This window comes from Gilliamella sp. B3892 (assembly GCF_026536305.1).
Taxonomy (GTDB): domain Bacteria; phylum Pseudomonadota; class Gammaproteobacteria; order Enterobacterales; family Orbaceae; genus Gilliamella.
Map to the genome: position 1 here is coordinate 115,343 of NZ_JAFNOK010000002.1, position 57,671 is coordinate 173,013.

54 protein-coding genes (2 of these 54 running past the window's edge) are annotated in these 57,671 nt (G+C 39.2%); 19 read left to right on the plus strand and 35 right to left on the minus strand.

Annotation, left to right across the window (positions count from 1 at the left end):
* Both pbpC and J3U74_RS03210 read left to right on the plus strand, forming a co-directional pair.
* A protein-coding gene (gene pbpC / locus J3U74_RS03205) for a penicillin-binding protein 1C (RefSeq protein WP_220219335.1) crosses the window boundary here: on the plus strand, positions 1-1,942 show its 3' portion. Its footprint begins 398 nt before the window's first position; only the last 1,942 of its 2,340 coding nucleotides appear in the window; its start codon lies beyond the left edge, outside the window; it ends in the stop codon at positions 1,940-1,942.
* Positions 1,943-2,340: 398 nt separating this feature from the next.
* A complete protein-coding gene (locus J3U74_RS03210; protein WP_220219334.1) occupies positions 2,341-3,354 on the plus strand; it encodes an amidohydrolase family protein in 1,014 nt (337 codons plus the stop codon).
* Between the two features lie 292 nt (positions 3,355-3,646).
* On the opposite strand, the gene rluB is transcribed toward J3U74_RS03210, so the two are convergent.
* From rluB to rnm, 4 genes are all read right to left on the minus strand, one after another.
* Entirely contained in the window at positions 3,647-4,531 is an 885-nt protein-coding gene (gene rluB, locus J3U74_RS03215; RefSeq protein ID WP_267329691.1) for a 23S rRNA pseudouridine(2605) synthase RluB, read from the minus strand.
* A 42-nt stretch (positions 4,532-4,573) separates the two neighbouring features.
* Positions 4,574-5,278 (minus strand): DUF3592 domain-containing protein, encoded by a 705-nt coding sequence (locus J3U74_RS03220; RefSeq protein ID WP_267329690.1) that lies wholly within the window; start codon positions 5,276-5,278, stop codon positions 4,574-4,576.
* Between the two features lie 32 nt (positions 5,279-5,310).
* Positions 5,311-5,931, minus strand: coding sequence for an L-threonylcarbamoyladenylate synthase (locus tag J3U74_RS03225; RefSeq protein WP_220219331.1), 621 nt, complete (start codon positions 5,929-5,931; stop codon positions 5,311-5,313).
* Between the two features lie 107 nt (positions 5,932-6,038).
* Entirely contained in the window at positions 6,039-6,872 is an 834-nt protein-coding gene (gene rnm / locus J3U74_RS03230; RefSeq protein ID WP_267329689.1) for an RNase RNM, read from the minus strand.
* A 72-nt stretch (positions 6,873-6,944) separates the two neighbouring features.
* On the opposite strand from rnm, the gene rraB reads away from it, so the two are divergent.
* The gene (rraB, locus tag J3U74_RS03235; protein WP_220219329.1) at positions 6,945-7,340 is read left to right on the plus strand and encodes a ribonuclease E inhibitor RraB; all 396 of its coding nucleotides are present in this window, start codon (positions 6,945-6,947) and stop codon (positions 7,338-7,340) included.
* Between the two features lie 117 nt (positions 7,341-7,457).
* On the opposite strand, the gene J3U74_RS03240 is transcribed toward rraB, so the two are convergent.
* From J3U74_RS03240 to prfA, 5 genes are all read right to left on the minus strand, one after another.
* A complete protein-coding gene (locus J3U74_RS03240) occupies positions 7,458-10,130 on the minus strand; it encodes a beta-N-acetylhexosaminidase (protein WP_267329688.1) in 2,673 nt (890 codons plus the stop codon).
* A 9-nt stretch (positions 10,131-10,139) separates the two neighbouring features.
* Positions 10,140-11,555 (minus strand): OprD family outer membrane porin, encoded by a 1,416-nt coding sequence (locus tag J3U74_RS03245; RefSeq protein WP_267329687.1) that lies wholly within the window; start codon positions 11,553-11,555, stop codon positions 10,140-10,142.
* Between the two features lie 557 nt (positions 11,556-12,112).
* Complete coding sequence (kdsA, locus tag J3U74_RS03250; RefSeq protein ID WP_305054793.1) at positions 12,113-12,967, minus strand: 3-deoxy-8-phosphooctulonate synthase; 855 nt, start codon at positions 12,965-12,967, stop codon at positions 12,113-12,115.
* A gap of 18 nt (positions 12,968-12,985) precedes the next feature.
* Positions 12,986-13,822 carry a peptide chain release factor N(5)-glutamine methyltransferase gene (gene prmC, locus J3U74_RS03255; protein ID WP_220219325.1) on the minus strand — a complete coding sequence of 279 codons (837 nt, stop codon included), beginning with the start codon at positions 13,820-13,822 and terminating at the stop codon, positions 12,986-12,988.
* Positions 13,819-14,904: a peptide chain release factor 1 gene (gene prfA / locus J3U74_RS03260; RefSeq protein WP_220219324.1), complete on the minus strand. Its 1,086-nt coding sequence runs from the start codon at positions 14,902-14,904 to the stop codon at positions 13,819-13,821. Before prfA ends, prmC begins: the two co-directional genes overlap by 4 nt.
* A gap of 364 nt (positions 14,905-15,268) precedes the next feature.
* On the opposite strand from prfA, the gene J3U74_RS03265 reads away from it, so the two are divergent.
* The 3 genes from J3U74_RS03265 to J3U74_RS03275 all read left to right on the plus strand — a co-directional run bounded on the left by J3U74_RS03265 (position 15,269) and on the right by J3U74_RS03275 (position 18,706).
* On the plus strand, positions 15,269-16,453 hold the full coding sequence (locus J3U74_RS03265; RefSeq protein ID WP_267329686.1) for a carbohydrate porin: 1,185 nt from the start codon (positions 15,269-15,271) through the stop codon (positions 16,451-16,453).
* Positions 16,454-16,623: 170 nt separating this feature from the next.
* Positions 16,624-17,811: a mannose-6-phosphate isomerase, class I gene (manA, locus tag J3U74_RS03270; RefSeq protein ID WP_267329685.1), complete on the plus strand. Its 1,188-nt coding sequence runs from the start codon at positions 16,624-16,626 to the stop codon at positions 17,809-17,811.
* 139 nt (positions 17,812-17,950) lie between these two features.
* A complete protein-coding gene (locus J3U74_RS03275) occupies positions 17,951-18,706 on the plus strand; it encodes a GntR family transcriptional regulator (protein ID WP_220219321.1) in 756 nt (251 codons plus the stop codon).
* 115 nt (positions 18,707-18,821) lie between these two features.
* On the opposite strand, the gene deoC is transcribed toward J3U74_RS03275, so the two are convergent.
* Positions 18,822-19,544: a deoxyribose-phosphate aldolase gene (gene deoC, locus J3U74_RS03280; RefSeq protein WP_267329684.1), complete on the minus strand. Its 723-nt coding sequence runs from the start codon at positions 19,542-19,544 to the stop codon at positions 18,822-18,824.
* Between the two features lie 194 nt (positions 19,545-19,738).
* Between deoC and J3U74_RS03285 the strand changes: the two genes are divergently transcribed.
* The 4 genes from J3U74_RS03285 to J3U74_RS03300 are packed head-to-tail and all read left to right on the plus strand — an operon-like array spanning position 19,739 to position 22,377.
* Complete coding sequence (locus J3U74_RS03285) at positions 19,739-20,161, plus strand: PTS sugar transporter subunit IIA (protein WP_267329683.1); 423 nt, start codon at positions 19,739-19,741, stop codon at positions 20,159-20,161.
* Between the two features lie 27 nt (positions 20,162-20,188).
* Positions 20,189-20,680 carry a PTS system mannose/fructose/N-acetylgalactosamine-transporter subunit IIB gene (locus tag J3U74_RS03290; RefSeq protein ID WP_220219318.1) on the plus strand — a complete coding sequence of 164 codons (492 nt, stop codon included), beginning with the start codon at positions 20,189-20,191 and terminating at the stop codon, positions 20,678-20,680.
* Positions 20,681-20,704: 24 nt separating this feature from the next.
* The gene (locus J3U74_RS03295) at positions 20,705-21,535 is read left to right on the plus strand and encodes a PTS mannose/fructose/sorbose/N-acetylgalactosamine transporter subunit IIC (RefSeq protein WP_220219317.1); all 831 of its coding nucleotides are present in this window, start codon (positions 20,705-20,707) and stop codon (positions 21,533-21,535) included.
* A gap of 14 nt (positions 21,536-21,549) precedes the next feature.
* Positions 21,550-22,377, plus strand: a complete 828-nt coding sequence (locus J3U74_RS03300; protein ID WP_267329682.1) for a PTS system mannose/fructose/sorbose family transporter subunit IID — start codon at positions 21,550-21,552, stop codon at positions 22,375-22,377.
* 235 nt (positions 22,378-22,612) lie between these two features.
* On the opposite strand, the gene J3U74_RS03305 is transcribed toward J3U74_RS03300, so the two are convergent.
* The 5 genes from J3U74_RS03305 to aceE form a co-directional block, all read right to left on the minus strand.
* Positions 22,613-22,753: a hypothetical protein gene (locus J3U74_RS03305; RefSeq protein ID WP_267346900.1), complete on the minus strand. Its 141-nt coding sequence runs from the start codon at positions 22,751-22,753 to the stop codon at positions 22,613-22,615.
* Between the two features lie 439 nt (positions 22,754-23,192).
* Positions 23,193-23,333 (minus strand): hypothetical protein, encoded by a 141-nt coding sequence (locus tag J3U74_RS03310; RefSeq protein ID WP_267346899.1) that lies wholly within the window; start codon positions 23,331-23,333, stop codon positions 23,193-23,195.
* Positions 23,334-24,414: 1,081 nt separating this feature from the next.
* Complete coding sequence (lpdA, locus tag J3U74_RS03315; protein ID WP_267328772.1) at positions 24,415-25,839, minus strand: dihydrolipoyl dehydrogenase; 1,425 nt, start codon at positions 25,837-25,839, stop codon at positions 24,415-24,417.
* A gap of 15 nt (positions 25,840-25,854) precedes the next feature.
* On the minus strand, positions 25,855-27,471 hold the full coding sequence (aceF, locus tag J3U74_RS03320) for a pyruvate dehydrogenase complex dihydrolipoyllysine-residue acetyltransferase (RefSeq protein ID WP_416379757.1): 1,617 nt from the start codon (positions 27,469-27,471) through the stop codon (positions 25,855-25,857).
* A 12-nt stretch (positions 27,472-27,483) separates the two neighbouring features.
* A complete protein-coding gene (aceE, locus tag J3U74_RS03325; RefSeq protein ID WP_220219308.1) occupies positions 27,484-30,150 on the minus strand; it encodes a pyruvate dehydrogenase (acetyl-transferring), homodimeric type in 2,667 nt (888 codons plus the stop codon).
* A 374-nt stretch (positions 30,151-30,524) separates the two neighbouring features.
* On the opposite strand from aceE, the gene lipB reads away from it, so the two are divergent.
* A complete protein-coding gene (gene lipB, locus J3U74_RS03330) occupies positions 30,525-31,145 on the plus strand; it encodes a lipoyl(octanoyl) transferase LipB (RefSeq protein ID WP_267328771.1) in 621 nt (206 codons plus the stop codon).
* A gap of 11 nt (positions 31,146-31,156) precedes the next feature.
* Positions 31,157-32,116, plus strand: a complete 960-nt coding sequence (lipA, locus tag J3U74_RS03335; protein ID WP_220219306.1) for a lipoyl synthase — start codon at positions 31,157-31,159, stop codon at positions 32,114-32,116.
* 17 nt (positions 32,117-32,133) lie between these two features.
* Here lipA and J3U74_RS03340 read toward each other — a convergent pair whose 3' ends face one another.
* Entirely contained in the window at positions 32,134-33,906 is a 1,773-nt protein-coding gene (locus J3U74_RS03340) for a DUF3413 domain-containing protein (protein WP_267328770.1), read from the minus strand.
* 193 nt (positions 33,907-34,099) lie between these two features.
* Here J3U74_RS03340 and J3U74_RS03345 point away from each other — a divergent pair, with 193 nt between their 5' ends.
* The 3 genes from J3U74_RS03345 to J3U74_RS03355 all read left to right on the plus strand — a co-directional run bounded on the left by J3U74_RS03345 (position 34,100) and on the right by J3U74_RS03355 (position 37,602).
* Complete coding sequence (locus J3U74_RS03345) at positions 34,100-35,872, plus strand: Lon protease family protein (RefSeq protein ID WP_267328769.1); 1,773 nt, start codon at positions 34,100-34,102, stop codon at positions 35,870-35,872.
* 142 nt (positions 35,873-36,014) lie between these two features.
* On the plus strand, positions 36,015-36,536 hold the full coding sequence (gene fabA, locus J3U74_RS03350) for a bifunctional 3-hydroxydecanoyl-ACP dehydratase/trans-2-decenoyl-ACP isomerase (protein ID WP_220219625.1): 522 nt from the start codon (positions 36,015-36,017) through the stop codon (positions 36,534-36,536).
* 580 nt (positions 36,537-37,116) lie between these two features.
* Positions 37,117-37,602 (plus strand): thermonuclease family protein, encoded by a 486-nt coding sequence (locus J3U74_RS03355; protein ID WP_267328768.1) that lies wholly within the window; start codon positions 37,117-37,119, stop codon positions 37,600-37,602.
* A 14-nt stretch (positions 37,603-37,616) separates the two neighbouring features.
* On the opposite strand, the gene J3U74_RS03360 is transcribed toward J3U74_RS03355, so the two are convergent.
* The 4 genes from J3U74_RS03360 to J3U74_RS03375 form a co-directional block, all read right to left on the minus strand.
* Complete coding sequence (locus J3U74_RS03360) at positions 37,617-37,898, minus strand: DUF5339 domain-containing protein (RefSeq protein ID WP_220219302.1); 282 nt, start codon at positions 37,896-37,898, stop codon at positions 37,617-37,619.
* A gap of 177 nt (positions 37,899-38,075) precedes the next feature.
* Entirely contained in the window at positions 38,076-38,285 is a 210-nt protein-coding gene (locus J3U74_RS03365) for a cold shock domain-containing protein (protein ID WP_220219301.1), read from the minus strand.
* Positions 38,286-38,598: 313 nt separating this feature from the next.
* Positions 38,599-39,408 carry a pyrroline-5-carboxylate reductase gene (gene proC / locus J3U74_RS03370; protein WP_267328767.1) on the minus strand — a complete coding sequence of 270 codons (810 nt, stop codon included), beginning with the start codon at positions 39,406-39,408 and terminating at the stop codon, positions 38,599-38,601.
* Positions 39,409-39,552: 144 nt separating this feature from the next.
* Entirely contained in the window at positions 39,553-40,509 is a 957-nt protein-coding gene (locus tag J3U74_RS03375) for a type IV pilus twitching motility protein PilT (RefSeq protein WP_267328766.1), read from the minus strand.
* Positions 40,510-40,542: 33 nt separating this feature from the next.
* Here J3U74_RS03375 and J3U74_RS03380 point away from each other — a divergent pair, with 33 nt between their 5' ends.
* A complete protein-coding gene (locus J3U74_RS03380) occupies positions 40,543-41,244 on the plus strand; it encodes a YggS family pyridoxal phosphate-dependent enzyme (RefSeq protein WP_267328765.1) in 702 nt (233 codons plus the stop codon).
* Between the two features lie 36 nt (positions 41,245-41,280).
* Positions 41,281-41,838: a YggT family protein gene (locus J3U74_RS03385; RefSeq protein ID WP_220219297.1), complete on the plus strand. Its 558-nt coding sequence runs from the start codon at positions 41,281-41,283 to the stop codon at positions 41,836-41,838.
* Between the two features lie 32 nt (positions 41,839-41,870).
* On the opposite strand, the gene J3U74_RS03390 is transcribed toward J3U74_RS03385, so the two are convergent.
* The 4 genes from J3U74_RS03390 to corA all read right to left on the minus strand — a co-directional run bounded on the left by J3U74_RS03390 (position 41,871) and on the right by corA (position 44,661).
* Entirely contained in the window at positions 41,871-42,293 is a 423-nt protein-coding gene (locus J3U74_RS03390) for a YcgN family cysteine cluster protein (RefSeq protein ID WP_220219296.1), read from the minus strand.
* Complete coding sequence (locus J3U74_RS03395) at positions 42,290-42,538, minus strand: YcgL domain-containing protein (protein WP_220219295.1); 249 nt, start codon at positions 42,536-42,538, stop codon at positions 42,290-42,292. The genes J3U74_RS03390 and J3U74_RS03395 overlap by 4 nt, the downstream gene beginning before the upstream one ends.
* 24 nt (positions 42,539-42,562) lie before the next feature.
* Complete coding sequence (gene glk, locus J3U74_RS03400) at positions 42,563-43,522, minus strand: glucokinase (RefSeq protein ID WP_220219294.1); 960 nt, start codon at positions 43,520-43,522, stop codon at positions 42,563-42,565.
* A 197-nt stretch (positions 43,523-43,719) separates the two neighbouring features.
* Complete coding sequence (corA, locus tag J3U74_RS03405) at positions 43,720-44,661, minus strand: magnesium/cobalt transporter CorA (RefSeq protein WP_220219293.1); 942 nt, start codon at positions 44,659-44,661, stop codon at positions 43,720-43,722.
* A gap of 216 nt (positions 44,662-44,877) precedes the next feature.
* On the opposite strand from corA, the gene J3U74_RS03410 reads away from it, so the two are divergent.
* On the plus strand, positions 44,878-45,396 hold the full coding sequence (locus J3U74_RS03410; protein WP_267328764.1) for a single-stranded DNA-binding protein: 519 nt from the start codon (positions 44,878-44,880) through the stop codon (positions 45,394-45,396).
* A gap of 117 nt (positions 45,397-45,513) precedes the next feature.
* Complete coding sequence (locus J3U74_RS03415; protein WP_220219624.1) at positions 45,514-46,176, plus strand: MarC family NAAT transporter; 663 nt, start codon at positions 45,514-45,516, stop codon at positions 46,174-46,176.
* 17 nt (positions 46,177-46,193) lie between these two features.
* Here the strand turns inward: J3U74_RS03415 and J3U74_RS03420 are convergent, their stop codons facing one another.
* The 11 genes from J3U74_RS03420 to ptrA all read right to left on the minus strand — a co-directional run.
* On the minus strand, positions 46,194-46,886 hold the full coding sequence (locus tag J3U74_RS03420) for a DUF2461 domain-containing protein (protein ID WP_267328763.1): 693 nt from the start codon (positions 46,884-46,886) through the stop codon (positions 46,194-46,196).
* A 3-nt stretch (positions 46,887-46,889) separates the two neighbouring features.
* Positions 46,890-47,654: a 3-deoxy-manno-octulosonate cytidylyltransferase gene (kdsB, locus tag J3U74_RS03425; RefSeq protein ID WP_267328762.1), complete on the minus strand. Its 765-nt coding sequence runs from the start codon at positions 47,652-47,654 to the stop codon at positions 46,890-46,892.
* A 21-nt stretch (positions 47,655-47,675) separates the two neighbouring features.
* Positions 47,676-47,861: a Trm112 family protein gene (locus J3U74_RS03430; RefSeq protein ID WP_220219289.1), complete on the minus strand. Its 186-nt coding sequence runs from the start codon at positions 47,859-47,861 to the stop codon at positions 47,676-47,678.
* A 3-nt stretch (positions 47,862-47,864) separates the two neighbouring features.
* Positions 47,865-48,872, minus strand: a complete 1,008-nt coding sequence (gene lpxK / locus J3U74_RS03435) for a tetraacyldisaccharide 4'-kinase (RefSeq protein WP_267328761.1) — start codon at positions 48,870-48,872, stop codon at positions 47,865-47,867.
* 95 nt (positions 48,873-48,967) lie between these two features.
* Positions 48,968-51,277 (minus strand): DNA internalization-related competence protein ComEC/Rec2, encoded by a 2,310-nt coding sequence (locus J3U74_RS03440; protein WP_267328760.1) that lies wholly within the window; start codon positions 51,275-51,277, stop codon positions 48,968-48,970.
* 288 nt (positions 51,278-51,565) lie between these two features.
* A complete protein-coding gene (gene ihfB, locus J3U74_RS03445) occupies positions 51,566-51,856 on the minus strand; it encodes an integration host factor subunit beta (protein WP_220219286.1) in 291 nt (96 codons plus the stop codon).
* 98 nt (positions 51,857-51,954) lie between these two features.
* Positions 51,955-53,637: a 30S ribosomal protein S1 gene (gene rpsA / locus J3U74_RS03450; RefSeq protein ID WP_220219285.1), complete on the minus strand. Its 1,683-nt coding sequence runs from the start codon at positions 53,635-53,637 to the stop codon at positions 51,955-51,957.
* Positions 53,638-53,750: 113 nt separating this feature from the next.
* The gene (gene cmk, locus J3U74_RS03455; RefSeq protein WP_267328759.1) at positions 53,751-54,431 is read right to left on the minus strand and encodes a (d)CMP kinase; all 681 of its coding nucleotides are present in this window, start codon (positions 54,429-54,431) and stop codon (positions 53,751-53,753) included.
* A gap of 1 nt (position 54,432) precedes the next feature.
* Complete coding sequence (aroA, locus tag J3U74_RS03460) at positions 54,433-55,713, minus strand: 3-phosphoshikimate 1-carboxyvinyltransferase (RefSeq protein ID WP_267328758.1); 1,281 nt, start codon at positions 55,711-55,713, stop codon at positions 54,433-54,435.
* 31 nt (positions 55,714-55,744) lie between these two features.
* Positions 55,745-56,617, minus strand: coding sequence for a helix-turn-helix domain-containing protein (locus J3U74_RS03465; protein WP_220219282.1), 873 nt, complete (start codon positions 56,615-56,617; stop codon positions 55,745-55,747).
* A 100-nt stretch (positions 56,618-56,717) separates the two neighbouring features.
* A protein-coding gene (gene ptrA, locus J3U74_RS03470) for a pitrilysin (RefSeq protein ID WP_324099937.1) crosses the window boundary here: on the minus strand, positions 56,718-57,671 show its 3' end. 1,926 nt of this gene lie beyond the right edge of the window; 954 of the gene's 2,880 nt are visible here — the last part of the coding sequence; the start codon falls outside the window, past its right edge; its stop codon occupies positions 56,718-56,720.

A 57,671-nucleotide genomic window follows, 5' to 3' on the forward strand; every position in this document is an offset into this window, starting at 1 on the left:
AGGCGGAAAACTCACCCAAATTGCCAGAGCTATCCAGCTAGAATTAATGTATTCCAAACATGATATTTTAGAAGCTTATCTCAACTATGCACCGTTTGGACGAAATATTGAAAGTATCGGGGCGGCATCATTAATTTATTTCAATAAACCGCCTTCAGAAGTCAATCTACCGGAAGCCTTAACGTTAGTTGTGTTACCGCAATCACCGACCTATCGAACTGATCGCAAAACCGGCATAGCTGGCCCGGCACTGATTAAAGCAAGAAACATGCTTTTTCAACGTTGGCAAGAAAAATACCCGGTTGATAGTAATATCGCTGCACTTTTCGATCAAAAATTGGTTTTACGCCAACCGGAAAAACTACCATTTGTCGCGCCTCACTTTGTTAATCAAATCATGCAAGACCATGTCAGTAATGATCTGGAAGTTCACACCACATTAGATAGCCAATTACAAAAAATTATCACCACACAGGTTGAAGCATTTATTGAACGAAACAGCATAAAAGGCATCAATAATGCAGCTGTTATATTAGTTGATACCCAATCAATGGAAATTAAAGCGCTGATCGGGTCTGCTGACTATTTTAATCAAGCCATTGAAGGGCAAGTTAACGGAACGAATGCCAAACGGTCACCCGGTTCAACGCTAAAACCATTTATCTACGCACTTGGTATCGATCAAGGTTTATTGCATCCTCAAACAATCCTTAAAGATGTCGCAACCAATTTTGGTGCCTATACTCCGGAAAACTTCGACCGTAACTTTCGAGGCCCAATTTCTGCAACTGATGCTTTAATTCACAGCCGCAATATCCCCGCTGTGGCTATTGCGCAAAAATTAAAAAAACCCTCTTTTTATGAATTTTTAGTTAATACGCATATACAAAATTTAGCTGATGAAGCGCATTATGGCTTAGCTTTGGTGTTGGGTGGTGGCGAGATAACTGCTCAAGAGTTAGTGAGCTTATATGCAATGTTGGACAACGGTGGTAACTGGCAACCATTAAAATTTATTAAACACGATAATCAAGTGGAGCCAGAACGACAGTTAAGTGAAGAAGCCGCATTTATGACGCTTGATATGCTGAAAAAAAATACTCGCCCACAAGATATACTGAGCAAAATGCAAAAGAAAATGATTCCGGTTGCGTGGAAGACCGGCACCTCGTGGGGATTCCGTGATGCTTGGACTGCCGGCAATTTTGGTCATTATGCCATGGTAGTATGGTTAGGCAATTTTAATAATCAAGGTAACAATGCCTTTGTTGGAATTGATGCAGCAACCCCACTATTTTTTAATATTGTTGACAGCATCAATGCCTATTATCCTAATATACGCAAAGAAAAGCACCGTATACCGCCAAATTTGAAGCGTGTCGATATTTGTTTAACCAGTGGTAACTTAATGACCCAATGGTGTAAAGCAAAAGGTAAAACATGGTTTATTCCAGGCGTATCACCGATTAAACCCGATACCATTTTCAGACCAGTAAGGGTTGATAATCAAACTGGCAAAGCGGTCTGCCCGCCTTATGATATGGAAAATTCGCATATTGAAGTTTTTGAATTTTGGCCTTCAGATTTAGCCGCTATTTTTGCAAAAGCCGGATTACCGAAAAAAACGCCACCGACAACCCAACATTGCCAGACGGTGCAAAGTCTAAATGGCGAACCCCCTAAAATAACTTCACCGCTTAAAAATGTCGTTTATCAGTTTAGACAAAGTAAGCAAAAAAGTGAGCGAATTAGTTTCACAGCCAATAGTGACGGTGATGTTAAAACACTCTATTGGTTTGTTAATGATACCTTCATTGGGCAATCTGAGCCACACACATCACTAAGCTGGATACCAACCCAAAGTGGATCGTTTAAAGTACTTGTACTTGACGACCTGGGAAGAAGTGATTCAAGAACAATTAAAGTAGAACTATTAAATTAAACCTATTTTGCCACGCTTCTTTGCTTTGTCTCAATTTTGCGACACAAAATCACTCGATATCATAATGAGTTAACTATTTTTATCGGTTTCATTACCGATAAGAGTTGATTAAAATTTGATTCCTCACCGTAAAAATCTAAAAAATAATACTTTAACTATATCATTTATTTAAATATTTTTATAATTATAACACTTGCTATTACCCGTGATTTGGTTAGAATTCTTGCAATTTATTGCATAGGTAAAAGCGTAACAAACCATGACAAATCACAATTTAGTTATCCTTAACAATAAACTTTTAAGCACCTTTTATATCCTCCTTTTTGGGGGATTTTTTTTGTCTTTTTTTCATCTTATCAGTAACACTTGTTTAAGTCATTTCATCGTAGAGGCACATTATGACAGATAATAAAAAAATGTTATTAACCAGTCGAGATCAAAGTTTAAAAGCATTTTTAATGAACAAAATTAAGCAAAATGGTGGTTGGGTTAATGCTCATATGCATGCTGACCGAGCTTTTACGATTAACGTTGACAGCTTTGATGTGTATCAAAAACAATCATTAATTGAAAAATGGGATACCTTAGATAAAGTTAAAGCCGCCATGAGTGAAGATGATTACTACCGTCATTTTAGCATGGCAGTTGAACGAATGATTGAACAAGGTGTCAGTGCCATGGGATCGTTTGTTGACATCGATCCTATCGCTCAAGAAAGAGCAATTAAAGGCGCATTACGAGCCCGTGAAACCTATAAAAATGACATCACCATAAAGTTAGTGAACCAAACACTCAAAGGCGTGATTGATAAAGAAGCTCGCTATTGGTTTGATAAAGGCGCTGATTTAGTCGATATTATTGGTGGATTACCTCGCCGTGATGAACGTGACCATGGTGAAGGTATGGGACTTGTTCATCTTGATGTGCTCATGCAAACAGGTAAATCACTGGGCAAAATGGTACATGTTCATGTTGACCAATTTAACTCATCCGATGAGATTGAAACAGAGCAACTGACCGATAAAACGCTTGAACACGGTATGCATGGAAGAGTTGTTGCCATTCACAGTATCTCAATCACTGCGCATAGCTTAGCCTATCGGCAAAAACTCTATAAAAAAATGAAAGAAGCAAAAATGATGGTTATTGCTTGCCCGTTTGCCTGGATTGATAGCCCACGCCGTGAAGAGCAAGGACCAACTCGCAACTCACTAACGCCGGTTGACGAGCTGGCAGCGGCAGGCATTCCGGTTGCCATTGGCACAGATAACGTTAGCGATTATATGCTTCCTTTTTCAACCGGAAATATGTGGGAAGAACTCAAACTATTGGTAACCGGCTGCCGTTATACTGATTTAGATAACGTAGTGAATGTGGCAACCAAAAATGGGCGAATGGTATTAGGGCTTTAATCGTTTTTAAAATACTCAATAACAAGCGCTCTGCTTGATATGATCGTCGAGCCTTGTCGAGCTTGCAAAACTTTTAGAGCTTATAGAGCTTGTAGTGCATGTAGTGCATGTAGAGCGTGTAAAGCATATAGTGCTTGTAAAGCATGTAGTGCTTGTAAAGCATGTAGTGCTTGTAAAAAGCATTAAGGCGTTATTCACTGTTTAATAAAAATAGTGGCAATTGTCTTAATGCTTTAACACAAAAATGTGCTATCCCCAATAACACAGCGTTTATTGGGAATAGAAGATCGATCTATTTACGTGTAGGCTTTTTGCTGGTTGCTTGACGTGGTGATTTAGCTAAACGGTCAACTCTTGCTCGTTTTGGTCTGACGATTCGCTTATCTGATGAAGCGTTAGTTTTGGTAAAACTTTTCACTTCGGCCTGCAAACCGACCAGATCACGCAAATAGTTAACCGAATCAATACCGAGTTCTATCCAAGTGCCTCGTGAAAGTCCTTTAGGTAATGTAATATTACCATAGCGAATACGAAGCAAACGGCTAACTTGTACCTCAATGGCTTCCCACATTCTACGAACTTCTCGATTACGACCTTCGGTTATAACAACATTAAACCACTGATTTAAACCGTCGCCACCTTGTGCTTTAATCGATTTAAATGCCGCCGGACCGTCTTCCAGTTGTACACCTTTACGCAATTGATTGAGCTGTTGATCGGTCACATTACCAAAAACTCTTACCGCATATTCACGCTCGATCTCATGCCTTGGATGCATAAGTCGGTTGGCAAGTTCGCCGTCGGTGGTAAACAGTAATAAACCAGAGGTATTAATATCAAGCCTGCCAATATTAACCCAACGTGCATTTTTTAAACGAGGCAAATGTTCAAATACCGTTGCCCGACCTTGTGGATCATTTCGGGAACAGATTTCCCCTTCAGGCTTATAGTAGGCTAAAACCCGACAGACCTCTTTTTCTTTACTTCTCAGTTGAATTAAGTGGCCATTGATTCGAATCTTAGGGTTAGTATTGACATCAACACGGTCACCTAAAGTGGCTATTTTACCGTCAACACTGATTTTACCTGCACTAATCATGGCTTCAATCTCACGACGAGAGCCATTGCCTAAATTGGCTAACACTTTTTGTAATTTTTCAGAATTCAATTTTTTCATTTTGCCTCGCTACCTTCACAGGTATCTTTATTTAATGATGATTTATTTTACCTTAGGTAAAAAACTAATATCGACATAATAACGTTTTGGATTTGCTTCATCAATATAGACAGTTATTGTCTCTTTATCAATGAAAGGACTAGGATCAAACCAAATATTTTCGCTTTCAAAAAGATAGACATGATTTGATGTTATACTGTCTTGCCATTGACAGTAAATGATATACGGCGAGCGACCTCGAACAGATAATGCGGTGTTTTGTTCAACCGTATTTATCTTCGCTTCAATTTGTCGGCCACTTGTCAGCATCTGACGTTTTAATTTATTTTTCTTAAATTGATAATAAAAATAACTAATACTAATTAAAAATAGTAGGATGCCAATGATTCCAAAAATCATTTCGCCAAGCCACATTGAGAAGAAAGTATTAATTTTTGCATGATTCGAATTTAACGGATCATATAAAATTTCAATCTCATCGCCTTTCTCATAGGCGGGAGGATTACTACCAACATTTGATTTCACCTTTCTAACTTGTTCTTGATTATCAACAAATTGAAAGATAGGAAAATAAGAAACTGATCGGTTGCCATCAGAATCTTTTGAATACGACTCTTCAAAATCAACAATGGTGCCTGTAGCACTGACTGAAGAATTAATAAAATCTATCTGTTTTATCGATTGACGCGCTACCAATATTAATATTCCAATACTGATTATAAAAATAAATGCCATGACTTTTTTCATTTTGTTTTCCTATATTAATTTATTAATTTTATTTATATAAAAGGTGCGGTATCACCGCTACCTTGTCGAACTATATCAGGATAATCATGAGTAAGATCAATCACTGTGGTGGGTTGTTCGCTAATATAACCACCATGAACAATGGCATCAAGTTGATGACCAATTTTATCTTCAATCTCGTCCGGATCGGATTGTGCTTCTTCATCATTAGGTAAAATTAAGGTGGTAGTCATTAAGGGCTGACCTAATAATTCGAGAAGCGCTAAATCTATTTTATTATCAGGAATGCGTAAGCCAATGGTTTTACGCTTTTCGTTCATTAAGCGGCGTGGCACTTCTTTACTTGCCGGTAAAATAAATACATATTTACCCGGTGTATTATTCTTTAATAAGCGAAATGTTGTATTATCGACAAAGGCATAAGAAGAAAGCTCAGAGAGATCACGACACATTAAGGTAAAGTTGTGATGCTTATCAAGATTGCGAATCTGACAAATACGATCAACGCCATATTTATTATCGAGTAAACAACCAAGCGAATATCCCGAATCAGTAGGAAAGGCAATCACACCGCCGTCGTTTAATATTTTGACAACTTGATCTAACAGACGTGTTTGTGGATTATCAGGGTGAATATAAAAAGTTTGGCTCATAATGTTCTTCTATGTTGATAAATTTAACATCGGATTTTAGTGCTCAAGATTACAGCGACACTATCGCTTTAACACATAACTAAAATCGGCTTCATTTCTACTTGATACTAAATTTCCCAATTATGCCATATCGGGGTAATACTATCGGGTAATGGCGTTGTTTTACCCAAATCAAGATAATTAACCAAATCATGAAAATCGGAGCCTTGTGACGCCAGTAATTCAAACTCATTGGCTAATTTAGCTAAACGTTGTAAATCATCTTGCGTTTGTCGGCTTTGCGAAACTTCAAGCGCATCACCGCCACAATCTTTAAAATCTTGAATTAATAATTTTAATTTGGTTAACGTTAAATCGTAACGAGTCGGGTGCGCTAACACAGCCTGCCCACCTGCGGTATGAATCGCTTCGACGGCATGAGCAATACTACACCACTGCGCAGGCACATAGGCATAACCACCTTTACCTAAATAGCGTTTGAATGCACGTTTAATATCTTTAACATGACCATTTGCCACTAAAAAGCGGGCAAAATGTGCTCGTGATACAATATCCCCTTTAGCAAATTGTTGCGCTTGTTGGTAAGCGTTTTCAATACTAACTTTAGCCAACTTCTCGCTAATTGCATGCGCTCGGCTAATCCGCCCTTGCTCTTGTGATGATAGTAACGCTAATAACTGTGGATTATCGATATCAACATTTAGACCCACAATATGGATTTCGTTATGTTTCCATGCGGTTGATATTTCAACACCACAAACTAATTTGACCGGTAAATGTTCATTTTCAATCGTCGCTCTTGCCTCGGGCAAGCCTTTGACCGTATCATGATCGGTAATGGCTAAAAGATCGATCTTGTTTTCAGCCGCTCTTTTGACAAGCTCACTCGGTGTTAAAATACCGTCTGATGCGGTAGTATGAGAATGTAAATCGACGATCACACTTTTTTCTCGAAAATAATTTTTAAACGTGTAATATACCACACAATTTGCGTGACCACTAAAAGGTAAATTATGAAAGATCAAATTCTTCTTGCTCAACAAAATACTCTGGAAATTATTGAAAACCTATTACAAGACGGTAGCGATCCTCATGCGCTTTATATTATTGAACACCATATCTCATCACAACATTTTGATAAACTTGAAAAAGTTGCAGTTGAAGCCTACAAACTAGGCTATGAAGCAACCGACCCAGATGAAGATATTGATGATGCAGGCAATGCGATTATTGGCTTTGATATTGTTGCCGAATGTCCACTAGATGCTAAATTAATTAATGCGCAGATTGAACAAATTGTTACTTTGGCAAATCAATTTGGCGTACATTATGACGGGTGGGGAACTTATTTTGAAGACGGCAGTGATGAGATATTTGATGACATATTTGAAGAAGAAACACTGCACTAATTCCTATCGGCAGTTATCAGCCCCTTTGATTAAATCAAAACAACTCAACTAATTTTATTTAATCCAAACAAATTCTTATCCGTTTGATTAACGGATAAGAATTGAGTATTTAATGGATTATTTCACTTGTTCTACCCGACTTGTTCTTTTTTGATTTGGCGAAACACTGCGAACAACAATTGTCTCTCCCTTATTAATTGCCACCGGCGTAGTGTAACGGTGCCAGGTTTTGCCGTCATCGTTAGAGTATTGAATATGCAAACCCGGGAAAACAATGTTAGCGGTTAGCTGGCCATTTTCAATTTTTGCACCGGGTAGTGGTAAGCGATAATCAATTGCAGCAAGATCGAGCTTAGATAACGCTTTTTGCCCAACTACATTAGCAAAACGAGTCCAGTCATCAAGTAACTTTTGTTGGTCTACATAGTGCGTTTTTCCTTGTTCATATTCACGATCTTTTTGATAATCCGTTTCCCAATCGGCTTTATGCCAAGCTCGTTCCGCTACTGCTAACAGTCTAGGGTACATCATGTATTCCATTTGCGCATCCGTGCGAACAATTTCACTCCATAACTGTGCTGACAAGCCATAACTGCCTGTCCAATTCAAAGTACCTTTGGCGCTAAATACATTACCGTCACGATCGGTTGAGGTTTCGGCGTTTTGCGGTAAATTATTTGGCGCAAAGCTAAACATTTTGCGTTCATCATTAAAACGGGTACCCCAATAATAGCCACTCTCTTGCGGATTGACTTCATACGGGAAATCAAGATAAACATAATCCGGATTTGAGATAATCATCTGATAGCCTTTGTTTGTCCATTCACTGGCTGAATCATATCCTCCCCAATAGAGCGCATCCCAAAAGTTGACTGTTACTTTATCGACAGCAAACGCTTTAGCATTATCGGCATGTTTTACGCCGTCTTGCCATGCCTGCATGTGATTGATGCCATGGTCTTTAATAATCTTACTGGCTTGAATTGCAAAATAGCTAGGTAGATACTCAATATCTTTAATCACCCCTTGTTTAACCAGTGTTTGACAAGCTTGCGATTTTGCCCAAGGATGATCTTCAACGCTTTGATCAACTAACCCTTTACCCTCAACTTTGGTCGCAGCATGGAGGTCTTGATAGCCATTACCTAAGCGAATGTTTTTCGCCTCATCACCACCAAAATGCCAAACGGTGAGTGGTTGCCCGGCTTCGTTATGCATTTTTGCAATTTCAGTAATCACTTTATCGACAAAACGTTTAGATGAATCTAAGCAAGGATTTAGATAACTTTTTCGATCGTAAAATTGTACCGTTGTCGTATTTGAATCATCGGTAGGATCAACTAAACGAAACTCATTAGCTTCTGCTTGTTTACCTTCTGCCATGAGGCGTTGATAACGTGCTTCCATAGACATAATTGCCGCTCTGGCATGTGCCGGCATATCAATTTCGGGGATGACATCAATAAAGCGATCTTTAGCATATTTGACAATTTCAATATAATCACTGCGACTAAAGTAGCCACTACCTAAATTATCACTATCAGGCCCCGATCCTAATTGTGGTAATAAACATTTTGTTTCACTCAGATCGTGACAACGCTTACTACCAACACCGGTCAATTCCGGAAGTCCTGGGATCTCAATTCGCCAACCTTCATCGTCACTAAGGTGAAAATGGAATTTATTTAATTTATAACTCGCCATTTGATCGAGTAACCTTAGCACCGCTTGCTTTGTTTTAAAGTTACGTCCGGTGTCTAACATAATGCCCCGATAATCAAAACGTGGAGAATCTTCGATTTTTACCATAGCAATGGTTGGCTTTTCGGTGACCGGAATCAACGACAAGATCGATTCTACGGCGTAAAAAATTCCACGCTCATCAAAGGCAGTAATGGTCGCTTGCTTATCGTCAATATTGAGTTGATAAGCACCCGATACCCCATTTTTAAATTTGCTCGCATCAATATTTGCAACAATCTTATAACCTTTATCGGTTAATGCGATGCCTAAGTTATCAAACTGCTGATTTAAAACTGATAAGCTGGCGTCATTAAGTCCTTTTAATTGAAGATGAATGCCATTTTTATCCAGCGTGATATCTTTTTCAGCAAGGGTAAGATGTAAAGGCGTTGGAATAATTTGCCCACGCAATGCTTTTTCATCAAGCTGTTTAATATCGGCATTACGCTCAAACCGAGTGACTGGCGTCATTAAAATATTGTGATCATCAGGCGTGCGCTTCCACTGCTCACCAATCGGTGACACAAAATCCGCCAAGTTTTCAGTGTTAGTATTACCGATAACTTTCGGCGTGGCATCGGTTGATGTCACATACCAACGAGGGATGACATCTGATTGGCTTAATTGCCAATACTCGCCAATGATAGGAATATCAATGCTACTTTTAGCCGGAAAACCGGTAAATTTTTCGGTTGGTTCGATTTTGTGAAGATCGCCGGTTAGATGCGTAATTTTAAACTGCTCATTATCAACCGCAAGAATCATACGAATGCTACTGAAATAGATTGCCCAGTCTTTATCTTTAATTTCCGAACCGGTATTGGTTAAAGAGATGTTGGCTTTAAAACACGATGCCCAATCGGCACCTAAAGCCGCACAATCCACACCATGTTGCCCAACAAAATTATCAACAACTTTAAAATTAACATCAAGTTGTGAACTAATTGCATCGACAATTTGTTCCGATGCCAATGCCGATTGTGAAGCACCTAAGCTTAATAACGATGTTATCGACATTGCTAATATGGCTGTTTTAAACTTTTTCATAATATTTACCTATTTTTGTTTAGCATTGAAAATGGTGAATGGAACAGTAACAATGAATTTAATATCTCGCTCATCCTGGAAGATATTGCCATAGCCACCTCCCCAGCTAGGTATACTATTTGAGTGATTATTATACTTAGTGTAATGCAATTGCATTGACACATCTTTTGCTAAGCCATTTTGTACGGTGTAACCTAAATCGAAGTTATAAGCCGACTCAATTAAGCGTCGTTTTTGGTTTTTTTCGGTCGAATTGGGTTTAGCATCCCAACCATAGGCATAAGATGCCCCAGTTTTCCAACCGGCTAAATAAGATGACAGATCACCTAAATCGTAAGTCACTTCAGCAAATAGGGCTTTTTCCCCATTCGCATTAAAGTCAGATCGTGAATTCCACCACACATCTAAACGACCGTTTGAAGAAGCATAATCCGGCGTCATACGTTGTAAAAAAAAGCCTTGTTTACCTTCAGCCTTAACCGCTACCCCTTCAAGGCGTAAACCAACGGGTCCGACTTGATAACCTAATGTTGCCGCTTGTAACCATGCTAAGCCGTCGTAAACATTATCACCTTTATGAGACTGGTCTTTTGCTCCATAAAATTGATAGCTCATGGTTAACGGATTATCCAGCACATCGGTTTTATAAGACACTTTACCAAAATATTGATTCATATAATTTTTGGCTTGACCAAAGGCGGTTTCTAACACTAAATCATTTTTAAAGTCGTATTTCAAACCGGCAGAATGTAGATAATCAATCTTCTTGCCTTTGCCCCATTGTTTAAATTCATAAAGACGTTTATACCATGGTGCTTTATATCTATCTGACCACATATAAGACATCGATAAGGCACCGGCTTGATCAAAATCGAGAGTAGTACCTAATTCAAAACCGCGGTAAGTACCGGGTAATAAACTCCAGTGAGGGGCTAATAATGTTTGACCGGACGGCTGAATAAAACCGGCTTTTAGCCAAAAGTGTTCATCGTGTTTAAAATTGACTTGTGCTTTATAAAAGCTCACCCCACTGACATCTTTTTTCCAATCCTCATCCCAGCGAGTACGTGCACCACTAAAACCAATTTCATTTGGATGACCATTACCACCATTGCTTACTTCCCAAGCGCCATATCCGCCCAGCTCAATGGCAAACATATCGGCAATATATCCTGAGCGAAAATCTAAATTAGCATTAAAGGTAGATTGACGAATATTGCTTTCATATTTATGTTTAATAACATCTTTTCGTTCTCGATCTCGATTCCAGAAAAAGATATTACCCGAAAGCGAAGAATCATCAATAAATGAACTGTTGTCGGCAGCTTGAGCAGGCACAACACTGGTTAAGAGAGAAATGGATAAAATCAGCTTGGTTATACGATTTAATGAACGGCGTGTTAACAAAGGTTTAGGTAAATTCATATCGGCTTCCTTAAGATGACTTTATTTCATGTATAATTGAGCAAATTGTAACGATTTATCTCAATTAGTAAAAAATCATTTTATTTAAAAAAAATTAATTAAATAGTCCTATTTCATCGCACCTTTTAACAATTATGTATCACCAAGTTCTTATCAAAATTTTAAATAATTGCCTATAAAATGCTATTTAATAATGCATAAACATATTTTAGTTAGCAAATTAAATGTTCTTAAATCGTGATCTTCATCACCAAAATAGCCATTTTTTTTGCTATTTACTCGATTAATATGTTAACTTTTTTCGGAATAAAAAATAAGAAATCCGTGTTTTTATTTAAGGAATAGCTCTTTTTTTGATATTTTCAGGTTTTAAATCGCGTGGAGGATAAAATCGACTAACCGTTAGCAAAAGTAGAAGAGGTACTGACTGAAATTGAGCAAAAAGGCACAAAAAAAAGAGAAACGGATAAGGTTTCTCTTAAAATATTGAAGATTATAGAAAGTTAAACGTAAAATATAAACTTTTTAATTGATACCAACAAAGGCAATAAAGACGATTAATTTTCAGTATCAATCTCATCAAAACTTTTGACCAGCTCATCAATTGCTTTCATCTGAATTAAGAAAGATTCAAGCTTATCCAACGGTAGTGCCGACGGACCGTCACATTTTGCATGAGCAGGATCTGGATGCGACTCTAAAAACAATCCGGCAATGCCAACGGCCATACCGGCACGTGCCAGTTCGGTGACTTGTCCTCGACGTCCACCGGATGCGGCGCCCATTGGGTCACGGCATTGTAAAGCATGGGTTACATCAAAGATAACCGGTGAACCGTGACTGACTTTTTTCATCACGTTAAAACCTAGCATATCCACCACCAGATTATCATAACCGAAGCAACTACCACGATCGCAAAGAATAACTTGATCGTTGCCGGCTTCTTCAAATTTTTCAACAATATTACCCATTTGTCCCGGGCTAACAAATTGCGGTTTTTTAACATTAATCACTGCGCCGGTTTTCGCCATGGCAACCACGAGATCGGTTTGGCGGGCTAAAAAAGCGGGTAGCTGAATAACATCAACTACATCGGCAACGGGCTGGCACTGCTGCTCGGTATGCACATCAGTAATAATTCTCACGCCAAACTGCTGTTTGAGTTCCTGAAAAATTTTCATTCCCTCTTCTAAACCCGGTCCACGATAGGAATGGACAGATGAGCGATTGGCTTTATCAAAAGAAGCTTTGAAAATATACGGGATATCGAGTTTTTCAGTCACAGTGACATAGTGCTCACAAACTTTCATGGCTAAATCACGTGATTCTAAAACATTCATGCCACCAAATAGCACAAAGGGTAAATCATTGGCAACGGTAATATCACCGACTTTGACTTTTTTTTGCTTCATCATAAAAATATTTCCTGTTTAAGGTTTAAACCAGCGACCGAGCGTGACTCTGTCATTGCCACTATAGTCGGTGAAGGTTTCGACTAATTGAAATCCGTGTTGTTTAAAGATTGTTTGCACTGCAAGGCCTTGTTTCCAGCCATGCTCTATTAGCAACCAGCCATATTGATTCAAATGTTTAGTTGCCCCATGCACAATCACTTTAATATCCGCCAGCCCGTCATCTTCTGAAACTAATGCACTTCTAGGCTCATAGCGCACGTCCCCTTGTGATAAATGAATATCGGTCGGTTCGATATACGGCGGGTTACTGATAATCATCGAAAATTTGCGATTCTTTATCGGTTTATACCAATCACCGTGTAAAAAATAGACGTTGTTAACACCTATCTGACTGGCATTTTTTTGCGCTAAAAGCAGTGCATCTTTATTCTTTTCAATCGCAGTAAACAGGCAGTCCGGTCGTTCAGTTGCCATCGCAATAGCAATGGCTCCGGTGCCAGTGCCAAGATCTAACACTTCGCAAGGCACTTTAGGCAAATAGTCTAAACTAAGCTCAACTAATTTTTCGGTATCTGGTCGGGGTATTAAGGTCGAATTTGACACATTAAATTTTAAAGACCAGAACTCTTTTTCACCGGTAATATAAGCGATTGGCTCACCAACTTGGCGCCGTTTTAAGTAACCGTCTAAAGCGATAAGCTCCTCATCTGACAGCAAGGTTTCACTAAAGGCCATTAAAAATGTTCGGGTTTTGTGAGTCACAAAACTCAATAAAATCTCGGCATCCCGCTTTGGGCTGTCACTATCGGTTAACGATTGAGAAGCAGATTTAAGCCATTGTAAATAGGTCATTCATCCTGTTCCGATAAAGCAGCCAATTGATCAGCTTGATACTCTTGAACAATTGGATCGATTAACATTTCTAACTTACCTTCCATGACTTCATCTAAACGATAAATTGTTAGGTTTATACGATGATCGGTCACCCGACCTTGCGGATAGTTGTAAGTTCGAATGCGATCAGAGCGATCACCCGACCCTAATAAGTTACGTCGAGTTGAGGCTTCTTCTTGCTGGCGTTTACGAGTTTCAGCATCTTGAATACGCGCCGCTAACACTGACATCGCTTTGGCTTTATTCTTATGCTGTGAGCGCTCATCTTGACACTCCACCACAATACCGGTTGGAATATGGGTAATACGTATCGCTGAATCGGTGGTATTAACATGCTGACCACCGGCACCGGATGAACGGTAGGTATCAATTTTTAAATCAGCCGGATTGATTTCTGGCATTTCAGCTTCCGGAATCTCCGGCAAAACCGCAACGGTACAAGCGGAGGTGTGAATACGCCCTTGTGATTCAGTTTCCGGCACACGTTGCACACGATGCCCGCCGGATTCAAATTTTAAATTACCATAAACACCGTCACCGCTGACCAGCATAATCACTTCTTTATAGCCACCATGTTCGCCTTCGCTAGCGCTCATAATTTCAACTCGCCAGTTACGTGATTCTGCATAACGGGTATACATACGGGCTAAATCGCCGGCAAAAATGGCCGCCTCATCGCCGCCGGTACCTGCTCTGACTTCAACAAAACAGTTGTAATCGTCATTCGGATCTTTTGGTAATAGCAGAACTTGCAACTCTTTTTCTTGTTGCTCAACTTGACCCAATGCTTCATCCAGCTCTTCTTGTGCCATTTCACTCATTTCAGGATCAGATAGCATCATTTTAGCCGTTTCAATATTTTCTTGTGTCTGTTTCCAGCTAGCAAAGCACTTCACCACGCCGGATAATTGAGCATACTCTTTTGAAAGGGTGCGAAAACGGTTTTGATCTGCAATAACAGCGGCATCTGACAATAACGCCTGAACTTCTTCATAACGCTCTTGTAGAGTCTCCAACTTACTGATAATGGATGATTTCATAAATATATCTATTTTTGGTGATGATTAATTAAATTTGCCCGGCATTATATACTTAATCGCCTATAAAATACAGTTTCTACTTCCTTGCAAATTATTCTCGCCCTTTCGCATTAACGGCTTAAAAGACCAGCAAAGTATATCGAGGATAAATCATTTCACTAAAAATGTTACACGTGTCACAGAAATGAATCTTTACAGTTTGCAAAAACCGCTAGGACCTATAACATCAAAAAATGTAAACGATATCATTTCTTATTTAATTGTATCATTACCACTAATAATACGTATTAAATCAAGTAAAAAATGTTATCGCATACATCACTTGTGACAGATTGAATATTTTCGCTATTAGGGAGTGGGTTTTATGAAAAAAATAGTCATGATTAGCTTAATTGGTATAAGTTCAATGGCAAATGCCGCAATCGAGTGGGATACCCCACAAGGGCAACTAAAATTATATGGCGATGTTGAGATTAATGTTGATGCCGCCAGCAGTAAACAACAGCTAAGCTCGTTAAAAGAAACCGCAGATAAAAAGAATAAACCGTCTGATAAAGATCATTGGGATATCAATGGACGTATCTTAATCGGCTTAGACGGTTACCGTGAAATTAACGATAAAAACTTTGCCGGCTTTGTTGTTCAGCCACTTGCCGATCTGGGTGGCGATATGAATCTGGATGATGCGGCTTTCTATTTTGGGCAAAAAAATGAGTGGAATATCAAAATCGGTCGCTTTGAAGCTTATGATATGTTCCCGCTTGGGCAAGATACCTTTTTGGAGTATTCGGGTAATACCGCCAATGATTTATATGAAGACGGCTTTGGTTACATATACATGATGAAAGAGGGACGAGGACGCAGTAAAAATGGCGGCAGTATTGCGTTAAATAAACCGTTCTTAGATAACTTTAATTTTCAATTAAACACATTAGTTAACAATGGCGAGAAGATGTTTAACAAATCAACGTATCATGGTTATCAGATCGATAAAAAGAAAAACGTTGTCTACTTGCGCCCGGTTTTATCGTGGAAAAATGACCATTTTTCAACGGCAATAGCCGCCGAAACCAATATCGTTAAAAATGCTTATGGTTATCACGACAGTGACGGCAAGTTTCACGATCAGTCGAAACGAACAGGATATGGCGCAACCATTTCATGGAACAGTGAAGGTGATTGGGATGCCGCCAATAAAGGGCTTAAAATCAATACCAGCTTTGCCTATATGAACGCCCAGGATGAAAAAGATATGACAATCGGCACCGATATCGTTTGGGAAAAACTGGGGCTTGGCTACTATTTTGCCAATAACGATATCAAAAAATTCAATCCGGAAAACCATATCAAAGACGGTCATATCAACAATAAAGGCAAATATAAGATCCACACCGTCAATGCCTCTTATTTGATTGATAATGTGTTAGACATGGACAACTTCAACATGTATTTAGGGACTTACTGGTCAATATTAGACAGAAGTAAATCGCATGGTGACAACACCGATGACCGCTACGGGGCACGAGTTAGATTTAAATATTTCTTCTAACTAAGCTAAATCAAGCTTAAATAAAATAAGCCGATTTATGCAGACATAATGCAATAAATTGGCTTATTTTAATAACAGTTGCATAGTTTTCTGGCAAGCGTATAGTTAAAGCAGTCTGGTTAAATTAGACAATATTGACATCACTAGGCAACTTAAAGCGGGATGAAAATATGGATAGAACAATATGGAAACTGGAAAATACGATTAAATATTACGATTGGGGTAGTAAGGATGCGATAACCAAACTATTTGGCATCAAAAATCCTACCGATAAACCCATGGCAGAAGTCTGGATGGGAGATCACCCGTTGGGAAGCTCGATAGCTATCGACAAAGCGCATCAGCCTATCAAGCTCGATAAACTCATCGAAAACTCACCACTTGCGGCGCTGGGTGAAACAACGTTTAAAACCTTTGCCGGTCTGCCCTTCTTATTTAAAATTCTCTCGGCAAGCAAAGCACTATCGATTCAAGTGCATCCAACACAAGCCAGTGCTAAATTAGGGTTTGAAAAAGAGAACCAATTCGGTATCGCCCTCAATTCACCTAATCGCAACTACAAAGATGCCAATCATAAACCGGAGTTAATTTATGCCTTAACCCCGTTTAAAGCGATGCGTTCATTTCGACCGATTGCGCAAATAGTGGCGCTGTTTGAGCAACTCGCTCTGCCGTCTTTAAGTGAGCAAGTGGCTCAATTGAAAAACAGCCCCTGCCCCGAGCAGTTAAAATGTTTTTTCCAATTTTTGCTTACCCTTGCTGGCGATAACAAGCAAACCGTGATAAGCGAGTTACTGTCAAGCATAACACTATTGATTAAAGAGCCTTTTATCACCATAAAACAACTGGCGAAAGATTTTCCGGGTGATATCGGAATTATCATGCCATTATTGCTCAATATTATTGAACTCAAACCGGGACAAGCGATGTTTTTAGCAGCACAAACACCGCATGCTTACCTCAGTGGCACCGGGCTGGAGTTAATGGCGAATTCAGATAATGTTTTGAGGGCGGGATTAACTCATAAACATATTGATATTACCGAATTAATCAATAATACCAGTTTTGTCAGCGCTCAAGCCGATCAATTATTGATACAACCGGTAATCAATCAAAATAAGATTGATTACCCCGTTCCGGTTAAAGATTTTAAGTTTGAAATTATCCAAAGTGACAATCAAACACGAAAAGATCAAGTCAGCTCGCCACAAATCCTATTGTGTTTACACGGCGTAGTCAGCTTATCAACGGCATCTGACACTATCACGCTAGCAAAAGGTGAAAGTGCATTTATTGCCTATCAAGCTCAACAATATACTTATCAAGGAGAAGGCATCTTAGCCAAAGCGTTTAATTAATCTTATTAGTTATAAACCAATTAAATTGCTTATATGATGTGAAAGTTAAGCCCAAAGTAGTTTTTTGTGGTAAAAAACTAGCTTAACTTTCTAAAGGCTATTGTAGATTTAATTTACATAAATTAAGCTTTCGATTAATATGTCGTTATATAATTTATCCGACGCTATCATTATGAATCCTATTAATAAAACGCCACGTCATCTGATTATTCAACAAGATTTATTAAAAAAAATACAGTCAGGTCAATATCCTCAAGGGCAATTAATTCCCAAAGAGTGTGAGCTAACCGATATTTATCAAGTCAGCCGCCCGACTGTCCGGCAAGCCATTCAACACTTAGTTAATGAAGGCTATTTAGAACGACGAAAACGACGAGGCACAATCGTTAAGCAACAGAAGATAAATCAAGAATTTACTCATATTATTGAAAGTTATGATTCTGAAATGAATCGCAAAGGCTTACAACCCAAAACACAAGTGCTAACCTTCAAAATAGACAAAGCCACTTGCGAAATCGCAACCAATTTGCAAATTGATGAAAACGATGAGGTTTATAAACTCGTCCGCCTGCGTTATGCTGAAAATAAGCCAATTGTGCTCGTTACCACCTATTTACCGGTTGCACGGTTACCCAATTTTCTTGATCACGATTTCACCCAAGAAAAGCTCTATAGCGCATTGGAAAAGATGAACTACCCGATATTGCAAATTCGCCGTAAATTAGAGGTGATCAAAGCCGATGAAACCACCAGTGACTTGTTAGATATTGAAGAAGGCGATCCGATTTTTTATTTTCACTCAACCGCCTTCAGCCAAGAACGACTGGCAATTGAATATTCAATTTCCAAATATCGGGGCGATATTAACTCTTTTATTTTTGAATTAAATCATTAAATCACAACCAAAAAGCCGTACTGCTTTATTCGCTATCACACATTAGTCTAGTAAGTATATCAATGAAAACCAAATATCCTTGACCGACTGGTGATCAAGGATATTTTGCTATGGCTTACTTCATGCACTGCACATCAATCGTTTGTTGATGACTGTCAAGCAATGTTTGTTTGATCGCTTCAATAATGGCGATGCCGGAACTGGTACCAATTCGCTCCGCCCCAGCCTCCAGCATTTTAATAAACGTATTGGCATCCCGAATTCCACCGGCGGCTTTTACTTTGACGGTATCCCCGACATGCTGTTTCATCAGTTTCACATCTTCAACCGTTGCACCGGTTGGGGCAAAACCGGTTGAGGTTTTTATAAAATCTGGTTTTACTTTAACCGCAATCTGGCACAGGGCAATTTTTTCGGCATCGGTTAAGTAGTAATTTTCAAAAATCACTTTTGAAATAACTTGATGTTTGCGACAAATCGCTACAATTTGCGACATTTCATCTTCAATATAAGCTAAATTACCGATTTTCAATTGGGTAAGATTAATCACATAGTCAATTTCGGTAGCTCCATTATCAATGGCATTTTGGGTTTCAAAACATTTTGCTTCAATTGTCGTTTGCCCCAAAGGAAAAGCAATTGCCGCCCCGATACCGACATCACTGCCCTGCAACAAACTGGCACAAAGCTTTGACTGTACTTGATTAATTGCCACCATTTTAAAATGATAGTTTTTTGCTTCAATGCAAAGTTTTTCCATCATTGTTGGTGTGGCATCGGCTTTTAAATTGGTGTGATCGATTAATCGGCTTAACTGCGCTAAAGAATATTTTTTCATGTTTTTTATGATCCTTCAATCCTAATATGTAAATACATATATTAGAAATAATCTTCCTTTTGTCAATCAATATTGCCACCAAATTGTGATAAACATCCCAAAATCAAACAAATAAAACATAATCTATTTGTTATACTAAATTCAATATGTAAATATATATTTATACCGATCGTACAATCAATGGAGGAACGATAATGAAGATAGTAGTCACGTCACACGGAAATTTGTGCGAAGGGATTTTATCCAGCTACCAAATGATAGCGGGCGATAGCGCCAGTTTTATTGCGGTCAAACTCGATGAATCCGGCATTGGTGATTTTTCGGCAAGATTAACGCAAACCCTAGACCAATTATTAACGGAGCAAAATGGGGTTATCGTTTTAAGTGACATCGTAGGCGGTACGCCCTATAACGAAACGTTACGTTATGCATTAGCTCATCCGGATCGGGTGTTTCTTATTGCCGGTTTGAATTTACCGATGTTGATTCAAGCAGGGACAGCGTTAGAAGAGGCTGGCGATATTCAAGCGGCAGTTCAATCGATTGTAGAGGTAGCACAAAGTGCGGTAACACTTGCTAAAACGGTAATCGATAGTGATGACAGTTTAGATTTTTAATAGGTAATCAGATAGGAGTTAACAGCGATGACAATTACATTAACCCGAGTCGATGATCGTGTTATTCATGGTCAAATTATGACACGTTGGACTAAAGTGAGACCGGTCGACGGCATACTGGTTGTAGGTGACAATATTGCCGCCGATGAGTTACGCAAAAGGGTATTAAAAGCCGCTGCCGGTAATTTGAAAATTGGTATTTATACCGTCGCCCAAGGGGTTGATAAGATTCAGCAAGGCATGGAATCAACGAAAAATTTTTTTCTAATCAGCGATTCGCCGCAAACGTTTGAAAAACTCCTTAAAGCAGGCGCAAAACTCAATCCCACACTCAATATTGGCTGTATGAATACTCGAGCCGGCGCTAAGGTACTCGGTCGAACGGTTGCTATTGATCAAAATGACTACCAAGCTTTTGACTATCTGGAAAGCCACGGTATCACGCTCGAATTTCAACTGTTACCAGATGACGAACCGAAAAGCTGGTCAGTGATGAAAAAACGATATGACACCTTATGAGGATCTATTTAAGAGGAAAACATCATGGAAACGATACTTTTTATTCCTGCCCTACTGACCGCCATTTTTTGCTACTTAGGCGCCATTGAATCCCCATGGCTCTTTGGTATGTCCGGTGGCTTTTATGTGGTAGGAAGACCACTGGTTGCCGGCTTACTTGTTGGCTTTGCCTTTGGGGATATTCAATCTGGTGTGGCATGTGGCTTAGCGGTGCAGGCGGTGTTTATTGCCAATCTATCCACCGGCGGTGCCACCAACAGTGAAATTACCTACGCCGCTTATGGCGGTATTGGTTTAGCGTTAGCCACCACGAAAGAGCCGGCGGTTGCCGTCACATTATCGGTACTTATCGGACAGACTTTTGGTTTGATATTTTATAATACCCGCATGGCGCTTTATTCGTTTTGGAACAACAAAGCGCAACAAGCGGCACAAAACAATAATCCTCGAGGTATTGTGCTAAATCATCTTATCTATCCGCAAATTACCACCTTTTTGATTCGAGCCGTGCCGATATTTTTAGCTATTTTTTACGGTTCGGGTTTAGTTGACTGGTTATTAAGTCATGTACCGGAAGTTATCACCAAAATCATCTCAGTTTTAGGTGGCGTGTTGCCGGCGCTGGGCATTGCGATGCTGATGAATATCGTCATTAAATCTAAAATTCAGTTAATTTTCTTCTTTGCCGGTTTTGTGTTACTGGCGTTTGCAGGCTTAAGCATGATCGCATTGGTGTTTATTTCCGCTTTGGTCGCTTACCTGTATTACATGGCAACCAATAAGCCAGCGGTTGCCAATAATAACCCGGCAAATGATACAAATTCAGACATATTTGAAGATGATGATCTGTTCTAATAGGAGTTGTACTAATGGATAAAGTCATTAACAATCAATCAAGATTGACAAAAAACGAGTTACGCCAAATTTGGTACCGCTGGGGATTTACCCATTTATCCTCAATGAGTTATGAAAAGTTACAGGCGCATGCCTGGGCGTTTTCTTATATTCCCTTTGCTGAAAAATATTACAAAGACGATCCGGAAGCGAAACGCCGGTTATATATTCGGCATTCAATGTTTTATAACACCGAACCGCAAACCGGGCAGATCATTAATGGTATTGTCGCTTCTATGGAAGAAGAGATAGCCTTAGGCAAAAATGTCCCCGAAGAGCTACCGGTCAATATCAAAGCCACCCTTATGGGGCCATTAGCCGGTATCGGTGATTCGCTTATTCAAGGCATTATTGTGCCGATTCTATTATCGATTGCTATGGGTATGGCAGCAAATGGCAATCCGATTGGACCTCTATTTTATATCCTCGCTTATGGGATTTTAGGTCCGCTTATCTCTTATTTAAGTTTCTTTTATGGCTATAAGCTAGGCGTTAATGCGATCGATAATATTATCGGGGATAATGTTAAACGTATTACTGATGCCTTTAATATTCTAGGCATTATGGTGGTAGGCGGGCTGGCAGCCGGCAATATTGTACTTAACTCTACGCTGGAAATCCCCATGGGTGAGTCGATGCGATCATTGCAAAGTGTGCTTGATGATATCTTCCCGAAAATATTACCGCTGTCAATGGTGCTTATTGCTTGGTGGTTGGTGTCGGCAAAACAGCTTAGCGCAACGAAAGTTATTCTTATTTTAACGGCGATTACCACTGTTGGGGTGGTGTTGGGGATTTTTTGAGTTCCTTGTGGATAATGGGGATATTTTGAAAATATCTTAAAATTTTGTTTTTATACTTAAATATAGGTGTTTTCTGAAAGTTCTTGTCAAGGGGTTGTTTTTTTTGCTTAAACACCTATATTTTCTGAAACTTCTTGACAAGATTTTACTTTCGCTGAAAGTTGCGGTTTTTTGGTATGCAGGTTTCGGACGCTGTTAATTGGTTGATATTTTCAATACGCTGTCAGCGTCCGAATTAGGGGGATTTTTTGCGAAATCCCCCTAATAACCCCCTCGCAGCACCACCCAAAGCGGTCTTCGACTGCCCTCCGCCTTCGTTCGGTTTTAACGCACCGGTACTGATTTGTTCCGGACAAAGCAGCGCCTCGCCAAACATCCTTGTTTGGCGTGCTAACCTCGCTCAGTTGTCGGCGCTTTGTGAAGGTGCGGGTTGGTGCATGTTTTGGCTTTTGGGAAAAGTAACGATTTGGGTTTGGAGATATTTTAAAAATTTCTTAAACTTTTGTTTTTATACTGAAACGTGGGGTTTTTCTGAAAGTTCTTGTCAAGGTTTCCTATGACTTTTAAGTTATTATTATAGGTAGCAATGTGAATTTTTCGATATATTTGAAAATATCATGAACAGTTATTTTTATACTAAAACGTAGGTGTTTTCTGAAAGTTCTTGACAATGGTTTGTGTTTTTACTTAAACACCTATATTTTCTGAAACTTCTTGACAAGATTTTACTTTCGTTGAAAGTTTCGAGTTTTTGGTATGCAAGTTTCGGACGCTGTGGGTTTGGTGTTTTTTTCATTTCGGTGTCTGCGTCCGAATTAAGGGGATTTTTTGCGAAATCCCCCTAATAACCACCTCGTAGCACCACACAAAGCGGTCTTCGACTGCCCTCCGCCTTCGTTCGGTCTTAACGCACCGGCGCTGATTTGTTCCGGACAAAGCAGCGCCTCGCCAAACATCCCTGTTTGGCGTGCTAACCTCTCTCAGTTGTCGGCGCTTTGTGAAGGTGCGGGTTGGTGTATGTTTTGGCTTTTGGGAAAAGTAACGATTTGGGTTTGGAGATATTTTAAAAATTTCTTAAACTTTTGTTTTTATACTGAAACGTAGGCTTTTTCTGAAAGTTCTTGTCAAGGTTTCCTATGACTTTTAAGTTATTATTATAGGTAGCAATGTGAATTTTTCGATATTTTTGAAAATATCATGAATAGTTATTTTTATACTAAAACGTAGGTGTTTTCTGAAAGTTTTTGGCAATGGTTTGTATTTTTACTTAAACACCTATATTTTCTGAAACTTCTTGACAAGATTTTACTTTCGTTGAAAGTTTCGAGTTTTTGGTATGCAAGTTTCGGACGCTGTGGGTTTGGTGTTTTTTTCATTTCGGTGTCTGCGTCCGAATTAAGGGGATTTTTTGCGAAATCCCCCTAATAACCCCCTCGCAGCACCACCCTAAGCGGTCTTCGACTGCCCTCCGCCTTCATTCGGTCTTAACGCACCGGCGCTGATTTGTTCTGGACAAAGCAGCGCCTCGCCAAACATCCTTGTTTGGCGTGCTAACCTCGCTCAGTTGTCGGCGCTTTGTGAAGGTGCGGGTTGGTGCATGTTTTGGCTTTTGTGGAAGGTAACGGTATGGGTTTTGGGATATTTTGGAAATATCTTAACCTTTTGTTTTTATACTGAAACGTAGGGTTTTTCTGAAAGTTCTTGTCAAGGTTTCCTATGACTTTTAAGTTATTATTATAGGTAGCAATGTGGATTTTTCGATATTTTTGAAAATATCATGAACAGTTATTTTTATACTAAAACGTAGGTATTTTCTGAAAGTTCTTGACAAGGTCTTTTGTGCTCCTTTTAAGTTATTGCGAAAGATAACGGTTTGGGATTTGGGATATGTTTAAAAAAATTTTAAAAATTTATTTTTATACTAAAACATAGGTGTTTTCTGAAAGTTTTTGTCAAAATTAGCTGTGGTGTTGGGTTTTGTGGAAAGTTGAAAGCCGTCAAGGTTATTGACGGCTTGTTTTTTTTGGTGAATCGTGACTATTTTTTCACTGCTTTGGCATTAGGAAGGTCGGTGACTGTTCCTTCGTAGATTTCTGCCGCTAAGCCTATCGATTCGTGTAAGGTTGGGTGGGCATGGATGGTTAGGGCTATATCTTCTGCATCACAACCCATTTCAACCGCTAGGGTGATTTCACCCAGTAGTTCTCCGCCATTTGCGCCAACAACCGCTCCGCCTAATAGGCGATTGTCTGATTTGTTGAAGATCAGTTTGGTCATCCCTTCTGAACAATCTGAGGCAATTGCTCGTCCGGATGCTGCCCATGGGAAGATCGCTACTTCATAATCGATTCCCTTAGCAATGGCTTCTTTTTCGGTTAATCCAACCCATGCCACTTCCGGTTCGGTGTAAGCAATCGACGGGATAGTTTTTGGATCGAAGTAGTGTTTTTTACCGGCTATTACTTCGGCTGCAACGTGTCCTTCGTGAACACCTTTATGGGCAAGCATTGGTTGACCTACCACATCGCCAATAGCATAAATGTGCGGTACATTGGTGCGCATCTGTTTGTCGACTTCGATAAAGCCACGGTCGGTTACATTGACCCCAGCATTTTCGGCGCCAATCAATTTTCCGTTTGGTGTGCGACCAATTGCCACTAATACGGCATCATAAGTATGCGTTTCGCTTGTGCCGTCTTTTTTCTCCATGGTGACGTAAATTGCGTCATGTTTTGCTTCAACGGATGTGACTTTGGTTTCTAGTCTTAAGGTAAACTTCTTCTGAATCTGTTTTGTGAAGACTTTTACCACATCTTTGTCGGCTGCCGGAATGACTTGATCGAACATTTCAACCACGTCCACTTCAGAACCTAGCGCATGGTATACCGTGCCCATTTCCAGACCGATAATTCCGCCACCCATTAACAATAATTTTTTCGGAATGGAGGTTAACGCCAGCGCATCGGTTGAATCCCATATTCTTGGGTCATCGTGCGGTATAAACGGTAGTGTGATAGGACGCGATCCAGCAGCAATAATCGCATTGTCAAACGTGAGTTTGGTAATGCCTTTTGCTGATGTGATATCCATAGTATGGCTACCGGTAAATTGCGCTTCACCTTGAATCACATTGACTTTGCGCATTTTTGCCATGCCGGCAAGGCCATTAGTCAATTGATTGATGACTTTTTCTTTCCATTCACGCACTTTATCAAGTTCGAGTTTTGGCGTGCCAAAGTGGATGCCATGAGCGGTTAAGGATTTGGCTTCATCCATCACTTTTGCCACATGAAGTAAAGCTTTTGACGGAATACAGCCCACATTCAAACACACGCCACCTAAGGTTGAATAGCGCTCAACTAATGTGACGTCTAATCCTAAATCGGCTGCTCGGAAGGCTGCGGAGTATCCCGCTGGCCCTGCACCTAATACCACAAGTTGGGTTTTAACTTCTTGACTCATATATGATTGCCTCCTTTACATCACTAAACGACGTAAGTCGGATAATACGTTAGCAATATGGCTTAAGAAGCGTGCACCATCTGCCCCGTCAATCACTCGATGATCGAATGATAGTGATAAAGGTAACATTAAGCGTGGTGTGAATTCTTTTCCATTCCATACCGGTTTCATACTTGAGCGTGATACCCCTAAAATACCGACTTCAGGCGCATTGACAATTGGTGTAAATGAGGTAGTACCAATACCGCCAAGGCTTGAAATGGTGAAGCATCCCCCTTGCATATCTGCGCCGGTTAACTTACCTTCACGGGCTTTTTTCGATACTTCAGCCAGTTCACGTGATAGTTCGATAATGCCTTTTTTGTTGACGTCTTTAAATACCGGTACGACTAAACCATTTGGCGTATCTACCGCAACACCAATATTGATGTATTTTTTAATGATGAGCGTTTGCGCATCTTCCGATAGTGAGCTGTTAAAGCGTGGATAAGCCGTTAAGGCACTAGCGACCGCTTTCATAATAAACACTAACGGAGTGATTTTAACATCAAGTTTCTTTTTGTCCGCTTCGGCGTTTTGTTGCTTACGGAATGCTTCAAGATCAGTGATATCGGTTTCATCAAACTCAGTCACATGCGGGATCATCACCCAATTTCGGTGTAGGTTTGCCCCAGAAACTTTCTGAATTTTGGTTAGCGGTAAGCTTTCCACTTCGCCAAATTTGCTGAAATCAACTTTAGGCCATGGCAGTATGCCCGGTAATGCGCCGGAAGCTGCGCCGGTTTCCACTTGTTTAACAGCATTTTTAACGTAAGCTTGAATATCTTCACGTAAAATACGATGTTTAGGACCTGTCGGTGGTACTTTTGCTAAATTCACGCCAAATTCACGTGCTAAGCGACGCACAGACGGCGTGGCGTGAGCATAAGCGTCATTTTCAACAAAGTCATCAGCGGTTTTAACCGCAGGTGCCGTCGTTGCCGGAGCGCTGGCTACCGCAACCGGTGCCACATCAGTTTTTGCCGCAGGTGCTGGCGCTGTTGTTGTCGCTGGGCTTGCCGGTGCCGCTGTGGCTGTGACTTCAAACTCCATGATTTTAGAGCCGGTTTTGACTTTGTCACCCACTTTGACTGTAATATTTTTCACAATACCAGCTATTGTTGCCGGTACTTCCATTGACGCTTTATCGCCTTCAACAGTAATTAGCGAGTCATCAACGGCAACACTATCACCGATTTTGACTAAAATTTCAGTTACTTCAACTTCATCACCACCGATATCAGGTACAGTGACATCAACCACTTTGCTGGCTGTCGCTGCGCTGTTTGCCGGGGCAGCCGGTGTTGTAGCGGGCGCATCAGTGGCTTTGGTTTCAGTGCTGGCGGACGCTGCGTTAGCGCCCTCTTCGTCAAATACCATGATATTGACGCCAGTTTTAACTTTGTCGCCCACTTTAACGATGATTGATTTGACGATCCCGGCCTGTGGCGCAGGAATTTCCATTGATGCTTTATCACCTTCAACGGTTAATAACGACTGATCAACTTCAACCCGATCGCCGACTTTAACTAAAATTTCCGTGACTTCAACTTCATCACTACCAATATCAGGTAATTTTATTTCTATACTCATTATTGTTACCTCTTATGCGTTACGTGGGTTAAGTTTGTCGGCATTGATCTCAAACTTTTTGATCGCTTCTTCAACAACACTTGTTTCAATATCACCACGTTTAGCAAGTTCGCCTAATGCTGCAACCACAACATAAGATGCATCAACTTCAAAATGATGACGTAAGTTTTCACGACTATCACTGCGTCCAAAGCCGTCGGTACCTAGTACTCGGTAGCTTTCAGCAGGGACAAATCCACGTATTTGCTCGGCATAAAGTTTCATATAATCAGTAGAAACCACAGCTGGATTATTATTCATAATTTGTGCAACATAAGGCACTTTTGGTGTTTCGCTAGGGTGTAACATATTGTAACGTTCACAATCTTGACCGTCTCGTGCAAGTTCAGTAAATGATGTGACGCTGTAGACTTCTGAAGTAATACCATAGTTCTTCGCTAGGATATCAGCCGCTTCACGTACATGACGTAAAATCGAACCTGAACCTAATAACTGTACAGTTGGTTTACCTTTTTGCCCTTCTACGGTATCAAGTTTGTAGATACCACGGCAGATACCTTCTTCAGCACCTTCCGGCATAGCAGGTTGTGCATAGTTCTCGTTTAGTGTGGTGATGTAGTAGTAGACGTTTTCTTGCTCACCATACATACGACGTAAACCGTCTTGCATAATAACAGCAACTTCATAAGCATAAGCCGGATCGTAAGCGATACAATTTGGAATGGTTAATGCTTGGATATGGCTGTGACCGTCTTGGTGTTGTAAACCTTCACCGTTTAACGTTGTGCGACCAGATGTACCACCGATCATAAAGCCACGTGCTTGCTGATCACCCGCTGCCCACATTAAATCGCCGACTCGTTGGAAACCAAACATTGAGTAGTAGATATAAAATGGAATCATTGGTAAGTCGTTAGTACTGTATGAAGTTGCCGCTGCCAACCATGAAGCGGTTGCACCACATTCATTGATCCCTTCTTGCAGAATTTGACCTTTTTCATCTTCACGATAGTAAGCCACTTGCTCTCTGTCTTGAGGGGTATATTGTTGACCGTGAGGGTTGTAAATACCGATTTGACGGAATAAACCTTCCATACCAAAGGTACGTGCTTCATCGGCAAGAATTGGCACTAAACGAGGCGCTAGATCTTTATCTTTAAGCATGATATTTAATGCACGCACAAAAGCAATCGTCGTTGAGATCTCTTTAGATTGCGCTTCAAGTAGTGAAGCAAATTCGCTTAATGGCGGAATCGATACACTGCCGGTGAATTTGGTTAATCTTGAAGGTACATAGCCATGTAATGCATCACGGCGTTCATGAATATATTTATATTCCGGTGTATGCTCTTCAAATTTAATGTAAGGCAGTTTTTCAAGGGCTTCATCGGTAACCGGAATGTTGAAGAAATCACGAACATGACGCACGCCGTCCATATTCATTTTTTTCACTTGGTGAGCGATGTTTTTCGCTTCTGCCGCTTCACCCATACCGTAGCCTTTAATGGTGTGAGCTAAAATGACAGTCGGACGATCTTTAGTCTCTTTAGCTCTTGCAAATGCAGCAAACATCTTAGCCGGGTCTTGACCACCACGATTGAGGCGGAAGATCTCTTCATCGCTCATATCTTTAACTAATTCGGCTGTTTCCGGATATTTGCCAAAGAAGTGTTCACGTACGTAAGCACCGTCTTTTGATTTTAATGTTTGATAATCACCGTCTAGGGTTTCGTTCATTAAGCGGATTAATTTACCTGAAGTATCTTTCTGTAATAATTTATCCCAGCGATCGCCCCAAAGCACTTTAATCACATTCCAACCCGCACCGGCAAAGACGCCTTCGAGTTCATTGATAATTTTACCATTACCGGTAACAGGACCGTCCAAACGTTGTAAATTACAGTTAACAACAAATACTAAGTTGTCTAATTTTTCACGTGTTGCAACGGTGATTGCGCCTTTTGATTCCGGCTCGTCCATTTCACCGTCACCTAAGAAGGCATAGACAGTTTGTTCAGTAGTATCTTTTAAACCACGATGATTTAAGTATTTTAAGAAACGTGCTTGATAGATTGCACTAATTGGACCTAATCCCATTGATACGGTCGGGAATTGCCAGAATTCAGGCATTAATTTTGGATGAGGGTAAGATGATAATCCTTTACCGTGCACTTCTTGACGGAAATTGTCTAGCTGCTCTTCCGTTAGGCGCCCTTCAATGAAAGCACGTGAGTAGATACCCGGTGAGATATGACCTTGGAAATAGATTAAATCACCACCGTCTTTGTCGTTACGAGCACGGAAAAAATGGTTAAAACAGACTTCATAGAAAGTCGCCGCAGATTGGAATGATGCCATGTGTCCGCCAAGCTCTAAATCTTTTTTCGATGCTCTAAGAACCATCATAATGGCATTCCAACGGACAATTGAACGAATGCGCCTTTCAATTTCCCAATCTCCTGGGTATGCTGGTTGTTCTTCTACAGGAATGGTATTGATATAGTTACTGGTTGAAGAGCCGAAAAGTAATGGCACGCCGCCATCTCTTGCTTTGTTGACTATTTGTTCAATAATATATTGCGCACGTTCGACGCCTTCTTCACGTATAATTGACTCAATACTTTTCAGCCAATCTTGCGTTTCGACTGGATCGATATCATTCATTTGCATGTCCGACATATTAAAACCTCTTTTTTGTTTAAAAAAATGCAGTTTTGCTATCCTTAGCTACAACCTATGCCATAACTAACTGTATAAGCTTCAATTCTGCATTATGGAGCTTTATGACTATAAGTCTGCCATTTTCGATAGAAAAGTAAAGCAAACCTAAGCCTAGATGTGCATGTTAATTCCTATCAAATTAATCAACTATTTCAATAGATAATAAGAAAATCGCTGTAATTAATTGATATAAATCAAATTTAACTTGCGGGAGATTATTGAAACCAACTTATTTGGTTATACCTTGAAAGCACTGTAGTTGTCAAGCTATAGTAAAATCTGCTATATATTTGTTAATTAACTGTTAAACGGCGTTGGATTAAAGAATAATCATGATTGTTGATAATATCATCATTAAAGATCTTGGGATCACCCCTTACATGACTGCTTACCATGCTATGCATGAGTTCACGGTTAACCGTGATGCTAACACACCGGATCAAATTTGGTTTGTTGAACATCCACCGGTTTTCACGCAAGGAAAAGTGGGAAAAGCCGAACATTTGCTAGTTCAATCCGAGATACCGGTTATTCAAACCGATCGGGGTGGGCAGATCACCTATCATGCGCCGGGTCAGCAAATTATGTATGTTTTATTCGATTTAAAAAGAGCAAAAATCGGTATCCGGGATATGGTCAGTTATTTAGAAAATAGTGTCATACAAACCTTAGCACACTATGATATTATAGCTTATGCCAAATCCGACGCGCCCGGCGTATATATTGATGATAAAAAAATCTGTTCGCTAGGCTTACATATCAAACAGGGTTGTACCTTACATGGGTTGGCACTGAATGTTGATATGGATCTGAAGCCTTTTAATAACATCAATCCTTGTGGTTATGCAGGATTGCAGATGACTCAATTGAAACAATTTCAATCACAAATTGACCGTAATTTAATAAGGAAATTACTCGCTGATAATTTTCTCAGTCAATTACTCAACAAATAAGATATCTAATTATGCAAAATGAAGAAATGACAGTCAGAAGCTCAAAATATCGTGATGCTGACAAAACCCGTTTAATTCCAACAATCACCATAGAAGAAGCAGCACCATTAAAAAAACCCGATTGGATGAGAATTAAACTTTCAGCACATTCCGATAATATTGCGCATATCAAATCCACACTGCGTAAACATGGATTACACTCAGTGTGCGAGGAAGCCTCGTGCCCCAATTTGGCAGAGTGTTTTAACCACGGTACAGCGACTTTTATGATCTTAGGTGATATCTGTACACGGCGCTGTCCATTTTGTGATGTTGCCCACGGTAGACCTTTACCACCCGATCAGCAAGAGCCACTAAAATTGGCTAAAACCATTGAAGAGATGAAATTGCGCTATGTGGTCATTACCTCAGTTGACCGAGATGACCTTAAAGACGGCGGAGCAAGCCATTTTGCAGCTTGTACGCAACAGATTCGCGCCTTAAGCCCGAATGTCAAAGTCGAGACCCTTACGCCCGATTTCCGTGGATGTATCGAGCAAGCGGTCGAGGTATTGAGCGAAGCACCACCCGATGTGTTTAACCATAATTTAGAAAACATTCCTCGTTTATACAAAAAAATTCGACCGGGGGCAAACTATCAAGGTTCGTTGAAATTACTGGCGGCATTTAAAGAGAAGCATCCGGATATTCCAACCAAATCCGGGCTAATGGTCGGGTTGGGCGAAACCAATGAAGAGTTGATTCAAGTGTTGAAAGATTTACGTACGCACGGCGTGACCATGCTAACTTTGGGTCAATATTTGCAACCCAGTCAGTACCATTTACCGGTTGAGCGCTATGTCTCGCCGGCTGAATTTGATGAATTGAAACAGATCGCTTTAGATATGGGATTTACTCATGCGGCCTGTGGTCCATTTGTTCGCTCATCGTATCATGCCGATTTGCAAGCAATGGGAAAAGAGGTGAAGTAATCTTCACCTTTTTTTATTTAGTTATCCACCACCATAAAGCGCCGGTTTTCAGTCACAATCTGCAAAAACAGCGGTAAACTCATCTTTTCACTTTTTTGTAACTTGCCAGTTAAATTGTAGATTTTTGAACGACCAAAGGCATCAATAACAATCGTTTTATCGTCATACAAGGCTGCAATTGCATTTTCACCCCCAGCCACAACCCATTGCCGTGGGCTTTGATTAAATAAGTTTTTACCTTGACTGTATTGTTGTGGTGGCGTTGTTACATTCAATACGTCTTGCATTAATGTGCGTAAAATATCCGTTTGAGATGTAATATCAGTGATTTTTGCTTTATCTTTATTTGGCCATGCGATAATCAATGGCATTTTAAGCACTTCCCGATTAAAACGATCACCACTTTCACGGAAAACCAATTTTTTGCTTTCATCAATCGAAATATCATTTGAGCCGGTGATAATAATCACCGTATTATCATAAGCGCCACTTTGTTTCAGATAGGCGATCAAGGATTGCAAATATTGATCTAACTTTTTAGCATCTGACGCTAATTCGGTAATGGTCATCTTTTTGTTTTTCACGCCAAGCGAGTAGTGGATCAATGAGAACAGTGGCGCATGATTTTCAAGTTTATTTTGCTCATCGTGCCATGCCATCCAATAGTCAGTAGTTTGTTTATTGGACTGTTTTTTCGGTTCCGGCAGCGTAAAGTTAGACAGTAACGCATAACGGTATAAAGGCTCAACAAACCCGCTGGATGAAAACAACCCAAGATTGTAGTGTTGCTTAGCAACAGTATCAAATAAAACCGAAGTCTTATGGCTAGCCAAAATACTGTTGTAATAATTAGGATCTAATCCATAAAACAGTGAAAAGTTATTCAAATAGGCTTGATTGCTAGCACTAAAGTGGTTGTCGAACTGTAAATTGTCTTGTGCAAATTCTTTTAGCCAAGGCATATTGTTGGCTAATAGCTGTTCACTCCAACCGTCAATGACAACCATTAATACATTTTGCTTTGTTTGTGGCTCATCAAATACCACTCGTCCCAGTGGGTATTCGATAGCAATAGCAAATGGGTTGCCTTCTTGAATGGTGCGATTTCGGTAGTCGTTCTCTTCAATAAAGCCATATCGTTCAAGGAAATGACGAGCCGTTAACGGGTAAGATAACGGTAAACTCGAACGCTGCATTGTAATTGGACGATAAAAGTTCGCATCAGCCCAGATATGAATTAGGTGAGATGAAACAAAACAGAGAATAAAGCCGATAACAACTGGTTTTGCATAGCGCTTACGTTTACTTAAACTACGCAGTTTTTTCCAGCTCCATAACGAAAATAGAATTTCAATCAGTAAAATAAACGGAATTAAAATAAATGCTGTGCTTAAAAAAGAGGCTTTATTTGAACTCAGTAACTGCCAAATTGATAAGTTAAGGTGCATTCTGAAATGTGAAAAGACCTCTAAATCAATTAACAGTAAAGTAATTCCTAAAGTGGCAATAATAGTGGCGAAAATCCGCTGCCAACGTGAGGAATGGATAAAAAAACTGAGTGGAAAAATAAGTACCAAATAAGTAATAAATGTCAAATAACTAAAATGCCCCATTACACTAATAATGGCATAAAATCGCCCCATAAATGTACGTGGCCAATCAGCGATCACCAAATATTGACTACCCAGTATAATGACTACAAAAATATTAAACAGCGTGAACCAGTGTCCCCAACTGACAATCTGCGAAGCTTGGTCATCTTTGATGTGATTATTTTTGAGTTTGAGCATATATAATTGTTGATAATGATATTAAATGAAGAAAACGAAACATTAAAAATTCTCGACAGTTTACCCGATTTTGAAAAATCTTTCTGTAATTTTTTTATTTGTTAGCACAAAGATCCCTGTTATCTGTTGGCGTTGTAATCGATACTTGCTATAATTCAAAATATAATTTAGCTGATCAAATAAGATAATAATTTTGGCAATCAAACAACTCAAATCACAACAGATCCAACCCGATACAAATCTAATCGTAGAACTTGCAAAAAAGAACAAAACACAGACCGATTTACCGGATTTTGGATCAACAAATGTGCTCGCTTGGCAACCTCGTGTCGCCTCAGCGGTATCGCTTTTATGCAATAACAAGACATCAAAATATCGCTCTCGTTTTATGTTATTAAAAGCCACCGAAAGCGAGCTATTTTTTGATTTGTTAAAACAATCGGTTAAAACCAACTTAGCTGAGCCAGCGTTAGGGTATAGTTACAATATTAGTGAAAATAAAATCACTTTAACCACGGCCAAAACCCGTCAAGACAACTTTGCTATTGAAGATAATTGCTTAGCGCAAACTAGCGTCGATCTAGAAAAACTCTTTGGCTGTGTCAGGCAGCCGGACAATCGTCCAATCAAATTGCAAGCAGGGTTAGTTCATCACGCTAATGGTGGTGTGCTCATTTTAGGTTTGCGTTCGCTATTATCGCAACCTGCACTGTGGGTTAAATTAAAACAGATGATTAATAATGGCGTGTTTGAATGGTTTTCAGCCGATGATGCCCACCCTTTACCGTTAACCATTCCAGCCATGCCGCTAGATTTACGGTTAATTTTAGTTGGTGACCGGCTAAGTATGACTGAATTGCAGGAGTTTGAACCAGAGTTTTTCAATTCAGCCATCTATGCTGAATTTGAAAACGAATTAACAATATCATCAGAAAAGCAAATCGATCAGTGGACGAATTATCTGCAATTTATTGCCCAACAATTACAATTACCGGCTATTGAACCGACTGCTTTTATGACAATATTTAAACAAGCAACCCGTTTTACCGGCGATCAAAACTGTCTTCCGTTATCGGTAGAGTGGGCACAATCGCTACTGCTTGAGGCAAGTTATTTTGCCGAAAATAATCAGATTGATAAACTTGCTGTGGGTAAAGCACTTGAACAAAAAGCATGGCGTGAGAACTATCTCACTGAGCGCTTTCATGATGAGTTTTTTACCGATCAAATCGTGATTAACACTAAAGACCAAGTTGTCGGGCAAATTAATGGGTTATCCGTTCTTGAATACCCCGGCTACCCAAAAGCAATTGGTGAGCCAACCCGATTAAGTTGTCTTGTGCATTATGGGGACGGTGAATTTATTGATATTGAGCGCAAAACCGAACTGGCGGGAAATATCCACTCTAAAGGTATGATGATTATGCAGGCTTTTATCATGTCTGAATTTGCCATTAATCATCAATTGCCCTTTTCTACATCGTTAGTATTTGAACAATCTTATAGCGAGATTGACGGTGACAGTGCATCGCTAGCCGGTTTATGCGCGATTATTAGCGCCCTATCCGGTCAAGCTATCGACCAGCAATTGGCAGTAACCGGCTCAGTGGATCAATTCGGCCATGTTCAATCAATCGGCGGGGTAAATGAAAAAATTGAAGGATTTTTTGCCGTTTGTCAGCATCAAGGCTTAACCGGCCAACAAGGTGTGATTATTCCGGCGAGCAATCAACGTCACTTAAGTTTAAGTGATGAGGTGATAGCTGCGGTTGAGCAAGATAAATTCTCGATTTGGACGGTAGAGCATATCGCCGATGCCCTGTATTTATTAACCGGCATTCCCTACAAAGATGAGGCGAATATCAGCCTATATAAATTGATTCATGCTCGTATGCAGTCACTGCTAGTGCAAGAAAAAAAGCAAGATAGTTGGTTTAGCAGGTGGCAAAAATATTGCAAAAAATAGCAATACACAATAAACTTTACCGCCAGGCGCCATTGATAAATGGCTAAGTAACTCACATTACACCGTTACTATTATGCGTAATATTTTAGTCAATAGTGATGTTTATAATCGTGTATGTAATGACAAAATAAAAGGCTTTTTTATGACATTTGAACGTAAATCTTCGTACGATAAAGCGGATCTAATTAAATCGGGAAACAATGAACTCTTTGGTCATGACGGTCCCCCATTACCTTCTGATTTAATGTTAATGATGGATCGTGTTGTTAACATGGATGAGCAAGGCGGTAACTTTGGCAAAGGTTATGTTGAAGCTGAACTTGATATTAACCCTGACTTATGGTTTTTCAAATGTCATTTTAAAAATGATCCGGTGATGCCCGGTTGCCTTGGGCTTGATGCCATGTGGCAATTAGTTGGCTTTTATTTAGGCTGGATTGGTGGTAAAGGTAAAGGTCGAGCGCTGGGCGTAGGCGAGGTAAAATTTGCCGGTCAAGTATTACCAACCAATAAAAAAGTCACCTATAAAATACATTTTAAACGTGTCATTAACCGTAAATTAATTATGGGTATCGGTGACGGTGAAGTTTATGTTGACGGTAAACTTATCTATCAAGCTTCTGATCTAAAAGTCGGGCTATTTCAAGATACTAACGCTTTTTAATTTTTAGTTAAGCTTACTCAGCCTTACAGTTAATCGGTAAGGCTGATCGATAGTTTAATTTTCCAATCTATCTCGCCACTTTGCCAAATCTGTATTTCTGACTATTTTGATATTACTAGCCTCTCTTCCATAACTGATTTAGTCAATCAATTCGCAATTCAGTGAAAAACGGATAGCTAGCAAACGAATCTAATTGATGAATAACAAGCTATTATTGGCTTGATGCAGCTTTACTCATTTAGTATTTTTGAAATTACTAGCCTCTCTTCCATAAATGATTTTAGTCAATCAATCCGCAATTTAGTGAAAAACGGATAGCTAGCAAACGAATCTAATTGATGACTAACAAGCTATTATTGGCTTGATGCAGCTTTACTCATTTAGTATTTTTGAAATTGCTACCCTCTCTTCCATAAATGATTTAGTCAATCAATCCGCAATTCAGTGAAAAACGAATAGCAGGCAAAGGAATCTAATTGATGAATAACAAGCTATTATTGGGCTATATACACGCTTTGCGCATTTAGTATTTTTGGTATTATCGGTATAATAATTTAAATTTTTGTAATTGTTGCCACATATGAAATTAATTAATCGTTTTTTCCTTGCAATTTTATTATTTTGCCTGTCAGTTGGTGTAGTTTTTGCCGACTTAAATGGTACGGTCATTAAGGTGCTCGACGGTGATACGATCGATTTACTGACAATCACAAACCAAAAAGTACGAATCCGTTTGCTGGATATTGATGCACCGGAGAAAGGTCAAGCATATGGTAATGCATCAAGAAAATATTTAGCCTCACTTATTGCCGGCAAATATGTGTTTGTCAAAGCAAACAAAAAAGATATTTACAATAGGACATTAGGCACGATTTTTTATAATAAAATGAATATTAATGCCAAAATGGTTGAAAATGGTTATGCGTGGGCATACCGATATCGAGGTAAAGCAAGCAATAAATTAATGGTTAAACGAGAAAAGCAAGCCAAATTAAACAACAAAGGGCTATGGAAAGACAAAAATCCGATAGCCCCTTGGCAATTTCGTTATCGTAATAAACAATAAACCTTAACTAAATATTATTTTTTAGTAGGCGTAGCTGCTTGAGCTTGTTTAAGTGCTTCAATACCTTGTTTACATGCAGATTCTTGAGTATCAGTAGGCATTGCCGCTACTTGTTGTTTGCTTTGCTCAAGTCCTGATTTCATCATTTCTAATTGTTCTGCTGTTAATCCTGCAGTTGGCATATCTTTGATATATTCATCGATGCTATCAAAGTAAGTTTGACAAGTAGCAGATAAATCAGCCATGGCAAAAGAAGATAAACTTAATAATACAACAGATAATGCTAACTTTTTCATTGTGTTTCCTTATAATCAATTAATTTTCATTAGATTGTTGTCAACATAAAACAACATTGCTTAAAAAGCAGGAATTATAATATAAAACAAAATGGTAAAAGTCTAGAAAAAAGAAGTAAAGAAATACTGAGGTGGGAACTTACCAGTAACAAGTTACTGGTAAGAAAATAATCAAAATTAGATTATTGTTACATCTGCAGCAGAAGGACCACGTGGGCTATCTTGAATTGAAAATTCAACTTGTTGACCTTCGCCTAAAGTTTTGAATCCGTCACCAGTAATCGCTGAGAAGTGAACAAATACATCTTTGCTGCCGTCAGCAGGAGATATAAAACCAAAACCTTTACTTTCGTTGAACCATTTAACTTGACCTGTTTTTTTAGACATAATAATTTTCCTATAAATAAATTTATCTCAGCCATTAAGGGCTATATTCAAATACATAAAACCTAGACTACTTAAGAACACTGAGAAGAAAAGATGAAGAAAACTAATACAAATCTTGATATCAAGTAAACTACAAACTACGCGAATCAAATGTTACAAAATAAATCTGCATGTTATATGCTGGTGACTATTAACGCACAAAATGTTAAACAACGCAAGCAATCTTTCAATTTATTTAGCTATCCTCGCTAAAAAATCATTTATCATAATTAATTAGTGAGGATACCTTGCCCCCGATAATAAAATTCAATAATTATTTTTCAGCAAGCTCTTTAGATTTATTGATCGTTGCTTCAACTGCATCAATCACCGCTGCTCTAAAGCCTTTTTCTTCAAGCATCTGCACCCCTTCAATAGTGGTGCCAGCCGGTGAGCAGACCATATCTTTCAACTCGCCGGGATGTTTGCCAGTAGCGAGTAACAGTTTGGCTGACCCCATTACGGCTTGCGCTGCAAATTTATAGGCTTGTTTTCTTGATAATCCGGCTTTGACCGCTCCGTCAGCTAGCGCTTCGATAAACATAAAAACAAAAGCCGGTGAAGAACCACTCGCTCCAATGACGGCATCAATTAAATATTCGGGGACAACTTCAGTTTCGCCAATACAATTTAATAATCGTTGTACAATCGACAGCTCATCATCTGTCACTTCAGTATTTGGCGTAATGGAGCACATCGCCGCATTAACTAATGCCGGTGTATTTGGCATAACTCGGACAATTTTTTGTTCATAGCCGACACATTTGGCTATGGTTTTAATTGTCACGCCTGCTGCAATTGAGATCACAATAGTATTTTTCTTTAATTCTTTTTGAATATCGTTTAACACATCAACAATGACATTAGGCTTTACCGCAATAAAAACAAGATCGGATTCACGTGCGACATCTCTGGCTGACGCTAAATTATTGATTGCATGTGACGCATTTAATGCTTGCCCTTTTTCAGGGTGAGGATCATATACATAAATTTGGTTTCCTTGCACAATATTACTGGTTAAAATGCCTTGTAATATAGCATTTCCCATATTGCCCAAACCGATAATACCTATACGCTGTTCCATCTATTTTACTCCCCCATTTTTTGAGCTAAATTTGTAACGATTATAGATTACTTTATGCCTAAAACTCAAATCAAAAGCACCGGCATCATGCTCTGTAAATCCCTGCTTCGATGTTGCAATACCGCATCGCCTTTTATCAATATTTTACTCAGTGATTGAATGATGAGTATCAGGCATCAGTTGCATGCCATGTTGTTGTCCGGTCTGTATTAACGATAAAATCTGTTTGGTTTTGCCCTCTTTTATTAAGTTTGCAACTGCCGGAGTGTTAATCAGGACTTCAAAAAGGGCTTTGCGTTGATTATCAACCGTGATTAACTGCTGGCATACAATCGCTTGTAAACTATCGGATAATTGACTACGGATAAAGTTTTGCGCATTGCCTTCAAATACATCTATCAGACGATTTATCGTTTCAATCGCCGAACGGGTATGTAATGTTGCTAAAACTAAATGTCCCGTTTCAGCAACCGACAAAGCCGCTTCGATCGATTGTTTATTGCGTAGTTCGCCAAATAGGATAATATCGGGATCTTGTCTTAAAAGACTTTCCATTGCTTGATCAAATTGCGATAATTCACGTTGTTCAATTAATGACTTGTCATTTTGATAGATATACTCAATAGGATCTTCTAAAGTAATAATATGTTTTGCTTGGGTTTGATTTATATATTGGATTAAGGATGCTAATGTGGTTGATTTACCACTACCGGTTGCGCCGGTAACCAGAATGATTCCCGATTGTTGGTTAACAAGCGTTTTTAAAACAGCAGGGACGCCAATTTCAGACATGTCAGCAATGCGGTCATTGATAATTCGAAATACTGCCGATATGCCACGTTGTTGATAGAAAATATTAACCCGAAAGCGCCCTATTTCATTGTGAAATGCCAAATCAAGTTGGCCATATTGCTGCAACTTATTTACCTGACACATATCGAGCAAGGCAAACAGTTCTGTTTCCAGTTGCGTTGATGATAATTTGTTATCTGATACAAATTGCAATTGTCCGTTAATACGCATACACGGGAAAGCGCCGCTGGAAAGGTGCAAATCCGAGGCATTTTGCGCTACACTAAGTGACAAAATTGATTTTAACATTTACTTTAACCTAAAATTTAATTGAGAATAAACATGAATACTGTAACTGACAATTTAAAGACAATTAAAAATGAAATAATCCAAATCGCTCAACAATGCGATCGTGATCCCAATTCCATTGAGCTTATTGCTGTCAGTAAAACAAAACCTGTCGAATTAATCACACAAGCGATTGAAGCAGGACAATTCTCTTTTGGTGAAAATTATGTGCAAGAAGGTGTTGAAAAGATCCAATATTTCAAACAACATCAGCCAGCTACAGCATTGATTTGGCATTTTATTGGTCCGTTGCAATCGAATAAAACCAAATTAGTTGCGGAAAACTTTGATTGGATGCACACGTTAGATCGTTTCAAAATCGCACAGCGTTTAAATGATCAACGCCCCGATAACATGGCAAAACTTAATGTTCTTATCCAAGTCAATATTAGTCAAGAAGCAAGTAAATCCGGAATATTACCGCAACAAGTTGAAGATTTAGTTGAGCAGGTTATCACTTTGCCTAAGCTAAATTTAAAAGGGTTAATGGCGATACCGGAAGTAGAAAATGATTTTGAAAAGCAATTAGTTGTTTTTCAACAAATGCAACAGCTTTTACAATCATTACAGGTAAAATACCCATTTATGGATCAGTTATCCATGGGCATGAGTGGCGATATGAAAGCAGCCATTATGGCAGGCAGTACCATGGTGCGCATTGGCACTGCGATCTTTGGAGCAAGACAATATTTATGATATATTGCTGGCAGATAATATATTAAGGAGTACTAAATGATATCACTTATCTTCCTGGGAAATACTGTTTTAACCGTTTGCTTATATGTCATCATTTTACGCTTGTGGATGCAACGAGTGCGGGTTAATTTCGATTTTCCATTCACACAATTTATTGTTCGCATTACCCAACCGGTAATTGCCCCGCTACGAAGATTGATTCCGTCAATTGGGCGGATAGATACCGCCACATGGGTTATCTTTTATATCGTTGCAATAATTAAAGTTATTTTCTTATTTCGCTTTAAAGTGATAAATGCACCACTGTGGAATTCTGCCTATTTATGGTATGCCGTTGCGGTTATGGCACATGCAATTGGACACTTACTATTTTGGTTACTATTTTTTAGAGCGCTTTTAAGTTGGATAAGTCGTGGTCAATCTTCTGCCGACCAGTTACTTGCTCAATTAACCGAGCCATTGGTTGCACCAATCCGTCGTGTCGTTCCACCGATTGGCATGATTGATATCTCATTTATGATAGTGATGTTTATCTTAATCTTTTTGAATTTATTCGCTATTGATATTTTTGGTAATTTTTGGTTAATGCTATAAGCATTTAAAAAAAGGGAGCAATGCTCCCTTTTTTATAGAATGTGATCTTCCCAAAAAATCACATCTTTTTCGTAAACAATCCGATTTCTGACCGATATTTTAAGTTTATGCATCATTTTTTTACTTCCCGTTATCAGCGGGTGCCACTCTGGCAGTTCGCCTGTTTGAGAAAAATAACGGTAGGTACATGTTAAAGGCAACCACTCAATAGTCAGCAGATTTTCACGGGTTAACTTGACGCAATCAGGCTCATAGTCAAAACGATTGTGATAATGTTTACATTGGCAAGTTTTTGAATCAAGTAAATTACACGCTACGTTGGTGTATAGGATTTCGTCAGTATCTTCATCCATTAATTTATTCAAGCAGCACTGACCACAACCGTCACACAGTTGTTCCCATTCATCATCTGTCATTTGCTCAAGTGTTTTGTGTTGCCAAAATGGTTCAATCATACTTTAAAGTCATCTTCATGTAACATTTGTAAGAAAAATCCATCGACCTTGATCTTTTCCTCTATCTCATCAGAAGTGCCAACAACAAACCGTCGTTTTCCGTCCAATAATACTTTCATAACAAATACAGGCTTGCCAAAAATTGACATTACATTTTCAGGAATTGCGGAAAAATCATTTTCATTTTCCATATATAAATAACAGTTCTCTTTTTTATCACTACGATAAATATAACACCACATCATAAAAATAAAACCTTACTCGACTACCTACTTAAGACTATTTTGTAAATAAACACCTGCGCCAAATAGCCCCGGGTCTTCATGCGTTATCACATAAACCGGGACTTTTTTAACCAGATAAGACATTCGTCCTTTGTGTTCAAATGCTTCTCTAAATGGCGATGTTTTAAAAAATTCAATAAAGCGTGGCACAATACCGCCGGCAATATAAACCCCACCAAGCGTATTGAGGGTTAGCGCTAAGTTGCCACCAAATCGCCCCATAAACGTACAAAAATAGGTTAATGTTTCTAAACAAATCGGACAACTATTAGCAAGCGCTTTTTTGACGATAATATCAGGTGTCACATCTTCAACAGGTTGATTGTGGATCTGTAATAACGCTTGATAAATATTAACAATACCATTGCCCGATAAAAAACGCTCACTTGAAACACGCCCAAATTTTTTGCGCAACTGAGCTAAAATACGGTCTTCTGCGTCATTGGTCATCGGCAGTTCAGTATGTCCACCTTCACCGGGCAAGCTAATCCAGTTGCCATTGACTTTAATTAAGTGAGAAACGCCCAATCCGGTACCTGCGCCATAAATAGCTATCGGATAATCAAGGTCAGGCTCTTCGCCCCCTATTTTTACCAAATCTGATTTCGGTAGTTGGGGAATCGAACTCGAGACCGCCATAAAATCGTTAATCACTTCAAGTTTGCTTAGATTTAATTCTTTAATCAGCGCTGAACGTGAAAAGGATAAATTATTATTGGTCATATTAATGACATCATCTTCACCAATCGGGCAAGCGATAGCAATACAAGCCTTATCGATTGTCGTTGATTGAGACGCTAAATAATCTTTAATCAGTTTAAGTAAATCATCGTTTTTTGAAATCAGAATTTTGGTGATAGCTGAAAGCTCGTTAGTTGCTAAATTGTATAATGCGAAGCGGGCATTGGTTCCACCAATATCAGTGACTAGTGCGTATTGACTCATTGTATTCCCTTGTGTAAAAAATAAATTCTTTTTAATTGAACTGCAAGCTTTTACATCTATCAGTTGCCAAAAGCATAATAGCTTATATTATGAACTAATTATCTTAGTTTAACTAGTTGACTCTGATTGAATTTAATTAATCAATGACCGCTAACTCACCAGTTAGCGGTAAATATTTAATATGGCAAAATTCGAACTTATAACCACTTTTTCAGTTTAAAGTAGATATACGGCGCCACACCTGCTAAAAGCATTAATAATAATGAAAACGGGTAACCATACTCCCATTTTAATTCAGGCATAAATTCAAAGTTCATACCATAAGCAGAAGCGACCACGGTAGGCGGTAAAAATACCACCGAAACCACTGAGAAGATCTTGATAATTCGGCTTTGCTCAATATTGATAAAACTCGTAGCAGCTTGCATTAAAAAGTTTACTTTTTGAAACAATGACTCATTATGTGGGACGAGTGATTCAATATCCCGGATTACTTCACGTGCTTGCTCTAACTGGTCAACCGGCATTTTGGCTCGACGCACTAAATAGTTAACCGCTCGCTGGCTATCCATTAAACAGAGGCGGACTTTCCAAGCCGTATCTTCCAGCTCAGCCAGTGAGGTGATCGCTTCATCATAATGCTCTTGAGCGGAACGATCCATGATAATCAAACTTAACTCTTCAAGTTCACTGTAGATATTTTCGATTTGGTCGGCTAACTGCTCTACTTTAACTTCAAACAGATCGAGTAATACTTCATAAGGATTACCGTCGTTTAAATTTTGATAACGTGAGCGCATACGATACAAGCGAAAAGCCGGTAAATCTCGTTCACGTAATGTAAATAAACGGCCATTATGTACAGTAAAAGCTACTGTTGAGTTACCGGCACGATCTTCGGCATCTTCATAAAAAAAGAAAGAGTGGACATGCAATCCTTCATTATCTTCAAAAAAACGAGCCGAGGCTTCAATATCATCCAGTTCAATACTGGTCGCTAAGTTTTGACCTAAATGTGTCAAAACAAAATCACGATCCGCTTCCTCGGGCTCAATTAAATCTATCCAAGTTGCATTTTGTATATCGCCTTCATTAATTTTTACTAATTGTTTGTTTTTTAATCCAAACGCATTAATCATAAGGCCTCCAATAAGGGAAATGTTTTATAACTTTGCATCAACAAATGGCTGGCATTATACTCGTTATAGTCAAAAATTCCTATGACTAAGCAAATCTTTCTGTAACTTTACAATTTGGAGAGAAAATTCCAATATTAAATTAAATTCGATGATGTTAATTCTGTCTCATGTTACAATAGTCACCTTAAATATTTATGCAATTTTTAGGAGTTTATAATGGCAAACCGAGGAATAAATAAAGTCATTTTAGTCGGTAACTTAGGTCAAGATCCAGAAGTTCGTTACATGCCAAATGGTAATGCTGTCGCTAATTTTAGTGTTGCAACTTCAGAATCATGGAAAGATAGACAAACAGGTGAAACCCGAGACCGAACAGAATGGCATCGCGTTGTCGTGTTTGGAAAATTAGCTGAAATTGCTGGCGAATATATCAAAAAAGGCACACAAGTTTATCTTGAAGGTCAATTACAAACTCGTAAATGGCAAGACCAATCAGGCGCCGATCGTTATACGACTGAAGTTGTAATAAACCCAATTGGCGGTACATTACAAATTTTAGGTTCACGTAACAGTGGCGATAATAGCTTTAATGACGGTTCACAAAGTTGGGGACAAAGTGCTAATAACTCTTCATCTGCGCCGGCAGCACCTCGCCAAGCGGCACCAACAGCGCCAGCAGCACAACCGGCTACACCTGAGCCACCAATGGATTTTGATGACGATATTCCATTCTAATCTTATCTTTTCAAAATATTATCCTTATATTGGGCGTAAATTTACGCCCTTATATCATTTTGTATTTATTTGAATTATACTGAGTCGCAGTATGTTGATTGGATCTGTATCGATTTTATGCTGGAACTTATTCAAACTGTCGGCTTTGGTTTAATTCTTTTTATTCCTTTAACCAATCCCTTGACCACTGTAGTGCTGTTATTAGGTCTATCTGGCGATATGACCAACGAAGAACGTAATTATCAGTCTAAAATGACCTGTATTTATGTTTTTATTATTATGATTGTATCGTTTTACTGCGGTCAATTGGTGATGAATACCTTTGGTATTTCTATTCCCGGATTGCGCATAGCCGGGGGTATGATTGTCGGCATTATTGGCTTTAGAATGCTTTTCCCTCAACAACCTTCTCACAAAACACTGGAAGCCGATGCTAAGAAGAAAGAAATTTCAAATAATATTGCTTTTGTTCCTTTAGCTATTCCCAGCACGGCCGGACCGGGTACTATTGCGATGATCATCAGTATGGCATCAACCGTTAAAGGGGGCGGATATAACGTGTCTAGTTGGGTTATCTATGCCTCGTCAATACTGGTACCACTTCTCCTGTGCCTTATTCTTTGGCTTTGTATGCGTAGTGCGGGCAGTATTATGCGTTTTATGGGAAAAAGTGGCATTGAAGCCACTTCCAGAATAATGGGATTTTTACTGGTTTGTGTTGGCACACAATTTATTATTAATGGTGTAAAAGAGTTGGTAATAAACTTTCCCAATATTTAATCAACAGGTCACAGGTGCTATAAATTAGGGATATTTTTAATCATCTCTACCCGCATTAAGTAATCGTAAAGCGGTACCAGTTGCTTAAATCCTTTAATTAATTTATTGGGTAGCTCACCATTAAGTACATCTTCGATGTTATTGTTGGTTACCATTACGGCCAAATTTTTTCGGTTATACCATGTGGCAATCTTTTCATCTTGTTCTTTGATTAATGGTCGTTTGTAGCAATCACCAACCAGCTCAAATGGCTTTTTAACGCAACGTGTCATTTTTAAAAATTTGTCGGTATCATTAATTATTTCTTCACGAAATATATCCATTGTCTGTTTTGAAGCACAATAGTATCCAAGCCCGTATTGATAGTAATCGGGGCTAATTTCAAAAAAATAGGCTGGCGCTTCTTTCCAATCCCGATTAGGACGTTTAAAGGTTAACCATAAACGGCTACGATAGAGCGATTTATCTTTCGAAAAACGGGTATCACGATGTATACGGGATATGGTTTTACCAATCGCCGGACGTGTTTCAAACCACTCATCGATTTTCAACATATCGGGAGTTAACTGCTCGACCAATAGTCGAAACGGTTTAACTAAATCGTTATCATAAATAGCTCGATGTTGTTCGAACCATGTTTTACTGTTGTTGATCCAAGCATCTTGTAAAAAATTGAGTCCTGCTTGAGTAAAACCGCTAAACTTTGCCATTAATTACTCCTTAAATAATGCTCTGACTTTGTCTAAATCTTCTTGCGTATCAACCCCAATTGCCGGTGCCTGTTTTGCCACTGCAACATGGATTTTTTCACCATACCACAGTACGCGAAGTTGTTCTAGCATCTCTATTTGTTCTAAGCTAGACGGTGCCCAATTAATATATTGGCGAATAAAACCGGCTCGATAAGCATAAATGCCAATATGGCGTAAGTAAAAATCGCCAATACTTTGCCTATTTACATCAGTTGCTATTTGGGCAAATCGGTCTCTTTCCCATGGAATGGTTGCACGTGAAAAATAGAGTGCATAACCGTCTTTATCTGTCACCACTTTTACCGCTCCGGGATTAAATGCTTCTGAGGCAGATTCGATCGGTACCGCCAACGTTGCCATACCGGTTTTATATTTAACTAAATTTTCTGCTACTTGGTCGATTATTACCGGTGGAATTAATGGCTCATCACCCTGCACATTCACAATCACTTCATCATCAGCCAATTGATAATAGTTAATGACTTCCGCTAGCCGTTCGGTGCCGGAATTATGTTTGTCGCTGGTTAAAATAACTTCTCCGCCATAACCGCTCACGACATCGAATACTTGCTGATGATCGGTTGCTATAATGACATTGGTTGCACCGGATTTTTTGGCTTGCTCCATAACACGAACAATCATCGGTTTGCCGTGAATATCAGCAAGGGGTTTTGCCGGTAAACGGCTCGAGGCGTATCTTGCGGGAATAATGACAGTGAATTTCATAACAGAAACCTTATATTTTATCTATTCTTGAACTGACTTAGGTTGTGCAATTGGCTTAGCTTCGGATTCAAGTAGTACCGGAATTGAATCCTTTATCGGATAAGCTAGCTGATCTGTTGTACAGATCAGCTGATGATTTTCACTATCGAGTTCTAACTTACCATGACATTTCGGGCAAGCAATAGCACTAAGAAGAAGTTCTTTCATTTTTTACTCTCTGTTAAGTTTTATATCTTCTAATAGGGAATAGATTTGCTCAATCGCTTTGGCGGGGATAACCGCATCTATCGGCAGATACCACCAATTTGGTAATGCAAATTGCTGACATTTTACCGCATCTTTTTCCGTCATTAATAACGTTTGTTGCTTGTTTGCGATATCAGCTAGTGAAGATAAAGTAAAATGTTGATGATCGGCAAAAGCTTCAGTTTTCACTAAATCGGCATTCATTTGCTTAAGCATATCAAAAAAACGTTGCGGATGACTAATTCCGGCAATGGCGCAAATATGAGTTAGTGAAGATAAGGCTTTTTTCTCTTGCGTCAGCAAATTCACCGCATACAGCGGGGTTAATTGCATGGTGTAAGTTTTAGTCGGATATTGCTGTGCTATTTGATTGCCACCTTCGCCATTTAACACAATTAAATCTACCGACTTTAACCGATTTTTGCGCTCTCTCATAGGGCCAGCCGGGATCCACCAACCATTGCCAAATAGGCGTTTAGCATCGATAACCACAACTTCAATATCACGCCCTAAGGCATAGTGTTGTAAGCCATCATCGGTTAAAATCACATCTAATTTATAGCGATTTAATAACGCTTGCACCGCTTCCACCCGTTTCGGCGATACCGCAATCGGCACTTGAGTACGTTGATAAATCAGTACCGGTTCATCCCCGGCTTGGTCAGTAGTGATGTAGTGATCTAAGATGAGTGGATAGCTTTGAGCCTTTCCGCCATAGCCTCTTGAAACCACGCCAACTTGTAAACCTTTAGCCTTTAATGCTTCAATTAAAGCAACCACCAGCGGGGTTTTACCGTTCCCACCTACTGATAAGTTGCCAATTACCATAATTGGCACAGGTGACTTCCACGACTTTAACCAGCCAATTTGATACAATTTCCGACGCACAAAAGCAATCAAACCATACAATAAAGAAAATGGTATCAGTAACCAATAAAGTTTATTTTTACCATACCATATTTTTTCAATCATCTTTTATTATCACTTAATGATGTTAATGAAACCTGTTTTACGATTTTACCTATATTAATTGTTTAAGGCTTCTATCGTTATTGATAGCAAGTATTTTACTCATAAATCGGTAAACTACCAAACCAATCATGATACCATTTTGGGTTTATTTGTCCCCGCATTGTTTTCATTTGCCAGGTCGAATTATTAAAAAATAGACTAATTTGCCCGGTTTTAGCTGTTACATGATAATCTAATTTTAATGTCTTATATCGTGCTGTCACTTTATCAGACGGCAATTTCCATCCATTATAGCGAGACGTCGATGCGAATGAGAGTTTAGGGTTGATGTGATACAAAAAAGGATAGCTTGACGAAGTATTGCTGCCATGGTGTGGCGTTTGCAAAAAGGTCGAGGCTAGCTTATGACGATAGTTCAAGACTAATTGATACTCCTGTTTTCGCTCTAAATCGCCAGTTAACAGAACTGAAAATTGACCGTCGGTAACTTGTACAACACAGGAATCTTGATTTTGGGCATTGTCTACCAATTTTGTTGGCCATAGCACGTTAAATGTTAGGTTTTGCCAGCTAAAACTATTCCCCGCTAAACATGGATACCGATTGGCTAACTGGTTAGAACTGCTCATTAACCATGCTTTAGGGTATCGGCGGGTGATGAACGCTAATCCTCCTATATGGTCATTATGTTGATGACTGATAATAATGCCCTCAACTGTTAATCGATGCCGCTGTAAAAAAGGGATGATAATACGCTCAGCTGCTGAGCCAGTTTGCCACTGTGCGCCGGTATCATATAAAATAGCACCTCGCCCGTCATGAATAACTATCGCCAAGCCATGCCCCACATCTAGCATATCCAAACGCCACTGATAATTAAGCGGTTGCAATAAAGGACAAGCAAGCATTAGCAGAATAATGCCGACGGTAAGATTAAACCGGCGCCAACATTCGGTGCGAATAACTATCACCAGCAGCCAACCACTGACGCTGAGCAGATAAAAATCAGCTGGCACCGTCAACCACCCCAGATTGAATTGCGCTAAACCGTAAAATAATCCGCTTAGCGATGTTTGAGCAACATACCACCACCATAATGCCAAATGAAATAAATCAAAAATACTGGCTAATAATGCGATTAAAATAGCAGGAAACGTGACTAAAGTTATACAAGGTATCGCCAGTAAATTGGTTAACAATGAAATCACACTTATCCCTTGAAAAATCAACAGTTGCATTGGCAATAACAAAACCGTTAAGCCGAACTGCAAATGCAATAATCGAAATAGATAGTAACGTTTTTTGCGTCGGCTAAATTTAGGTAACGGCAGCCATTGAGATAGGAAAATTAAGCAGATCACTGCATAGCAAGATAGCCAAAAGCTTTCGGATAAAATCATAAAAGGATCAAACACTAATAATATTGCGATAATCCGATTTACCTTTTGCCATGAGGTTAAATGATAACACCTGTAACGCAGGTAGATCCAAATCGTTAACGCCAATATGGCTCGTAATGCCGGAGGATTAAGCCCGGTAAGCCATGCATAAAATAGCGCCCCACCCCATGCAATTAATGAAATCACAATGATATTATTTCCCCGTTGAGGAATAACAAACGTCATCAGTTTGATAATAAAAAAGCTAAAGTAAAACACGATTAAAATATGCATTCCCGATATCGCCATTAAATGGGCAATACCGGTTTGCATCATCATTAATCGCTGCTGCTCAACCAACTGTGAGCGATCGCCCAATACCAAAGCGAGTAAAATCCCCCGATAACTAAATAGATTAATATAGGGCAATGCCCTGTCTGCTACCGTTTGTCTGAGAGACAATTTATCGTCTAATAAATTGGCATTAATTAATTTAGCCGTTAATAAATTTTTGTTTGCCATGGCAAAACGCTGGCTATCAAATCCACCTTCATTTAAATAACCATGTACAACTCGAGTTTTAACGGTCAATTGCCAGATCTGCCCGGCTTTTGGTGTTAACCGATCGTTCCACAGCACAGATAACGGAAAAGTGGAGGATAAGTCACTATCGGCAATATCAATCACGGAAAATTTTATGTAATACGCTGAGCGCTCTGCGGAATCCAAATGAGTATCAATGGTGTCAACTTGAGCGGTCACAACCAGAGTTTTATCGATATAAGGCTCAATACTATTTAAATATTGATTAGCATATTGGGTAGACCATAAAAAGCCTAAACCTAAAACACTAATAGCTAGCAGGACATTGCCCATTTTAATAAGCCTAAACAAGCTTAAGATCACCAGTAGTGATCCGATTAAGTACCACTGTTTATCAGAAGGCAGTGATGCTAAGAACATTAAGGGTAAGCAACCGACTGAAAACATGATTGCGATTAAATCAATTGAATAACTTTGCCGCATAAGCAGTTAATAACTTATCGTATAAAACGATAATCTTAATTTGTCAGCGCCTTAGTAAAATTGACAGTAGAAGTAAATGGGAGCGATGTTCCAACTTTTTTTAACAAGTTGCAGGTTTAGCTGGGTAAATTTGAGGGGATTGAGTCTTAGCTATTCGGTTATTAATCAAGGAAAGATAAACACTAAGAAACACAAAAGGGATTTGTAGGAAATTGCCATTCAAATAATCAGAAAATAAAAAGCCTTTGATGTTAATCAAAGGCTTTTTTAACACAAGAGTGTAAAGTATTATGCTTTTGCAGCATTGTTTACGCGTTCACGTAATTCTTTACCCGGTTTAAAGTGAGGAATATATTTATGTTTAACATCAACATTCCCACCTGTTCTTGGGTTTCTTGCTTTACGTGGAGCACGGTAATTTAAACTAAAACTACCAAAGCCTCGAATTTCAACACGATCGTTACTTTCCATAGCTAATGCGATCTGCTCGATGATATCTCTAACAGCATCATCAACTAGTTGCACAGGAAGGTGTGCCCGCCAGTTGACTATTTTTTCTGCTAAATCGGATCTGTTCATGGTCACTCCTAATTTGTTTATGTGGCTTAGAACTTTTACATTTTATACCACAAAAGAAAAAGAGGGCAAGCCCTCTTTACTCTTTGCATAAATATTTTTTACTCAGTTTTTGATGCAGCTTTGAATGCTTCAGCCATTGCATTAGTAAATGAAGCATCTTCTTGTGTTGCAGTGTTATTTACCGCAGCAAGCGCTTCTTTTTCGTCAGCTTCATCTTTAGCACGTACAGATAAAGAAATTGCACGAGTTTTACGATCGATGTTAACGATTTTAGCTTCAACTTCATCGCCAACTTTTAATGCTGTAGTTGCATCTTCGATACGTTCACGAGCAATATCTTGTGCTTTTAAGTAGCCTTCGATACCGTCAGCAATTTCAACTGTTGCACCTTTAGCATCAACTGCCGTTACTTTACCTTTAACAATTGTGCCTTTTTTGTAGTTAGAAGCGAAGCTGCTAAATGGATCATCTTCAAGTTGTTTGATACCTAAAGAGATACGTTCACGCTCAGCATCAACTTGTAGTACAACTGCTTCAATATCATCACCTTTCTTATAAGCTTTAACTGCTTCTTCACCTGGCATATTCCAAGAGATATCTGAAAGATGAACTAAACCGTCAATACCACCATCTAAACCGATGAAGATACCGAAATCAGTGATAGATTTGATCTTACCGCTAACTTTATCACCTTTGTTGTGTGATTCAGCAAATTGTAACCATGGGTTTGGTTTACATTGTTTAAGACCTAGAGAAATACGACGACGTTCTTCATCAATTTCAAGTACTACAACTTCAACCACATCACCTAAGCTGACAACTTTAGATGGGTGGATGTTTTTGTTAGTCCAATCCATTTCAGAAACGTGTACTAAACCTTCAACACCAGTTTCGATTTCAACGAAACAACCGTAATCAGTTAAGTTAGTCACTTTACCAGTTACTTTAGTGCCTTCTGGGTAACGTTTAGCAATTGATACCCATGGATCTTCGCCTAATTGTTTTAAGCCAAGTGATACACGTGAACGGTCTTTATCAAATTTAAGAACTTTAACAAGTAATTCTTGACCCACTTCAACCACTTCACTTGGGTGTTTAACACGTTTCCACGCCATATCAGTGATATGAAGTAAACCATCAACCCCACCAAGATCAACGAATGCACCGTAATCAGTAAGATTTTTGATAATACCTTTAACTTCAGAACCTTCTTGTAGATTTTCAAGAAGTTGTTCTCTTTCTGCGCTATTTTCAGATTCGATTACCGCACGACGTGATACAACAACGTTGTTGCGTTTTTGATCTAATTTAATAACTTTTAATTCGATTTCTTTATTTTCGATATGAGAAGTATCGCGTAATGGGCGAACATCAACAAGCGAACCAGGAAGGAACGCACGAACGCCATTAAGATCAACCGTAAAGCCACCTTTAACTTTACCATTGATAACACCTAAAACTGTTGCAGCATCTTCAACTGCTTTTTCTAATGTCAGCCACGCTTCATGGCGTTTAGCTTTTTCACGAGATAGAATTGTTTCACCAAAGCCGTCTTCAATTGAGTCAAGTACAACGTCAACAACGTCGCCAACTTGAACTTCTAATTCGCCTTGGGCATTTTTAAACTGCTCTACTGGAATGGCGGATTCAGATTTTAAACCAGCATCAACTAAAACAACATCTTTGTCGATTGCAACGACAGTACCACGGATCATATTACCAGAACGAGTGTCTAGTTGATTTAAAGACTCTTCAAAGAGTTGAGCAAAAGATTCAGTCATATTTATATACTTAAGTTAAAATTAACGTCCACATCACTTCATGTTTTGTGGGGTTGTTTATGATACTCCACCTATATCCTTATAATGGAGCTATGTTCACACTGTAAGATCGTTTACAATGCAAGTTTTTCGTTTATATACGTAATAGATTGATTGAAAACATCTTGAATAGAAAGCGATGTAGTATCAATTATTAGTGCATCTATTGCCGGTTTTAATGGCGCAACAGCCCGATTACGATCACGCTGGTCACGCGCAGTGATTTCCTGCAAAATTTCGGCGAATTTAGCATGATTTTGCTTATCTTGCAACTGTTTCATCCTTCTTTCTGCTCTTGATTGGGCACTTGCATCAAGAAAAATTTTAACCGGGGCATCAGTAAAAACCACTGTACCCATATCTCGACCGTCGGCAACCAGACCCGGCGCCTGTCTAAAATCCCGTTGCCGCTGTAATAGAGCTTGTCTGACTTCCTCAATGGCTGCCACTTGCGAAGCAGCACCACCGGTTTGTTCAGTGCGAATCTCTTTTGATACATCAAGCCCATTTAAAAGCACTTTGACTTCATTACCCGTGCTGTCAAAGGTTAACGGTAAAGTTAACGCCAGTTGAGCAAGTGCACGTTTGTCATCTAGTGCAATATTTTGTTTAAGTGCCGACAGCGCTAATACCCGATAAATCGCACCGGAATCTAACAGATGCCATTTGAAATGATTGGCTAACGCTTGGCATAAGGTGCCCTTTCCAACACCACTTGGACCATCAACAGCGATAACAGGGATGATTTTATTCATATTAATATTCGCTCAATCGTTTAAATTGTTCAAAATAATCAGGGAATGTTTTCATTGTGCATTTTGGATCTAAAATTGTCACAGGGGTATCGGATAACGCCACTAACGAAAAGCACATTGCCATACGATGATCATTATAAGTTTTAATTTCAGCATGCGTTAAAGATTTAGGTGGCACGATAGTGATATAATCATGACCTTCTTCAACTTCTGCCCCAACTTTACGTAGTTCGGTTGACATGGCAGATAAGCGATCAGTTTCTTTAACTCGCCAGTTATAAATATTGCGGATAGTGGTTGCCCCTTTGGCAAAAAGCGCTGTGGTAGCAATGGTCATTGCTGCATCGGGAATATGATTCATATCCATATCAATACCATTAAGCTCATCACAACTACACTCAATATAATCATCCGCCCACGTCACTTTAGCGCCCATTTTTTCTAATACATGGGCAAATTGAGTATCGCCTTGTAGGCTCTTTTTACCAATACCGGTGACCCGCACCGTTCCGCCTTTTATTGCAGCGGCGGCGAGGAAGTAAGAAGCGGATGATGCATCACCTTCAACTAAATATTGACCGGGTGATTGATATGTCTGATTACCTTTGATAACAAATTTTTGATAGTTATTATTTGTTACTATTACCCCAAAAATCGCCATCATTTTAATTGTAATATCAATGTAAGGTTTGGATACTAACTCGCCTTTAATGGTAATTTCAGTATCATTTGGCGCCAACGGTGCAGCCATTAATAACGCCGTTAAAAATTGACTGGAAACAGAGCCGTCAACTTCAATGCTGCCGCCGCTAAAACCACCGTGGATATGCAGTGGTGGATAGCCTTCATTTTCCAGATAATCAATTTTGGCGCCACCTTGACGTAGTGCATCAACCAGATGACCGATTGGGCGCTCTTTCATACGTGGTTCGCCAGTGAGAATAATATTATTCTGCGCTAAACATAACGCTGCTGTAAGTGGGCGCATAGCTGTGCCGGCATTGCCTAAAAACAGCTCTAATGCTTCACCGGAATGCAATTTACCGCCAATGCCTTGAATATCACAAATCGTTCGGTCATGGGATAATTGAAAGTTAACCTTTAATGCCGATAACGCATCAAGCATATAACGTACATCATCACTATCAAGTAAGTTGGTTAAACGGGTGTTGCCTTTGCTCAAAGCAGATAGTAATAACGCACGATTTGATACGCTTTTAGAACCGGGCAGATTGATCGTGCCACTGAATTTTTTTATGGGCTGTAATGTTAAAGATAACATAATGACTCTCTTAAATATCTTGGATAATTCTTTAAAATTTTTCTAAGGTCGCTTTCAATAGATCGATAGCCTGTTGATCTTTAGCGCTATCTTGCCACAACTTATCAAATAATAAACGATAACGTTTAATTGCATCATAAGATGAAGTAATGGAAGCAATGCCGGTTGTCACATTTGGCAATTCACCTAACCGAAACGGGCTTATCGCCAGCGATATCGGATTATCGTTTTGATAAAAGATTTGAAAGGTGATCGACGGTATAGCATGCTGCGTAATAGCAATAGTTGGCGCATAAGATTGCTGTTCAAGTAAAGCAATAAGATGATAAACTTCTTCACGAGCTAATAACATCCTTTCTGACTTTCTACCCGGCGAAAGATTTAAATTGCCAACCAAACCAATATGTAAAAATCGTTCCACATTGCGTAAGCTAATTAAATTAATTACCTTCGGTACAGATTGATAAAACTGAGTTTTACGATCTTTTAGTATCGATAATGTGGTGGCATATTTTTGCAAATCAAGGGTTTGACTTGATTCGCCTAACATCATAGTTAAATGAGAAAGATAGTTTGGCGACGTCAATAAAAATGAGAAAGGATCAAAATGGGAGTAAATATGGGTTGATTGCTCTTCTAACTGGCGCATCCGTTCGAAAAAACCTTCGCCACTGGAGTAATACTCAGTATCTATCCCCAGTAAACTTGCTAAAGAAGTCTGTAATAAATTGGCCAGACGCTCTAAGGTTTCGATTTTAACAATTTCACCTTTTTCAAGCCGATATACCGCCGCTCTTGATATTCTGAGACTTTCAGCCACATCTTCAGCACGAAGAGAGGCGGCAATACGATAAGCTCGTAGACGCTGCCCAATAGCACAATAATCAATCGATCCAGTAATCATATTTCACTCAAACTATTTGAATTTTGGCAGTGTATCACAAGGTGATAACATTGCCAATTTTAAGCGAAGATGTTTCAGATTTTATCTGCGTTTGGGCTGATTACTCCATTAAGGCTTTTTGTAATGCTGCGGCATTTTCATATTCAGTAAATTCCTTAATCGCAACTTTAGGTTTAGCTGCATCGTTACTGTTACCCAGTACTTGTGAGGCTAACACAAAGCCATTTGGTTCAATAATCGAATGTCGATAAAAATCGATTAAATCTTGCTGAGTCACCTTTTTCAATTGCTCAATTCTTTTATTTCTAGAATCGAAGGTAAATCGGGAGTTTCGATAATCTGATGAATAAAGATTAAGCTCTTCTTCCAGTGTTTGTGGTGGCATAGTCAGTTCATCGAGCACCGCTTTTTTGTATTGCTCGATATCCTGCGTTGTTAAGGCTTCTAACTTACTTAACATAGTCGGATATAACGCTTGATAACGTTTAAGCAAATAAGCGGTATCATACTGATTGCTTTGTACAATAAAACCTAATCCTAACGAATCGCCAACATAGACCGGAACGGCAAAAACCGCATAACCGAGTTGCTCATTAGTTCGTAACTGGTCATAAAACCATGGGGCAATAATTTTTGAGAGTGTATAACTTAAAATGCCACTATTAATGCGATCATAACCCGCAGGAATATAACTCATTAATAAAGCATTATCAGAGCTTTTCGCTTGCTGAGTGATTTGCGCAAGTAATGGCTTTTTAATGACCAAATTGCTAAACGGCGTAAATTCGACATCTCCCGCTAAATCTTTTTGAATGGAATGATAAAGATCAAGTGAGTCTTGATTAGACAAATTGCCTAAACTGAGCATATAGAGCACTGAACGAGTCATCAACATATCACGGTAAGCGATAATGTCCTGACGAGTGATATTTTGCGTGATTTGGCGCTGTTCACTACGCTCAATATAATGTGGCAAATCCGATAGCCCATTTAATGGTTCAACCGCTAATCTTAAACTTCGGACGTGATCTAATTTATCTAACTTTTCAAGATA

Excerpts from the sequence above, each read along its gene's own strand:
- J3U74_RS03210 (WP_220219334.1), top strand. The coding sequence starts at position 2,341 with ATGACAGATAATAAAAAAATGTTATTAACCAGTCGAGATCAAAGTTTA.
- rluB (WP_267329691.1), bottom strand. The coding sequence starts at position 4,531 with ATGAAAAAATTGAATTCTGAAAAATTACAAAAAGTGTTAGCCAATTTA.
- J3U74_RS03220 (WP_267329690.1), bottom strand. The coding sequence starts at position 5,278 with ATGAAAAAAGTCATGGCATTTATTTTTATAATCAGTATTGGAATATTA.
- J3U74_RS03225 (WP_220219331.1), bottom strand. The coding sequence starts at position 5,931 with ATGAGCCAAACTTTTTATATTCACCCTGATAATCCACAAACACGTCTG.
- rraB (WP_220219329.1), top strand. The coding sequence starts at position 6,945 with ATGAAAGATCAAATTCTTCTTGCTCAACAAAATACTCTGGAAATTATT.
- J3U74_RS03240 (WP_267329688.1), bottom strand. The coding sequence starts at position 10,130 with ATGAAAAAGTTTAAAACAGCCATATTAGCAATGTCGATAACATCGTTA.
- J3U74_RS03245 (WP_267329687.1), bottom strand. The coding sequence starts at position 11,555 with ATGAATTTACCTAAACCTTTGTTAACACGCCGTTCATTAAATCGTATA.
- kdsA (WP_305054793.1), bottom strand. The coding sequence starts at position 12,967 with ATGAAGCAAAAAAAAGTCAAAGTCGGTGATATTACCGTTGCCAATGAT.
- prmC (WP_220219325.1), bottom strand. The coding sequence starts at position 13,822 with ATGACCTATTTACAATGGCTTAAATCTGCTTCTCAATCGTTAACCGAT.
- prfA (WP_220219324.1), bottom strand. The coding sequence starts at position 14,904 with ATGAAATCATCCATTATCAGTAAGTTGGAGACTCTACAAGAGCGTTAT.
- J3U74_RS03265 (WP_267329686.1), top strand. The coding sequence starts at position 15,269 with ATGAAAAAAATAGTCATGATTAGCTTAATTGGTATAAGTTCAATGGCA.
- manA (WP_267329685.1), top strand. The coding sequence starts at position 16,624 with ATGGATAGAACAATATGGAAACTGGAAAATACGATTAAATATTACGAT.
- J3U74_RS03275 (WP_220219321.1), top strand. The coding sequence starts at position 17,951 with ATGTCGTTATATAATTTATCCGACGCTATCATTATGAATCCTATTAAT.
- deoC (WP_267329684.1), bottom strand. The coding sequence starts at position 19,544 with ATGAAAAAATATTCTTTAGCGCAGTTAAGCCGATTAATCGATCACACC.
- J3U74_RS03285 (WP_267329683.1), top strand. The coding sequence starts at position 19,739 with ATGAAGATAGTAGTCACGTCACACGGAAATTTGTGCGAAGGGATTTTA.
- J3U74_RS03290 (WP_220219318.1), top strand. The coding sequence starts at position 20,189 with ATGACAATTACATTAACCCGAGTCGATGATCGTGTTATTCATGGTCAA.
- J3U74_RS03295 (WP_220219317.1), top strand. The coding sequence starts at position 20,705 with ATGGAAACGATACTTTTTATTCCTGCCCTACTGACCGCCATTTTTTGC.
- J3U74_RS03300 (WP_267329682.1), top strand. The coding sequence starts at position 21,550 with ATGGATAAAGTCATTAACAATCAATCAAGATTGACAAAAAACGAGTTA.
- J3U74_RS03305 (WP_267346900.1), bottom strand. The coding sequence starts at position 22,753 with ATGTTTGGCGAGGCGCTGCTTTGTCCGGAACAAATCAGTACCGGTGCG.
- J3U74_RS03310 (WP_267346899.1), bottom strand. The coding sequence starts at position 23,333 with ATGTTTGGCGAGGCGCTGCTTTGTCCGGAACAAATCAGCGCCGGTGCG.
- lpdA (WP_267328772.1), bottom strand. The coding sequence starts at position 25,839 with ATGAGTCAAGAAGTTAAAACCCAACTTGTGGTATTAGGTGCAGGGCCA.
- aceF (WP_416379757.1), bottom strand. The coding sequence starts at position 27,471 with ATGAGTATAGAAATAAAATTACCTGATATTGGTAGTGATGAAGTTGAA.
- aceE (WP_220219308.1), bottom strand. The coding sequence starts at position 30,150 with ATGTCGGACATGCAAATGAATGATATCGATCCAGTCGAAACGCAAGAT.
- lipB (WP_267328771.1), top strand. The coding sequence starts at position 30,525 with ATGATTGTTGATAATATCATCATTAAAGATCTTGGGATCACCCCTTAC.
- lipA (WP_220219306.1), top strand. The coding sequence starts at position 31,157 with ATGCAAAATGAAGAAATGACAGTCAGAAGCTCAAAATATCGTGATGCT.
- J3U74_RS03340 (WP_267328770.1), bottom strand. The coding sequence starts at position 33,906 with ATGCTCAAACTCAAAAATAATCACATCAAAGATGACCAAGCTTCGCAG.
- fabA (WP_220219625.1), top strand. The coding sequence starts at position 36,015 with ATGACATTTGAACGTAAATCTTCGTACGATAAAGCGGATCTAATTAAA.
- J3U74_RS03355 (WP_267328768.1), top strand. The coding sequence starts at position 37,117 with ATGAAATTAATTAATCGTTTTTTCCTTGCAATTTTATTATTTTGCCTG.
- J3U74_RS03360 (WP_220219302.1), bottom strand. The coding sequence starts at position 37,898 with ATGAAAAAGTTAGCATTATCTGTTGTATTATTAAGTTTATCTTCTTTT.
- J3U74_RS03365 (WP_220219301.1), bottom strand. The coding sequence starts at position 38,285 with ATGTCTAAAAAAACAGGTCAAGTTAAATGGTTCAACGAAAGTAAAGGT.
- proC (WP_267328767.1), bottom strand. The coding sequence starts at position 39,408 with ATGGAACAGCGTATAGGTATTATCGGTTTGGGCAATATGGGAAATGCT.
- J3U74_RS03375 (WP_267328766.1), bottom strand. The coding sequence starts at position 40,509 with ATGTTAAAATCAATTTTGTCACTTAGTGTAGCGCAAAATGCCTCGGAT.
- J3U74_RS03380 (WP_267328765.1), top strand. The coding sequence starts at position 40,543 with ATGAATACTGTAACTGACAATTTAAAGACAATTAAAAATGAAATAATC.
- J3U74_RS03385 (WP_220219297.1), top strand. The coding sequence starts at position 41,281 with ATGATATCACTTATCTTCCTGGGAAATACTGTTTTAACCGTTTGCTTA.
- J3U74_RS03390 (WP_220219296.1), bottom strand. The coding sequence starts at position 42,293 with ATGATTGAACCATTTTGGCAACACAAAACACTTGAGCAAATGACAGAT.
- J3U74_RS03395 (WP_220219295.1), bottom strand. The coding sequence starts at position 42,538 with ATGATGTGGTGTTATATTTATCGTAGTGATAAAAAAGAGAACTGTTAT.
- glk (WP_220219294.1), bottom strand. The coding sequence starts at position 43,522 with ATGAGTCAATACGCACTAGTCACTGATATTGGTGGAACCAATGCCCGC.
- corA (WP_220219293.1), bottom strand. The coding sequence starts at position 44,661 with ATGATTAATGCGTTTGGATTAAAAAACAAACAATTAGTAAAAATTAAT.
- J3U74_RS03410 (WP_267328764.1), top strand. The coding sequence starts at position 44,878 with ATGGCAAACCGAGGAATAAATAAAGTCATTTTAGTCGGTAACTTAGGT.
- J3U74_RS03415 (WP_220219624.1), top strand. The coding sequence starts at position 45,514 with ATGCTGGAACTTATTCAAACTGTCGGCTTTGGTTTAATTCTTTTTATT.
- J3U74_RS03420 (WP_267328763.1), bottom strand. The coding sequence starts at position 46,886 with ATGGCAAAGTTTAGCGGTTTTACTCAAGCAGGACTCAATTTTTTACAA.
- kdsB (WP_267328762.1), bottom strand. The coding sequence starts at position 47,654 with ATGAAATTCACTGTCATTATTCCCGCAAGATACGCCTCGAGCCGTTTA.
- J3U74_RS03430 (WP_220219289.1), bottom strand. The coding sequence starts at position 47,861 with ATGAAAGAACTTCTTCTTAGTGCTATTGCTTGCCCGAAATGTCATGGT.
- lpxK (WP_267328761.1), bottom strand. The coding sequence starts at position 48,872 with ATGATTGAAAAAATATGGTATGGTAAAAATAAACTTTATTGGTTACTG.
- J3U74_RS03440 (WP_267328760.1), bottom strand. The coding sequence starts at position 51,277 with ATGCGGCAAAGTTATTCAATTGATTTAATCGCAATCATGTTTTCAGTC.
- ihfB (WP_220219286.1), bottom strand. The coding sequence starts at position 51,856 with ATGAACAGATCCGATTTAGCAGAAAAAATAGTCAACTGGCGGGCACAC.
- rpsA (WP_220219285.1), bottom strand. The coding sequence starts at position 53,637 with ATGACTGAATCTTTTGCTCAACTCTTTGAAGAGTCTTTAAATCAACTA.
- cmk (WP_267328759.1), bottom strand. The coding sequence starts at position 54,431 with ATGAATAAAATCATCCCTGTTATCGCTGTTGATGGTCCAAGTGGTGTT.
- aroA (WP_267328758.1), bottom strand. The coding sequence starts at position 55,713 with ATGTTATCTTTAACATTACAGCCCATAAAAAAATTCAGTGGCACGATC.
- J3U74_RS03465 (WP_220219282.1), bottom strand. The coding sequence starts at position 56,617 with ATGATTACTGGATCGATTGATTATTGTGCTATTGGGCAGCGTCTACGA.